We start from the raw sequence: 42,583 nt of genomic DNA, 5'->3' as shown, positions 1-42,583 counted from the left end.
GCTCTTAGGAAAAGATTCTTTGAAACATTACAGAAAAATAATATTTCAGATACCAGGGCTGTCATCCGATGCGAATTTAGAGATCAAATTTTGGACTCGTTCATCCTTGATCCAAATTGCAGCTTCCAAAAAATATTCCCTAAAAACCGGATTCGTAGAATTGGCAAGATCCAAAACGTTGGGCATGGCTCGGTCGTCTCGAAATACTTGAACACATCTGAAAGCCGATTGTCTTGTTTCGAAATCCGGATCAGTCAAAGCAGAAATCACGGAATACACGAATCTCTTCTCTTTCTTTTTTTCAGCCAATTCTAGGGATCTTCTCTTTAGTTCCGTACTTTTGGTATTTCTAAAGGAAAACTCCAGATCACTCACCCAGTTTGGTGCGATAGAATCTAAATCTTCCAATTCCGAAAAGAGATTCAGGACAGACAGAGCGCTTTCTTCTTCAAAATCTGCTCCTTTCAATAATTTCGAAACTTCCGGCAGAAGATCTAAGCGCGATTTAGATTTGATTTGGGAGATAGCTTTCGCCTGCTTTCTTCCTCCAGAAAGAACCTCTTCCTTGAAAGCGTCCTTGATTTCTTCAGATGCAAGATTAGAGAGAGAGATTCCGATCCAAAAAAGAAAGACCGGCGTTTTCAGTTTTCTCAGAAAAAGCCCTCTTTTTTGACGGATTCCTCAAGGGCGGCACTTGCGGCACGTTTGTTATCGTATGCCTCAGTATTTGTAGGATCCAAATCGATGCAGTTCTGAAAAGATCTTACTGCTTTTTTGTATTCGCCATTTTTATAATATGCTACGCCTAGGTAATTATAGGCAGATGCCGCCGTTTTAGGCTTCACTTCGGATCGCACAATCGCCGTTAGTTCATCGATCGCTTTTTCACGGTCCAGAACGGAATTCGAATCCAAAAGAATTTTTGCCAAAACAAGTCTGCCTTCGTAGTCCTCGGGATCCATGTGCGCTGAACGATATGCTTCATCTTTCGCACGATTTTTTAGATCGGGGTCTTTGGAGCGGTTGTAGAGGAGCGCCAACTTTTTATGAGCTTGCTTGATTTCCGCTTGGTTCCTGGATTGATTCAATACCTGTAACAAGACTTTCTCCGCATTGGAAGAATCATTCATTCCCATGTAGCTTTCCGCAAGTTTGAGTGCTACTTTATAGTGGTCTTCTTTTTGCTTTAAAATCGTAGAATATTCTTCGATCGCTTCCCTAAAAAAGCGATTCTCTAGATAATAGTCTCCCAGTGCTTCCTTTGATTTTAGATCCGTAGGATCCAAATACGAAGCTTTTCTAAAATTCTCGATCGCCTGGGTTCCGTTCCCGCTATGTTTATAAACAAGACCTAAATTATAATATGCTTTAGCATTCTTGGGATTGATATCTAAAACTCGATTCAGAGCAGTAACCGCTTCTCCGTATCTTTCCATTTGGTCCAATACCACTCCGAGATTCAAGAGCGCGGTTTCGGTGAAACTGTCCCCGGGAGTAGAAGAAACAATCCTTCTATAAGTTTCTTCCGCAGCCAAAAGATCTCCGCGATTATAATAAGTCTCAGCCAACTGGAATAAAGTATCTATATCATTCGGATTGTATTTTAAACTTTTTTGTAATGCATCTATGGATTGTTCACCGAGATTCATTTTTTCGAAAGAATCGGCGATTGCTCTGAACAACTCCGGATCTGTTGCTCCGGCTTGTTTCGCCATTTCGAGGTATTTAACCGACTCTTCGTTCTTACCATTCTTTTTCAGAACTACTGCAAGATTATACAGAAACTTAGCGTCATTCGGAGAGATAGTTGCGGCTTCTCTAAAATAGTGTTCCGCTTCTACATAGTTCCCGCGATTGTATGCGATATTTCCTAAATAAGAATTGGATAATGCCGCGAGCTTACCGCCTTTTGACTTGAGAGTGACCTGCTTGAATTGCTCTTCGGCTTGCGGGATCTCGCCTTTTTTATAATAACTTAATGCGAGGTTGTAGATCAACTGAGGATCGTCCGGCGAAGAGGCCAATCCTTCTTTATAAGCTTCGATAGCCGCATCCGGGTCATTGATCTCGTTGAATAGATTTCCTGCAAGCAAAGCCACTCTTGGATCATCCGGGGCGATTTCCTTTGCCTTTAAAGCTGTCGCTCTGGCATCGGTAAACTGACCGCTATGCTTGTATGCCAAAGTCAAATTGTAGTATGCATGAACATTTTTTGGATCGTATAGGATCGCTTTTTGAAATCTTTCGATCGCCTGAGGATACCTTCCCGCTTCGTCATGAATCACGCCTAATATAGTCAAGGCGGCAGACTTTTCCGAATCGGTAGAAACTCCGTTCAAAAACTCGGTACAATAATCGAAAGCTTCTCTCGTGAATCTTTCTCGATACAAATTGATACATTTACTGAGCGCCGGATTAGAGGTACCTTCTGGGAGATAAGGCCTTTCTAAAAGCTTGTTCACATCTCCTTTCGGAGTCAGTAGCTCTTTGTTTCCCGGAAATCCATCCGTGAATTGAGTGTTTTCCTTTTTGAAAAAAGTGAACCAAACCGCAAACAAAATCGCGAGCACGACCAAAAGGCCCATCGTTGCCCAAAAGAAAGCGAGTTTATTATAATTTCTTTTAGGACGAAAATCTCCAGGCTCTTCCCCATAGTAATAGGTAGGCTGGGGCTGCTCTTCTTCCGTTTCTAGGAAGATCCGGTTTTTTCGGATCGGGTTATCCATGTCTTCTAAGTTTCGTACTGCAGAACCGAATTCAAAACCCCATTGATGAAAGGTACGGAATTTTCACTTTCAAACTCTTTCGTCAATTCAACAGCTTCGTCAATCGTGACCGAAGGAGGAATTTCCTTAGAGTTTAATATCCCAAAAATGGACATTCTCAATATACACTTGTTAACGGGTGATATACGGTTAAAGTCCCAGTTCCTCGAGTACTTCTTAATTAAAGTATCGATGCTATCTCGATTTTTCACAACACCATTTACGATAGAAACGGCAAAATCCCTTTCCTGGGTTTCGATTTTTTTATCATACCAGGGAAACTTTAGTACTTCAGAAATTGCAGGCTTGGCCATCTCCAACTGGTAGAGAGCCATCAAAGCGATCTCGCGGGACTTCCTTCGGGAAGAGGACATTGATTTTAGAGAAGTGCCAGTAGATTGACCATTTCCACAGCAGTAAGTGCGGCTTCATGGCCTTTATTTCCTGATTTGGTTCCTGCGCGTTCGATCGCTTGTTCGATCGTATCAGTAGTCAGCACGCCGAAGACCACGGGAATAGAATTTTGTACACCGACCGAGCCGATCTTTGCAGCCTCACCAGCCACATAGTCAAAATGAGCAGTGGCTCCACGAATGACCGCTCCGAGACAAATGATCGCATCATATTTTTTGGAAGCGGCTGCTTTAGAAACAACAAGAGGTAATTCGTATGCACCCGGAACTTTGACCACTGTGATATCTTTGTCGTCTACTCCTACCATTTGGAGCCCTTCTAAGGCGCCTTTGAGAAGACTATCCGTAATAAATTCATTGAATCTGGTAACGATGACACAATGTTTCTGTCCCGTTCCGACTAATTTGGCTTTGAGTTCCTTGGGCATGTTTTCCTAGTTGATTCTATTCACGAAAAAACATACGTTACCGTCTGTGGCAACCGGAAAAGAGGCCCATCCATCTAATTTCTTCATGAAACATATTTCCAGCTTTCTTTCTCTAACCTTATTAGCACTACTACCTGCTTGCGCTTCGATTCGCTCTTTATGGAAACCCAAGGAAGATTTTATTAAAAAACTAGAACTGCCTGATTGGGTCCTCGAGTCTTCTATCAAGCTTCGAGTATTTAACGATTCCTTTAATTCGGTAAACCCGGAAGATGCCCTCCCCGAAGATGATATCGCATACTATGTAAATGGTGCCCGAAAGATTTTAGCAGCTGCTCCTGCGGCAATGAAGGATATCTTCAAAATGGCCGGTTGCCTGGACGGGACCGAGCTCGTAACGATCCGAGGAAACAAGATCACTGAAAACCAAGAAGATATTTGGTATGGAATCTGTAAGAGCGGCAATCCGGATACGATCGTTTTCAAAGTACACGATATGGGAAACGATACTCTCTATAGATTGTACGAAAATGAACTAGTACCTGAATGGGAAGAAGCGAGAAAAGTTTCCAGTACCAATCCGGAAAAAGCAATGAGACTGGCTAATAAGTTGATCGAACATGAACCGGCTCATCCCGGGGCGAGGAGAATGCTCGGAAGCCTTTACTTAAAGGCCGGATATTGTCCGGGAGCTGTTCGAAATTATAGAATCTATTTAAGGATTATTCCCCGTACGCCGGAAAAAGAAAAGATCGATCAACTATTGAAGGAACAGTGCAAAGACAATTTAATCCCGAAAAAGAAAGAGACAAAAGAATACTCCGAGGATGTTCCCCCTGGAATCTAAACTCGTCGGTCTCAGTCTTTCACTCTGAGCACAAGAGTGATTTTTCCGTCGGGCTTTTCTACCACTTCGAATCCCTCTTCTTTTAAAGTTTTCTTGATTCGGTAGAATCCTAAATTCACTACTTTCGGAAGTTTCTTCTTTGGAGCCAAAGGAAATCGATCTGGTTGTGCATCCATCCCTATAAGTTTCGGAATATGACAACTCGGTCTTGACCTTGACAAAGTGAAATCGTTCTTAGATATAGAATTAACTTCGATTTCTGATTCGCTTCCCAGACCGAGGCAATCGAATAGATACAAAACTTTACTCTCTGGACCATCAACACGATATGCGGCGTTTTCTTCCTTTCGCCTTCTTTATTTCACTTTTGGGGTTAGGCAGCATTCCATTTTTATTTCCAGAATGGTTCGAATCTCCCGCCGTCTCTTGGATACTTTCCAAATTCTCTTTTGTGGCGTTTTTGGGAATCTTGTTAGTAGCTGCCTTCTTTTTGGCAAGAATTGCGATCCGGACGCGAAAAGCGATCGGCTCTCAGAACGCAGCCATTGAAGTTCATTTACGAAAAGTGTTAGACGAGCTTGTCCAAGATTCCCAAGCATTGAAGGAGTTCCTACTGATCGACTTGCCCCAGGTAGAAGAAAGGCTCCGGAATTCCAAACAGTCATTAGCCAAAGAGACATTTTCGGCCTTTTACGCCAATTGGACTAAAATTAGAATCGAAGGAGAGACAGCTTTTCAAAATTTAGAACACCTGCCTCTAGAACCGGATATATTAGACAAATCTAATTCAGACCAACAAAAAATTTCGGAATATAAAGATCTTCTAAACAGACACACAAAAGCAAAATCCATTTTGGAAAGAGTAAGATCCGATCTTTCACTGCTCAAAGAACGGCTTTCGGAGAAAGGATGTTGAAAGCATCTCTATTTAACAAACGATTCCTGCTCTTAAGGGTATTTCTGGTACTCAGTACGCTTGGTTGCAGTTCTCAACATAACTCAAACGATGAAGTTCCTCTTTTGCTAGCTTCTGAAAGCACTGAGTCTTCTTTAGTGGTCGGACAACTTTCCGCAAAAAACTCGACTGCGATTCTAAAGACTAGATGGAAGTTTAGAGTTTCCGGAATCCTTTTACACCACACTAGAGGATTGTCTTTGGAAGAATATATGCACCAGGCTTCTTCCGGGGGCTGGATGGTTCACTATGCTGTAGACAAGGACGGCAAAGTGTACGCAGTGGAAGATCCAGGCGGAACTGAATTGAAGGCCGCACCAATCCTGGATCCTTATATGCTCCATATTGTTTGGGAAGGGAATAAGGAAGAAATACTAAAAAGACCAGTACAACGAAAATCCTTAGTCCAACTCGTTGGAAATCTCTCGAACCAATTCAAAATTCCATTCACAAATTATGATATTGCATCCAAAGCTGGAATTTTTACACACACTCAGGCCAAGAAGAAATACGGTAGATTTGTGGATACTTCCGACTGCGGAATGGAGAACGTGCTCAAGGCAATCCTAGAAGATCTATCCGGAAAATATTATCCGGAACTAGAATGGAAAAATCGATTCGGACCGGATTGGGTTTTGCGAAAAGAACGTCCTTTCTCAGGACCAAAGGGAGAGGAAATTGAGCCAACATATGACCGCGGAAGAGGTACGACCAAAACTTCTAAGATAGACTTGGAATCTATCGAGAAAACTCCGGACGGCGTGCAACCGGAAGACAGAAGGCTTAAGTATAATTACAGGGGAGTAATTAGCGCAGATTGCATCGTCTTACATTTTACCGCGATCCCAGATTATTTTCACACCATGAAAGTATTAGAAAAACGGAATCTTTCTGCGACATTCCTCGCAGACAAAGACGGCAAAGTATACCAACTACTAGACCATCCTCTACATATGGCAGCAGCTGCGACCGGAACCAATCGCAATTGTTTTCAAGTTGAGATCGTAGGAAAGGACACCGAAATGTTACTTTCCAACCAAAAGCAAGCAGAAGGTGTCGCAAAGTTAGTCAAGGAGCTCTCTCTTAAATACGAAATCCCCTTGAATAACCAGAAAATCGAATCTCTGAATGGAATCTACTCCCATACTCAGGCAAAAAAGAAATGGGGAGGATCCATCTTTTTGGACGGGAAGGATTTCGATCCAGGCGAACCTTATATGAAGAAAATCATAGAGCTTGTAAGCGGAACCTTTTACGAAGAGCAAGACTGGTATGATAGATTGGGTCCGGATTGGATCTTACTATTCTCCGAGTTTCAACCGTAGACACACACGCAAAGAATCAAAGGCACTTACTGAAGGTTTTGCGAACCTTGACAAAAATGATTAGCGAAATTATTTGCTCAATCAGTTTTGCCACTAACTACTTTTCACAGAATAATCGTTGTTAAGCGAACAAAAAAGCTCAGAACTTTTAGCGATCTATAAAAAATTTCTTGAGAAATATCTTTCCGGCCTTTGTCTTATTAAATTACAATACACTCTTTAATTGGAAAAAAATATGAAGCGAATTTTAGTCCTCTCCTTATTCACTTGCATCCTTTGCTCATGCTCTCCACATGGTTCTTCGACCGACTTTGCGTTGCTCATCCCATTTCTGAACTCTTCGAACCAGAACCCTCGGACGTATCGATATCTATTCGTGACTGGTAGCCATAATGGCAATTTCGGTGGACCAAGTGGCGCCGATAATTTTTGCAATTCTCAGATTCCTCCGGAACTAAGCGGCACTTCTAATTATAAGGCTGCCCTGGTAGATCAGACAAACCGGGGTGCGGCCTTAGATGCTATCGGAAACGGACTAGGCAGATTCAACTGGGTTTTCGGATCTTCCGTTGAATACAGACGTGCCGACGGAGTGAAGGTGTTTACTACGAATTCCAGCGGGATCTATGATTTCTTAGCCAAGCCACTGAATGCTCCTTTTTCTACAATATACAAAGCAATCTGGACCTCTCTCTCTACAGATTGGAGTACAGCCAATGGACTTCACTGTAATAGTTGGGGGAGTGCCAGCAACGGATTGAATGCGGAATTAGGCGATGCGACCGCTACGAATGTTAGTGCCATCCATGCTGGTGGAGGCACTTGCGATCAGACTACTAATTTTGGCGGAGTACCGATCGGATTACTTTGCGTGGAACAATAACCCAAAGGGAAAGAGGTTCGATTGATCAAATCGTCTTAAGATGATTTGGAACCTTTTTTCTTAGGACTCCTCAGTTCTCTCGGAGTTTTTCCCGTAATTTTTCTAAATGCATCGTTAAACGAAGACTTAGAATTAAAACCCACGAAATAACAAACCGAGAGAATATCCTGATCCGGATTTTCGGAAAGCAGAGAAACCGCCTCTTCTATCCTAAACTTATTGATATAACTATAAAATCCGATCTTTAAATGTTCGTTCAAAAACTCTGTCAACTGGTAAGGCTTGATCTGTAATTCCTTAGAGAGAGATTGCAGTGTCAATTCCGCTTCTCGATACAGCCTCTTCTCCCTCATTAACTCCTGAATTCTTAGTTCCAGCAAATTCAGATCCACACCTACCAAGAGAGATCTTTCGTATTTCTTTTTTCGTACCTCTCTAGTGAGTGGGCCGAAAAAATCATGATAGCGAGCAGGAGCCAAGAAAAGCATCACGACAATTAAAGAAACAAGCAATGCGCCAATGATAAATAGCTGCTCCGAATTTCCCAGAAAGCCTCCCACTAAAGAAAGCATCGCAATCATTGTGATCGAAGCGAGAATAAAGATAAAGCGAACCTGCCTGCTGACCTCCTGAACTGAGGAAACCGCACCCAACATTCTGTACCTAGCGATAAAATAGCCAGTGGTCGCAATGGTAGCTATTACAAAGGACACCCCTAAAAAATGCCTCCAACGAACCTCTCGGAAATCTCGAAGGTCGGCAATGATCGAATGGATCGGCCTAACAAAAAAGATTAATTCCATCAGGAAGAAAATCATAGGTAACATAAAATGAAGCCGAAGATCCCAGCCCATGGGTTGATTCGGATACAATAGTGCATGGGTATAAATCAGTGTAAGAGGTCCTACCATAGAAAAGGAAGTAAGTAGTAGGAAAATCGAATGTGGGTAAACCTGATCAATTTTAAGAATCACATTCGCGACAGAAAATAGAATAATCCCTAGAGACAAAAACAATAGCGCGGTAAGGTAATTTTCGCGGGTTCTTTGTTCCGGAACTACCTTTTGTATGGCGATCAAGAAAGAAAGAGCACTGCCGAAATATACGACCGGAACTGTATATTCTGTCCCAAGCATGGAACAGAGATAGAAAGATCGCGGGTTATGTCAAGAGAATTGGATTTCTAACAATCGTTAGAAGACAAATCAATCTGCTGAAATTTGCTAGTTTTTTGGTCCGAATCACGCGATCCGGTCGTTCGAATTATGGTCCCCGGTCGATCCTTTTTTGAATACCGGTTATTCTATCTCCGCTTTAGTCCTCACAAGGACTTTCGTAATTAGTGGAGAAAGAGCCCATGCTAAGAAGAATGATTCTGAAAAATCGACCTCTCTACCATGTACTTCTGGTTTTACTCGCCGGAACAATTGGTGGATGTCCTCTGGGAATTTTTACCGGATTCCCAAATCAAGAAGAAGTTTGTAATTTCGACCCAAACAGGGAATCGCTAAGATCCGCATCTGCAGCAAATTTTCCTGAACCGAAAATCGATTCAATCAGTGTAAACGGAACACTGGTATGGCAAGCAGTCACACCACCGGGAACAACACCCCTACCTACTCCTACGCTCAGTCCTGGACAAATCGTAACTTTGACCGGATCAGGATTGGGGAACGGACCTGATATCGATTACACAAAAATCATGATTGGGAATACGAGAATCCTCGAAACCAATCTAAGAATGTTTGTCCAAAAATTGGATGCAACGAAACAGGTAAACTTCGAAGAGCCTGAAACGCATTCTACTTGGGACAGTTATATCATCCTTTGGAACGACGGTGAAGTTAGATTCAAAGTTCCAGAGCACGTGAGCAGCGGTCCGATCACTCTGCAAGTGCAGAAAAGAATCGGATACAACCAATCACTCCTAAGACCAGGTGCACCTCATAATGTGATCGATGCTCAGACAAAAAGAATCCAGAACAAAGATTTCGCACATAAATGCGATGTCGTATCTTTGTTAAGCGAAGCAAAAGGAACAAATCCGATTGATGTAAATATCAATAACTCAGGATTTGCTCAGCTATTAGCACTCGGCGAAAAAATCTATTGGTCGTACGATTTCAATATCGGGATCGCTCACAATATCCGGAATTTAGACTGGAAGAAAATTTTCGCTTATCAAACCAATGACCCTATCACTGGAGCCGTGGCAGATCCTGCAGTACTCTTCGGAGGATACAGAACGAATAGTGGTGAAGTTCCTGCTGCAGCAATCGACAACGTTTACTTCGATCCATATCCACAACCGACACCGATTCCAGGCCAAGCCGGATCGGATCCTTTGACCAAAGGATGGACCAAAAATACCGGATGGGCCGGATACAGATACGCAGAGGCTAGCAATCCTTACACTGGAAAAGGAGAATGGTCCGGATTTAACTGCGCGTCTTGTCACGGATACAGAATTACCTACGAATCATCACCTGGGGTAAACACTACTAGAGTCATTCCAGGCTTGCCGAATCCGAAATGGTCCATGAAATGGGCCCTCCTCGGAAATTTCACCGGAGTAAAGGCGAACGAGAAAGGACCAAAAATAGATCCAACTTCCCAAGACGTAGACAAGACAAATCTCATCTACGTAATGCCTGAAGGAGCTGGAGAGCACGCGATCGTTCGAGTTTCCGGAGACGGTGCAGAAACATCAAATGACTACCAGTTCTCACCGATCGCGATTCCGAACGTAACCAACTACATGGGAATTAGACGCTCCCTTTCTCATACAGAATCTTATGTTGGTTTCGAAGGATCTTACATTCACTCTGAAGAACCGGATGGAGCCACTGGATCCATGAAGGCACGAGAGCTGCAAGCTTTGACCGCCTACATGACCAAACTCGATAAGTTCGACAATCATTTGCGCCATACTGGAATGTATCGCTGGCTTAAAAACAACGGAAAGCTAATCACCCAAGCAGGATCAAATCCGGGAGAAGGTGGTTTTGTACAAGCAGGTTGGCAAGCTTATCCTGGAGTCGTCGCAGCTGTGAACCGCGGAAAGGCTACTTTCAATCGGGATTGCGGCTCTTGCCACAACGACAAAGTTGGAATGAACTCGAACGAAAGAATGTTCCGATTAAACGAAGTCGGCCGTTTCTTCAACCCTACAATCTACCAAAGAGCACAACAGGCAATCAGAGCTACGTTCTTGCGCGATTTGTATTGGGTGCAGCACCGCGGATTGTTAAGCGACGGACACGTAAGAAATTTGGAAGATTTAGTGAACCCGGATCGTTGTACCGAAGGATCCACTTTGTATAACAACTATTATACGCTCCACGCTCCAGTGATCCCTGCATTAGGCAGCCCTGATCATCCTGAGCCTTTCCCTCCGCATAACAGGAAGGGAGACGTATTCCGCGCTTACAGAGCTCCAAATACTGAAGATGGTATCAAGAAAAACAGATTCATCGAACGTCACAAGTACTTCGTAACTGTTCCTTGGGATCCGGACTGGTACTATTGGGACTACCAAAAAATGAGAAGAGAGTACGGACCTGATGAATTAGGAACGCACGACCCGATTGGAATGCCTGCTGCACCACACCCATGGTGTACTCAAAGCACAGCTGAGATCGGAGATCTTGTAGAGTATCTGCTGACTCTTTAAAGGAACAGTATGACCCGGTCTTAAAATTCAGACATACCAAAGGCCGGGTTACAAATAAGAAGCCGATCCTACTTCTTTTACAGAATCGATCGGAACAGCATGAGTTTACCCATCTCTTTCAATTCTCTGCATAAGCCCCAGTCTCCGAAAGGAGACCGGGATCTTTTTTTAAGAATTTACTCTAGCATGCTCCTAAGCATCCAAGCAGTCTTTTCATGAATCTCTAGTCTTTGGGTAAGTAAGTCCAAGGTCACTTCGTCGGCTCCAGATTCTGCCGCAGGCAAAATATTTCGCGCAGTTCGTATCACGGCTTCGTGGCCGTCCACTAGGTTCTGGATCATCTCTTCTGCTTTCGGAACTCCATCTTCCTCTTTTAAAGAAGTGAGAGAAGAGAAGGCCTTATAACTTCCAGGCGCGGGATATCCCAGAGAACGAATTCTTTCCGCGATGAGATCCAGAGCATTCCACAACTCAGTGTACTGAGTCATGAACATCAAATGTAGAGTGTTGAACAATGGACCGGTCACGTTCCAATGGTAGTTGTGAGTTTTCAAATATAGGAAAGTTGTGTCCGCGAGTAATTTCCTAAGTCCTTCGTTGATTTTGTCGCGATCCTTTTCCGGAATTCCAATATTCGGTTTCATACGGTCCTCCTATTTGCACCAATCTAATATATTTAGAATTAATATACTATTAGAATAATTCTAAATATATTTACTTTGCCTAAAAAAATTTAGGGACCATTCTTTCGATTTGCAAGGAATTTCCTGACAAACATGCAGGAAATTCTAGAACCTTTCCGCAGAGAATTTTTTTCTAATACCAGTTGAACGGAATCCTGCCTGTCATTGTTGCCTCGGCCTTACCACATATATTTCTGATTTTGGATTCGATACGATTCTATATCACGCATTGCATCGGAATTGGGACATTACGTTTCACAGCGTCGCGAATAACAGCAATGAGGCTATTTACTTTTATATCCAACGATATTCTTTTGAAACGAGCTTTTCATTATAAATTTTGAATACTACTGGACCAGGGCATATCATTTTTTTTCCTGGAAGCTCATGCTCGCGAACTCTTCACTGCTATTCCGTTTGAATTTAGTTGTTCTACTTTCCTACAACTCTATTCAGTGCGTTCCGTTTCAATGCAATTCTATGGATGCATCCTGCTCCGCCTCAAATCTTTTGCTAACTCTTCAACCTCCTGGCAACCTAGGCAACAAACAGTGGGACAAATTGTTCGGAGTATCTGGAGGTATTACCGCGGCAGTGGGGATCAAGGCAGACCTATCCGGAAATACATACACGACCGGTTTTACGAATGGTAATCTAGATGGAATTACACTTTCAGGGTCACAGGACTTATTAATCACCAAATATGACAGCATCGGCAACAAAGTGTGGACTCGATTACTCGGAGCTTCAGGCGTTCAAACTTCTCCGAACTCAATTACCCAAGACAGCCAAGGAAATCTTTACTCTGCTGGATCGGTAACCGGCAATCTAGACGGACAAACTCTAACAGGAAACCAAGATCTGTTCGTGACAAAGTATGACACTTCTGGAAACAAGCAATGGACTCGGTTACTAGGATACGCAGGCAGTATAACTGTTTCCTACGGGATTACTTCGGATTCTATGGGAAACATATACGCGACAGGATCGACTAACGGAGATATAGACGGACAGATTCATACCGGAGCGCTTGATCTTTTCTTAATAAAGTATGATAACTTAGGAAATAGAAAGTGGACTCGATTGCTGGGTGTCGCGGGAGCCAATACGACTGTCGCAGCAGCGGCCACAGATACACAGGGAAATATTTATGTTACTGGACTTACTACAGGAAATTTGGATGGTCAAACACTGAAGGGATCATCTGATTTATTTGTAGTAAAGTACGATAGCTCGGGCGTCAAACAATGGACTCGATTGTTAGGAGCAGGAACAGCTAGCGGTCGCGGAATCGCTTCGGATCCATCCGGGTTCGTCTATGTTTCTGGTAATACCTCAACTTCTGTGGATGGAGAAACTGTTACTGGATACCAAGACTTGGTAATCGTAAAATACGATTCACTGGGCAACAAACACTGGACCAGATTACTTGGAGCAGTAAGCACTAATACTTACACACTCGGACTCTGTTCAGACCCTTTCGGTTATCTCTATGCCACCGGGTACACAGACGGAAAATTGGGAGGAGAATCACTTACAGGTTCCACTGACCTATTTGTAACGAAATACAACGGGTCCGGAGATAGACAATGGGTACGGCTTCTCGGAGCCGCCGGGAGCACAGCAAATTCATATGGGATTACTTCCGATAATCTCGGAAATATTTTTATTTCTGGTTTCACTACCGGCAACTTAGACGGTCTTTCTCTTGTGGGAACACAGGATGGATTTATTGTGAAATACCAGTAAATCGTTAGACTGATTTATGCAACTTGCGAAACCAAAAACCAAGGAAAGCTGCGCCTAACACTAGGATCGGAGAGATCCATGCGGTGAGCACATAAGAGACGCCCGCTTCAGCTAAAATAGCAGGGCCAGCGAAAGGATCCGTTACCTCAAGCAATAACGAATAGGAATAAGCTCCAGCAATTGGTAGGATTAGTAGAAGACTCCAAGGTTTGTACCGAGCTCCAAAGAAAGCAAGCGCAGACATTGCGAGTGCCCAAAGCCAAACTTCGCTGAAAGCGGGTTCTTTATCCATTACCTCTGCGCTGAGAGAGAAAGGAATCCAGAGGAAAAGAAAAACGATTTCTCTCATTTGATTCAAAAACCAATCCTATTGATCCTGCAGTTTTATACCTCAAAAAAACTGCTTCATTCCTTTGGAGCCTAAGAGGAATGGATATGCTTTACGTAATGAGGAAGCAAATAGTCTAAAGCAAGAATTGAGGTTCCACTTGCTAGCTCGCACTTTTCCTAGTTCCATCCTTCGCAAAATGCGGATCACTTATTCTATCGTACTCTGTCTGCTGCTCTTTTCTTGTAGAGTTCCGGACTCATTGGTTTCGGTCCATGGAGAATTTACAGACCTTTCTGGTCGCAAAATCCAAATACCGGCCGGTCAGATTCAACCGAATGCTGACTTTCCTACTATCACTCTCTCTATTCCGGTTTCCGAAGAATGGAAATCACTCCTACAAAGTGGAGCACCGCTTTCTATTTATTCAGGAAAAATTAGCGGAAGGGCAGCATTTTATTTGGATGGGAACTTAATCGGAAAAGTGGGAGAAGAATTCAAATCGGGACACGCCCGTTTTTTCCTATCTAGTTTACCTAGTTTCAAATCAGACCAGATTCCCCAGAATTTCCGGATAGAACTTTCCAAATCCGAAGACTTCCCTTTGGAGATCAAAGGCCCCATATATGTGGGAAAATCGGACGATCTATATCGCTGGCACTTTACAGAACAATTTATCGATGTAAGCCTCTGCTCTCTATTCTTATTAATCGCTTTTTGTTATATATTCCTCTACGTAAGGAGGCCGGTCCACCGACATAATTTACTCTTTGGACTTTTCATGCTATTTGCAGCAGTATATTGGTTCATGCGAATGGATCTGAGAGAAAGTATCTTCGGAGGGGAAGTAATCCTCAGGCTCAAGATTGAATACGCTACACTTTTTCTTACTGCACCTTTATTAACTCTTTCTTTAGAAAACTTGTATTCGGTTCGAACTCATATCGCTGGAAAAATACAACTTGCGATTTGTTCCTTCTTGGCAATTGGAGCAGTCCTGCTTGAACCGAAATGGATGTTTCTTGCCTTAACTATTTGGGAAGCTCTCGCAGTACCTGCCATACTATATACAATCTATTTGAATATTAAAGCAATGCTCGAAAAGGAAAAGACCGCTTTCCTGATTGGGCCGGCAGTCCTTGTTTTGATTGCATTCTGTTTTTATGATATTCTGAACGACTTTTTCCACCAACCTCAAGAGCAGATCAGTAAATTCGCATTCCTATTCTTTGCTATTTCACTTTCGTTGGCTTTCTTGGAGCACACCACCAGTCTGGAAAAGAACATCGAAAATCTTTTGCATTTCACGCAAAGCGTTTCGGGAACGAGCTACAGTATAGATCGCCATATCGAAGTAGGCAAGTTCGCTTGTTATATGATTCACGATCTAAAAAATGATCTATCTACAATCGGTTATTTGTGTGAAGCGTTGAATCCGAACGATTCAAAAAAGAATGCATGGATCTCCGAGACGATTCTAGAGCAAGTGCATTCGCTCAGGAACAAGACCACAGATATTTTAGATTTTGTGAATGGAACCTACTCTATCAAAAAAAAGGAAGTTCCTATTTTAGATTTCCTAATTAAAATTAGAGAGTCATTACTTCCAGCAGTACAGAAAGCAGGACATGCTTTCACGATCGATTGTCCTTACGAAAATGAAACCGTAGTCATAGACGAAACCTCTCTGGAAAGAGCCTTAAAAAACCTAATCTACAATTCATTGTCTGCAATGGAAAAGGGTGGAACCGTCCAACTTAGCTTTCGAAAAGAGAAAGACGCTCTGGTTTTTGTGGTAAGCGATAATGGTCCCGGATTTCCCGCAGATTGGCAGGATGTGAATCTGAGACAGGGCATTGAAGGTCATGGTCTTGGTTTACGAATCACCAAAAGTATTGTAGAGGGTCACCAAGGTAAATTGGAATGCTCCTCTAGTCAAGGAGGAGGAACTCGTTTCGAGATAACGATTCCAGCTTAAGCGACAAATGAAACAACGATCTCAATTTCGAAACGACGAAAAATCTGAATCAAAGCGTAAACTCACAAATCCAAATTTCTTAAAGGATCTCTTAAATTCAATGGGTTCGATTGGTAAATTCACCGAGGTTTTTTTGATAGCAAAATCATTAATTTCTCCGAACCACAACCTGCGTAAAACCATGGGTTTTGCCTGTTGGTTCACCTGTTGCCCTTCCGTATTTAAGAGAATAGATTCTTCCCAATGACTCTGAAAACTATCCCCAACACAAAAGACCTTAGAGGTGCACCTCTCACTGGAGCAAATTCGAAATCGATCGATCACTACGAAACAGCTATTTGTCAATTAAATTGTTATATTGGCGATCCGGTCGGGACCACAAATCAGGCGTTAGTCGAAAGCCCCGAGTTCGCCATGGGTTATGTATTAAAAGCTTATCTGTTATTGAGCGGTATGGAGCGAAGTGCGATACCTGCAGCAACCGAGTGCGCCTCTGCATTAGGAAATTTGCATTTGAATGAAAGAGAACAAATGCATTCCGCCGTTGTCACTAGTCTACTTGGGGGCGCGTTCCGTCACGCCACCGAACTTTTGGAAGATATCTTGATCAGAGATCCGCATGATATCTTGGCCTTGCAAATCTCTCATTTACTTGATTTTTATCGCGGAGATAGCCGAAGCCTGAGAGATAGAATTGCAAGGGTATTACCGGAATGGCGAGCAGATATGCCCGGCTATCATGCCTTGCTTGGAATGTACGCTTTCGGTCTGGAGGAGAACGGTGATTACGGAAGAGCGGAAGCCGTAGGTCGGGAAGCTGTTGGATTAGAAGCCCGCGATGGTTGGGCACATCACGCAGTCGCACATGTGATGGAAATGCAAGGACGCTACGAGGATGGCGCAATCTGGCTTACAAGCGGACAATCTAAATGGGCACCTGAATCTTTCTTTGCAGTACACAACTGGTGGCACCTCGCTCTCTTTTTATTGGAATCGGAAAAGACCGAAAGTGTCCTGGAATTGTATGACGGTCCGATTCGAGGTGGTCAGTCGAATATGGTTCTCGATATGGTAGATGCTTCTGCGATGTTGTGGAGATTGCACTGTAGAGGAATCGATGTCGGCGATAGATGGCAAGCGATCGCAGACCAATGGCAACCGCTGATCGAAGATAGATTCTATTCGTTTAACGACGCGCATGCAATGATGGCATTGTTAGGAGCAGGTCGCAAAACCGAAGCGAATCAATTGCTTTCTACCATGTTCATTACCGCGAATGAGCAAACTGATAATGGAATCATGACTCGAGAAGTGAGCATACCGCTCAGCCAAGGATTCCTGGCTTTTCAAGAGGGCAAATATCAGATCGCACTAGAATTTCTAAGACCTGTTCGCAATATCGCGCATCGCTTCGGAGGCAGTCATGCTCAGCGAGATCTAATCGATCTAACAATGCTTGCGGCAGCCTCACTTGGAGGAAAGCAAAGCCAATTGAGAGCTCTCGCGAACGAAAGATTAATGCTAAAGCCGCGGAGCCCGCTTGCTAAACGATATCGAGAATCGGCAAACTAGCTACAAGTTAGATTCAACGGAAGATGCAGAAATGCGACTCGCTACAATCGATATTTGTCTGCGATGCGGACCAAATCCGCGAGGCTTTCTGCATCTAACTTTTCTTTGATATTCTGACGATGGAAGTCTACGGTTCTAAGAGCGATATTGAGTTGTTCAGCGATTTCCTTATGCTTGAAGCCGTTCGCCAACATCCTAAGCACTTCAATCTCTCGGTCCGTTAACAATTCTTTCGGGGACAATATTTGACCCTGACGAATCACAGATGATTGAATGACGGGAGACAAAACCGTGCTTCCCTGCATTATATTTTTCAAAAGTACTGCGATGGTTTCTACGGTGTCTTCCTTTGAAAAAAACCCTTTCGCATGATTTTCCAAAGCAAGCTCCACATAAGCTTTGTCTTTGTGATGACTAAACATAACGACTCTTTGAGTCGGAAATTGCGAAAGGACTTCCTTCAGGATAGATATTCCGTCCGTACGAGGTAAATCGATATCAAGCAAGATGATATCGTATTCGTTTCCGGCTTTTAGCTTTTGAAGCAAGTCCATGCCGGAATCAGCTTCTGCACTTACTTCGATGCCAGTCCCTTCTAACGCAATTCTTAAGCCCAATCGAAGAGCCGGATGGTCATCGACTAGCATGATTCTAATCATGAAATTATCCTTCGCTACACCTTAGCCAGGAAAATCCTACTTACTGTTTGTTAAACTCGCGAATCGCGGAAAAGACTTCGTCCAATTCGTTTTCTTGCATATACGGAAATAATGGAAAATTCAAGACAGACGAACAAATCAAAGCGGTCCGATGATCTTTGCCAAATTTTCCTTTTATATAAGCTTTTGCCCCAGGCTGATCGCTCATCGCGCCTGGATAAATATTTCCGAATCCTATGCCTTTTGATTTGAGCAAGTCTTGGATCTTTGTGCGTACTGCCGGATCAAAGAGAGTGACATTGCAATATCCGTTTTCCTCGTAATCCTTAGGAGGGTGTATTACATTTACCTTAAGTTCAGGCAGAACCTTGTAATATTTTTCCACTGCTTTTCTTCTGGACCCGATTCTTGCATCGAGGTGAGGAAGATTGATGTTTAAGAATGCGGCCTGCAGAGTATCCATTCTAGAATTCCAGCCTACATCGCCGTGACCGTAATGCGAAGTGCGGCCATGGTTACCGAGCATTCTTACCTTTCCGGCTAATTCTTCATCATTTGTAAATACAGCGCCACCATCGCCCGCAGCGCCTAAAACTTTTGCAGGATAAAAAGAAGTTGTACTGATCAATGCATCTTGGTAGATCGGCTTGCCTTTGTATTTAACACCGAAGCACTGAGCTCCATCCTCTAACAGAGGAACTCCTTTAGATTTACATAATGCGCGGAATTCATCTAGCCTCGCGCTCCCCCATCCGTATAGATGGACGATAATTGCGGCCTTTGGCTTCGTCTGTTCCAAAGCTTTTTTAAACGCTTCGAAGTCCATCTGCAAGTCGTCCGGATTGGTATCGACCGTAATCGGGTCCGCTCCCACATTCACGACAGATTCGAATGTCGCCCAGAACGTAGAATCCGGAAGAAGAACAGAATCCCCCTTTCCCACTCCTAAAGCACGCAGCGCGAGTTGAAGTGCATCCGTTCCGTTAGCGCAGGCGATTGTATATTTAGTTCCGGTTTTTTCAGATAGCGCCTTTTCCAAGTTTGCTACCTCTTCTCCGCCGATAAAAGACGCATTCCTGCTTAGAGTCCTTACCTTTTCTTCCCAAGCCTCCAATAGCCCAGGTTCGAATCTCTTGATATCAATAAATGGTACGCCCATGAGTGCTCCTAAGAACAATTTTCGAAAGGAGATCTAAAAAGCAATTCTTTTGGGCAGGAATTCCTTCAAGGGAATCCTCATAGAAATGACTCCAGAGAATTCCGTATAGCGAAGCGTTTAAAGTTCTACTTTCTTTTTTTGCTCTTTTTAGAAGCTGCTTTTTTCTTAGGGCTGATTTTGGTTCCGGGCTTAATCTTTGAACCCTTTCTGGCCAGAAGTCCCGACTCCTTCAATGTTGAACTCGCAATCTGTCTTTCTCTCATTGAATCTTCGGGCTTCTTGAGAGTCGGAATTTTAGAATTTGAAGGCTTTAAGTACAGTTGAATATCCTTGGGATCAAAGAGTAAATTCACAACTTCTGCGAAATTCGAAACTGGAAAAAACTGCATTCCCTTTTTCACATAATCCGGAATTTCTGATAAGTGAAGTTGGTTATCTTTTGGCAAAATTATTTTATGAACTCCAGCCCGCTTTGCTGCTACGATCTTCTCTCGAATTCCGCCGATTGCCAACACTTCTCCGGTCAAAGTAATCTCACCTGTCATACCGAATCCAAGTTTGATTCTCTTTCCCCACGCTAACGAAAGTATCGCGGTCGCCATCGTAATCCCGGCACTTGGACCATCTTTGGGAGTGGCTCCATCCGGAACGTGTAGGTGAATCGTCTTGTCGTTAAAGAGCTCTTCGGAACCTAAGAAATTCTTAATATAGCTCAGTGCAATATTCGAAGATTCCTCCATCGACTTTCCGATCATGCCAGTGAGTACAATTCCACCTTTTCCTTTAATGAACACTGCCTCTACTAAAAGGGTCGCACCACCAACCGAAGTCCACGCCAATCCAAGGGCTGTACCGGGAACTGTCGGTTTTGTCATACGATCGTCGATGTATTTGGGAACTCCAAGATATTTTTCGATTTCTTCGGCCTTTATAGCAGGAGCTACTTTTTCGCCCTGCACGATTTTCATCGCAATCTTTCTCGCGAGTCTGTCGGTCTGTTTTTCCAGACCTCGCACTCCTGATTCTCTAGAGTATCCGTCTATCAGCGTAATGATCGCCTTTCGATCCATTTGCAGACCGAACTTGTCCACTCCGTTTTTTTCCAGGATCTTCTTCCAAAGGTGCTTCGCAAAAATTTGCACTTTCTCATCTGTGATATAACCGGATAAGTTTATGACTTCCATTCTATCCAAAAGAATGCGGCTAATGCTGTCTAACGTATTGGCGGTTGCGATAAAAAACACCGAAGACAGATCGAAAGGAAGATCCAGGTAATGGTCTCGAAAATTCTTGTTTTGCTCTGGATCAAGTACTTCTAATAGAGCTGCTGCAGGATCTCCTTGCACACCAACTCCTAATTTATCGATCTCGTCCAACAAGACTACAGAATCCTTCTCCTTTGTAATTCGAAGCGCAGTGATGATTTTTCCCGGCATGGAACCGATGTATGTCCGTCTATGCCCTTTGATTTCCGCTTCGTCTCTCATACCGCCGACGGAGAATCGGAAAAATTTTCTTCCAAGAGCCTCGGCAATGGACTTAGCAATCGAAGTTTTACCAACTCCAGGAGGTCCTACAAATAGTAGAATAGATCCCTTCTCCTCGGGCTTTAATTTTTTTACCGCAAGATATTCCAGGATCCGCTCCTTGACGTCATCAAGTTTGTAATGATCTCTGTCTAGAACCTTGCGAGCCTTGTCCAAATCGATCTCGCGAGTAACCGCGGCTTCCCAAGGTAAAGATTCCAGAATGTCCAAGTAGTTTCTGACTACATTGTAATCCGCAGTATTCGGATCAGTGTACATGAATTTATCCAATTCACGCTCGACCTCTTCTATCACTTCCGGATCCGCGGGAATGGATTTAAGTCTTTCTAAAAACTTTTCGTATTTCTTTTCGTACTTATCTTCTTTCACCCCGAGCTCGGTTTGAATTGCTTTTAGCTGTTCTCTTAAAAAGAACTGCCTTTGTTGTTTGTCGATTTTCTCCTGAATTTGTTCCTGGATTTCGCGCTGAAGACTAACTAGTTCGATTTCTTTCCTTAAGAAGAGTAAAACTTTTTCAATTCTATCTTTCAGATTGATAGATTCGATTACAGACTGGTAATCTTCCTTTTCTAGATTAAGGATACTGCAAACGAAATCCGCCATTTTTCCGGGTTCGTTTACGTTCAGCATCGTGAGCTTCATCTCTTCAGTAAAAAGTGGATTGTTTTGAGCGAGCTCTCGAGTCATGACTAGCAACGTCCTCATCATTGCCTTTACCGTGTTCTTAGGAGCTCCTGCATCTTCTTCGGGATAAGTTACTTTAGCGATTAATAATGGATCGACTGAGGAGAAGGACTCTACTTTGAATCTGCGAACTGTATTGATTAGTAAGTTGACCGCGTCGTCTGGCAAATTGACTTTTCTTAATATTTTTGCCACTACACCGAACTGATAGACATTTTCTTCAGTGTTCTTTTCGTGCTCTTCGTCCTTTAACAATACGAGCCCGATAAACGAATTCCCTTTTAGTGATTCTTCTACTGCACGGGCAAACTTTCCTCCAGGAACGATTAAAGGTGTGATGATTCCGGGAAATACGGGCCGCGATTTAATCGGAATTACGAATAGTTCGGGAGGTAAAATCGTATCTAAAGGTACAATTTTTCCCTCTAGTTCGTTCAAATCGTCTATCGGTTCCAAATTTTCTCCTTCTTCCTACATTATGAAGATTTGACTCTCGGGATATGCCCAGGATCTTAAGTTCGTTGCAATTCTCAAATACAATCTTGGTGTCTAAGTACTTACTATGAAAGCGATTCAATTTCGGAAATTCGGCGGTCCGGATCACCTGGAGCTGGTTGAAATGCCTGATCCGATTCCGGGGGAAGGGGAATATCTGATCAAGATTAAAGCCGCAGGCGTAAATCCCGTAGATTGGAAAATAAGAGAGGGTGGCCTTCAATCTAGAATGCACAATCAATTACCGATCATCCCAGGTTGGGAATTTTCCGGAACAATCACAAATAGAGGGTTTTCCGCCAAACGATTCCAAGTCGGAGAAGATGTATTTTCCTATTGTAGAAGACCCTGGATTGAAAAAGGCGCGTATGCGGAAATGATTTCCGTACCAGAATCTTATCTCTGTCCGAAACCAAAATCCATCACTCACGAGGAAGCCGCGACAGTTCCCTTAGCTGGGCTGACTGCTTACCAATGTCTATTCCAAGCTACTGTTTGCAAAAAAGGTGATACAGTTCTAATTCTGGGTGCTAGCGGAGGAGTAGGCTCTATGGCCACACAACTTGCCGTGAATGCAGGTGCGCACGTGATCGCCGTTTCTAGCGCAAGAAACCAGGAATATCTGAAAAATTTAGGAGCAATGGAATGGATCGACTACAATGCGGGTTCGATACGGAAAGCGCTTCTTGAAAGAAAGCCGGAAGGTGTGGATATCGTTTTGGATTTTGTAGGAGGAGAAACCTTTACCGAATCGCTAGGTTGCATTCGACCTGGAGGATCTATCGTTTCAATTTTGGTGAACACTCCTGCGACAAATCTAAACCTGCAGTCTGCGTACATTTTTGTGGAACCTAATGTAAAACAACTTTCGGAACTAGCTCAGTTAATCGACGAGGGGAAATTAAAAGTTCATGTCTCCGAAGTATTTTCGTTAAGCGAGGCAGCCAAGGCGCATGAAAAGATTTCTAGATTGCATACACGTGGTAAAATTGTTTTAAAAGTAAGTTAATCTACCCTCTCGAAAACTAAGCAGAAGAGACTAAGTGCAAACTAGAACAAGTTCTAAGAAGAATTAGAGAGCTCGGAGCGTAGTTTAAATGCTCCTTTACTGGAATGAAGGAGGAACACTCGCACCTTCTTGTAAAAATTCGAATCAACTTCTACGTGTAACATTTGTTCTAATATAATGTCCCTTCTCTAAGAACCGATTGACTTTATTCAAGTCGATACTTAGAATCGAAGCGAATCCTATGCGAAAGAAGAATCACTCTCATTCTCTAAGAGGATGTAAGTTGAAAATACCACAATCATAGGAAGTCGGATCCAATGAATTACAAAAGCATTATACTCGGAACTCTGGTGTTGAGCGTCCTTTCCTTCACGAATTGTAAGACTGAAAAAAAGGACGATGACAAGTTGCTACTTCTGGCGGCAGTATTATATTCTCCTTATGAAAAAATCGTTCCCACACCCGGAACAATCACCATTCCGAATACGGGTGGTGCTTATACCGGTCGATCCTTTACTCCGACTTGCTCAGGAGCGCCTGGAAATACCGACTTTTATTTCTTTCGCAAAAAGGTAGCGGACAATAATAAGAAGATTTTGATCAACTTCATGGGTGGAGGAGCTTGCTGGTCAAAGTACAATTGCTTTGGAGAGAATACGACTACCTATTTTAATATGCTGAATCAGCTTCCGGATATTTTCGTGAATATTGCATTCAAAGGGATTATGAATTCCGCTGCTCCTCGGAATCCGTTTCTAGCATATGATGTGATCTTTATCCCCTATTGCACGGGAGACCTGCATATAGGATCGGCAGACGCAGTCTATAATGATCCAACCAATGGAAATTCTCCTACTACAATCAAGCACAGAGGACACGAAAACGTACTCTCTGTCTTGAAATACATCCAGGATAACTATACTGGTCTGACGGATGTGTTTGTCACAGGCCAGAGCGCCGGAGGATACGGAGCTATATTAAATTATCCTCATGTTCGAGAAACAGTACACGGAATTAATGCAAGCGTAAAAGTGAATATGCTCTCAGATGCTTCGCAAGGAGTAGTGCAGACTATTTTTTATTCGAACGTGGTGAAAAATCTCTGGGGTGCGGATCAAAACCTTCCTACCTGGGTGACCAATATCACATCCGGCTACTTGACCGGTACACCTAGCCTGGTGGATTTTTTTGATAAAGTAGCGAGATTTTACACTGCTGATCAATTTGCGCAGTACACAAGTTTGTACGACGGAAACCAAAGATTCTTTATGAACGTAATGAATATAATTGATGGTTTGCCAGCTTACACAGATGCTGCGACAACTGATCCGTACGACTCAAGTAAAACCTACTCGACTTTGTTTGGAGATAGCGACGCGAGTTCGGTTGCGGATGGTTCTCCTACAATTCCGACCTTTGGACAAAACTGCTTTTGGCCAAAACAAATGTTATCCGACTTGGCTACTATCTCAGGCGGTGGAGCGATTATAGATTCGAACTACAAGATCTACATTGCTCCGGGAGATGTGCATACGATCACCACAAACGACGATATGTACAGTTTATCCACCGGAGGAGTCGATTTTACGACCTGGTTGGCGAATCATAGAGACGGAAACCATTTGGCTGCAGCTCCGGATTACGAAACTTGCACAAAACATGGTCATCTTTTCTCATCCAAAGATTGCTCTGCTTCCAATTTCAATAAAAGCGTCATCAATAATGCACTAGGGCATGCCACTTCTGATCAGGCTTATGCAGCATCGCTTAAAGACATGACTCAAGCCTGCCCCGACGGAAGTATGCAACCTCCGAACTAAATCGATCAGCCCGCCAAATCCTGGTTTATCGATAGGAATCCAAAGCCTCCTCAAAAGGGAGGCTTTGTTTTTTAGGCGAATCTCTGCACGAGCCAATATGCAAAATATTGCATACAGGACAGCACAGAATGAGTTGAAGACTTTCTTAAATATTTTTGAATACGCTATATATGGTTGAAAGTGCAGACGGAAAGTTCGATGTCAAAAATCAGCTGGGCTTTAATATTCATAGGACAGCAATTCTATTCCGAAGGGAACTACTGAGAGCACTTCAGGAATACGACATGACTCCGGAACAGTGGCAGGCTCTAGCGACTCTCTGGAAAATGGGGGGAGTCACTCAACAAGAGATCATCTCGGTAACTTTGCAGGACGCTCCGACTGCGTCTAGAATGATCCAAAGGATGGAGAAAAACGGACTCGTAAAAAAAACCAGAAGCCACGAAGACAACAGGGCGACGATCATTCTTCTCACTAGCAAAGGGAAAAAACTGGAATCAATATTGCCTAGATTATTGAGGGAACATTTTGCTCCCATTCTGGGAAAGTTAGGGAAAGAAAAAACCGACCAGCTCTTGAAATTATTGGCAGAACTCAGAGATGCCTTTGGTGATCCAGTGTAGCCCGGAATTAAAATTCCGGGACGCGGCCAGGCGGGCCCCCGCCCTGACTTTGGGAGGGGAGGTGGGCCAGTGGGACCCCGGTGCGGGCTATACCAGAAAATGCCCATTCTGTCAAGCTGAAACTTCTCGCCTAATCCTGTAGGAGCTCCTACAAAGCCCCCTGCTTTAGAAAATTACAAATTCGTACTATTCTAATTTTATAATTTTATTAAGAAAAATATTCCTCTTTAGGAGCTTCTTTTTCGAAAGGGAGATGCATTTTTTGGAGGATCCTGTCGTACAAGGAATAATTTTCTGAATCATAGCACACAAATATAATATGCTCGATCGATTTTACTGGAAACTGAGTGACAGCCCGAATCGCAATTAGAGCCGCCTGATCTTTCGGATATCCGTACACTCCGGTGCTGATATTCGGAAACGCTATCGATTCCTGTGAAAGATCTTCCCCGATTTTCATACAATTTTCGTAGCACGATTTAAGATACTCTTGCTCTCCGGCATCTCCTCCGGACCAAATGGGCCCGACTGTATGAATTACGAAATTTGACGGAAGCCTGCCCGCCTTTGTATATACAGCCTGACCTGTAGGAAGTCCTTCCGGATAGCGCTCTGCTCGGATATTTCTGCACTCGTCTAAAATACTTAGTCCGCCGGCTCTATGAATTGCACCGTCGACCCCTCCTCCCCCAAGCAAGGAAGAATTAGCCGCGTTCACAATGACTCCGACTTTCAGCGTAGTAATATCCGTATGCAACAAATAGATCATATGCTCTTTTGATTCAACCGCCAACGCCTAATTAGACTAAGCCGGTTTCAGTACAGGATACTAATATTCTAGAAAAGGAAATGCAATTTATTTAAATAGATAAAAGCAGTAAGTCCATAGTTTTTGTAAAAACTTTCCGAATATCATCGCGAGCATCTTCATTTGGCAAAACCCGATGGTTCCAAATCTTTAGGCCGAAACGGATAAAGAAATTATCCAGAAATTCGGTTTCCACGTGAGTTTTCATAATCGTTTTACTCGAATCTCTGTCCCATCTTAATACTACAACAGTTCCCTTACCGTCGTTTGCATTCACTACTGTTTCAGTAAATTCATGGATAATGGATTCAAGATTTCCCGGTATGAATAGGTTGATCGCCCAGCTAGGCGCCAAATACGCGAAAGCTCCGCTTACGTCGAACTTATCGATCTTTGCAACTTTCAGATTCAAAACACCGGAATTGCTTGTATTAGAAAATTTACCTTGGAGTTGGATAAACTCGTTGTCCAAGACCAATCCGTAAACGTTTGCTTCCAGAGATACATTTACTGCGAATGGGTACTCGGATAGACCGTTCAGATGAAAAGATTCACCCGGATAAAAATTTCCTTTTAGATCGAATGGGATGATTTTGCCGTCTTTTGTGAAGAATCGAAACTTGATTTCCGATTTCTTGGTTTCGATGTAGAACTCGGAAACGATTCTGCCTTGGGAATTCATGATTCTAGCTTTAACCCAGCCCAAGTATTTGATATCATCCAAATAATCTCCGAGCTCGGGATAGTCCACCATCAGAGTCTGCTCTACATTCCCGTCAAAAACGAATTCAGTGATTCCTTCCCCTTTGCCTTCCGCTTTGACTTTGACAAGTGAATCTAATCCAAAATAGTAATTTAGATATTTTGCAAGCGCTGGAAATGAATGTGCGAAATCGTTGAGCACTTTTCTTGATTCGGCGTCCTTGACCTTTTTAAAGATGCTTGTATTGGGGGCAGAAATGTTCTTCACGTTTTCTGCATTCAAAAATCTTAATCCTGAATCCATTACATTCAAACCGTGCTTATGTGTGAAAGGACCCATATGAGTCAGTAGATCCAAATTTCCAGAATAGGAATTTCCTCCGAATTTTGGATTCGCATTGTGCTTTAAGGCAAACTCAGCGGAAAAATCTCCGAATTGAGGGATTGGAACATCGTGAAAGCGTACATTTTCGAGACTCACCTTGTATCCTTCGCTCGAATACCTTCCCCTATAAGTGACAAAATGGGAACTTCCTTCCCGGTGCATATATTCCGAATTATATAAGTTTTTTAGTTCAAATCTTTCTAATGAACGATCCAAATACTTATGGAACTGAATCGCTTTTCCATCATATTGATTTTTCATCGCAACGATCTTTAGAAATTGTAAAAACTGCCTGGATATATTGCGTCCATCCGGGCCAATAGAATCAGGTATTTCCTTTAACGAATAAGCCGCAGAGGCTGCGCTTGCAAATACCAGCAGCACCGCGATGATTGCTTGAAATTTCTTGGTTTTAAAAAGAGAGCCCTTTCTCAAATTCATTCCCATTCCCAACGCTCTCCCCAATTTTATACCGAACGGCTGTTATCTTAAACCGTTCCCTTTGCTATACGCTAAAAAGCAGAGAAAAAATGTCAATCGTATAGCAATCGCTACAGTCCTTGCGAACTGTCTTAGACTACGGAATTCCGGCTTGGCAAATTATCCTAGTAGATACATACACCGCTGCTTTTTTACGCAAGGCAGTATTTCCCCAATAGGAAATTTTGGAATCTGATTCGATCAAAATTTTTTCCTACAAGTATAGTCGCTCCCTGTCCTGGGAACTAATCAGCCTTCTTACCGCGAAGGGACAAGCCTGATCATAAAAAGAAGAATTGTTTTGATTTAAGAAAATGAAAATTTTCATCTCAGATTCATTTTACTCCGAGCATTCAATTTATTACTTTAGATCCAGATTCTAATTACAAAACGGAATCCTGCACGATGTAGATAATTTCATTCCTTCAAATCGATACGACTTACTTCGAATCGCAGGGATCTCTTCCAGAATTTTCTTTTCGTACCATAAACCGACGTCTAACTCGCTTGACTTTTCTAATTTAGCAAAGAAGATTCATGCCGCTAGATCATTGAAGCCCGCCTAAACCTTCATATTAAGGAAACAACAATGAGTACTCTCCTTGGCGCTTTAGATCGATTAGGGATTCGAACAAAACTTACATTGCTGTTTGGATCAGTAATTCTTCCCATTGGATTATTAGTCTTTCTTGCATTAGCAAGTAATAAAGCACGAATTACTGATATTTCTACGATTCATCACGACCGATTGGTCCCTCTGAAGTTGTTAAAGGAAATCTCGGACAACTATGCCATTTTTATCGTGGACTGCGTGCATAAAACCAGAAGCGGAGAATTCACATTTGAGGAAGGACTTGCAAGCTTGGACAAAGCGGACAAACAGATTCGGAAATCCTGGACGAGCTATAAAGCTACACATCTAGTCCAAGAAGAATTAGATATTATTAAAGAAATTGAACCTCTCTACCAAGGCGCAGACCAAGTAATCGTCGAGGCGAAAGAGATCATGCTCGTGAAGGACCAAGCCAAGATCTCAGAATTCGCAGAAAAGTTATTATACCCGAGAATTGATCCGGTAACGGAAAAAATAGAAAAGCTGATTCAACTGCAACTGAAACTTACCGAAGAGATCTCCGAAAAAGCAGAAGCACAATACAAAGCAAGTTTTGTAGGGTTTGTAGTTTTGTCCTCTCTGTCGATCGGTTATATTCTCGTGATCGCTGTCGTATTTTCCATTCGGTTGATCAAAGGTTTGAAACTGGTGACTAATTCGATTCGCAATGCAGATTTTACTCATCCGATTCAGATTCAAGAAGACGCGCGGAAAAAGGATGAACTTTATCTGTTGCAACTTGCGTTTCGTGACTTTCAGATAAAGGTCCGAGAAATGCTTTCTACAATTTTGACATTCTCCGAAAATTTATTGGAATCCTCCGAACAACTTTCTAAGTCGAGTGATCACCTTTCTTCGAATGCACAATCAGAGTCGGCTTCTGTTGAACAAATATCAGCTTCTGTTGAGGAGATCAGCTCCGGCATGGAGCAAGTCACCCGCAACGCAGAGTCTCAATACCAACTCATTGCATCTTTTACTGGAGAAATGCGAGAATTAGACACCTTGATTAACAATGTAGGAGGTGCACTCAGGGTATCTCTAGAACGAATCGCGGAAATGTACTCTAAGGTTGAAGCTGGCAGAAAAACGATGGGCAACCTCTCGGATAGCATGGGCAAGATAGAGTCTAGCTCTGTAGAGATGAAATCAATCACTGCAATTATTAAAGAAATTTCGGAAAAGGTAAACTTGCTTGCTCTGAACGCCGCAATAGAAGCCGCGAGAGCAGGAGAGCACGGGCGAGGCTTCGCAGTAGTAGCGAGCGAAATTACGAGACTCGCGGAACAGACTGACCAAAGCACGAAAACGATCGAAGATTTAATCAAAACTAGTAATACTGAAATTCAATCCGGCAAAGGATTCGTAGACAATTCCGTAAAAGTGTACGCTGGAATTTTGGAAGGATTGCAGATTGTTAGAGACTCTAGCGACAATATCGCCGGGATCATGAAACACCAGCAAGAAAAGAAAGATAAGATCCGAGGAGCGGTGGATCAGGTTGATGCAAAATCCGAAGAAATTCGAGTCTCGGTCCGAGAGCAAAAAGTGGCAATCGCGGAGACTGCAAACGCTGTTTCTAACATTTCGGTCACGGTTCAGAATAGCGCCGCTAACTCTGAAGAAATTGCGAGCAGCGCTACTGGACTATTGAATATCGCAAAGCATCTTAGGGAAACGATGACTTTCCTGAAAACCTAATATCGAATATTAAGCCAAAGGCTTACTCGGATTTCTGCGAAATAGATAGAATACCGGATAGTGCAGAAAAACATCACCGATGATTAGGAAAAGCAATGTAAAGAAAGAAAGAATCTTTCCGATCGCTGAGTTTGCAAGCTCGGGAAAAACGGAAAGTATATAGATTGCAAATCCTGGGAGGAAGGAAATCAGATAGGTTCCCCAGGTAACCGTTAAATAGTCTACACTGGTACTCGTTTGAAAAAAGGATTTCCAGTCCGGCAAAAAAGTCAATCTGTGTATGAATACCGGAAGAAAAGTAAAGAACAAGAGCCCGGTTCCGAAATTGATTAGAAAATAGATCGTCTCTAAATTGGCTGGAAGCGGCTTCTTTAAATCTACTTTTGCAGCTTGAACGACGGGAGAAAGAAACAGAAAGAGAATCACATAGAAGATTAATATTATAACTAAAAGCCAAAAGAAAAAGAGAGCGTATGATTTAAAGGTAACAGGCTTTTCCGTATCCATCTTGGAACGCATTGTAAAACCGTTCGCTAAGTAACTCCCCAGCAACCCGAGGGACAAAAGCACCAGAATGAAAATAGGTGTCGCACCTCCTCCAGTTTGCAATGTCAACTGCAGAAAGTAAAGGCTAAGTAGTAAAAGAAGAGTTCTGGTGGTTATGATTAGGCCGACTCTTCTTTGAGCCGCAAGATATTGTACGTATTCTTTGAACATTCTATTCGAGTCCCTTTTTTCTAGTTTTTAGGGACTGACCATCGCTGCAAGCATTCTACTGTTTTAGGGAGATATGATAAATCTGATCGGATTTCCTTTTCTATCTTCCAAGTCTTTTAGGCTTTCATTGATTCTGTCCAAGGGCCGAATATCTGAAATCGATTTAGTAAGATTCAGCTTGCCTTGAACACATAAATCCACAAGCTCTGGGATTGCACGTCGATCTGATCCATAGGATCCGATAATCGAAATTTGTTTTTCTATGATGGAAAACGGAATGGCAAACTTCAACGGATCCCTTCCAATTCCTACCATCACCATTCTTCCTCCACGATTCATCGCACGAAGTGATTCTTCTATGTTCGACATTCTCCCGGAAAAATCCACAAGCAAGTCGACTCCTTGTACAGATTCTTTGAGAGCCTTACCTGGATTTTTGACTTCTCTTAGATTGATTACTTCGTCTGCTCCATAGGCCAAAGCATTCTCTAATGCTCCTCTATCCACATCCAAGGCAATCACCTTGCCTTTCGTAAGCGCTCTTGCGATTCCGACTCCGTGAATTCCAAGACCTCCGCAACCGAAAATTGCAACCGTATCTTCTTCTTGAATTGCTCCCCGAAATTTGACTGCGTTGTAAGGCGTAGAAACTGCGTCTGCAAGAATTGCACCCTGTTCAAAAGGGATAGAGTCCGGAAGTCCGTACAAATATCTTTCTTCCATCACATTAAATTCCGCAAAACTTCCAGGGCGATCGAATCCAAATACGCCAATTTCTTTGCAAAGATTTTCTCTTCCGCTCAGGCAGTGGACGCATTTCCCACAACTGGTTCCTGCGCCGATGACTACTCTGTCTCCTTTCTTGAACTTAGTCACATTTTCTCCGACCTCGTCCACGATTCCGGATGCCTCGTGTCCTGGAATCTGGGGATAGTGAGTACACTTGAGAGTTCCATGCAAAACCAGATGTACATCTGATCCGCAGATTCCGCATGCTTTCACTTTTATCCGCACTTGACCTGCGGTCAATTTCGGAATTGGGACTTCCTTCAAATCGAGACTTCTTTTTCCGGATTCTAAGACTGCAGCTTTCATGCGATGAATTTCTCCCAAGTCCTTCGAAGTTATGGGCGGAGATGGACCGGTCAAACTTGTTTTTGAGCTACTTACCACATTCTAAGCGACTAAATTTCCATTTCTGACTAAGGCCCCCTGAACTGTGTTCAGAGAGATTTTGGTTTTCTTTATTGTATGAGAATCGGTGCACTTTTCTGTGGATAACAGTCGTCCTATTTTTTAGGGGACCGGAGCAACAAACCATGATCGAAGAAAAGCTCTATCAAAAGATAAAAGCAAGTTATACGGGACAAGATTGGCACCATACGAATTGTTTTGGCTGCGGACCGGACAATCCAAAAGGCCTACACGCATCCTTTCCATTTCACGAAGAAAGCGGAGAAGTTAGATTCTCCTTCCTCATCGAAAAAAGCTTTGAAGGAGCTCCTGGCTTCGCGCACGGCGGCGCTCTAGCGGCATTGTTAGACGAAGCCCAAGGAGTTTTGTGTTTTCATCTCGGACATTTTGTAATGACAGACCAACTCTACATGAGATATATCAAGGCTTGTCCGTTAAACGAAAAGATTGTAATTCGATGCTGGGTAACTATGGTGCGCAGACGCAGACTATACACAAAGGCAACAATCCATTTGGAAAAGACCGGCGAGCTTTTGGTAAGTTCCAAAGCAAGATGGTACGATATGCCGGAAAGAATTTTCGCTCGAATGTTTCAAAGTACAAATTTTCCCGTAGAGACAATTTCAAAAATCTTAGAAGAAAATAAAAAGAGAGGAAAAGAAATACGCAAGAGATTAAAACTGTCTGCAAAAGCCTAATCTATCTTTAGGCAAAGCTTTGGGGGACCTATGTCGAAAAAAACAACGCATTCCGTCTCAACTAAAGAAATCGTATTCGAAACGGTTAATATTAGCAAAACCTATGATTTAGGAGAAGTCCAGGTGCAAGCCCTTCAAGGCATTAACCTGAAACTCGGATCCGGAGAATTTGTGGTCCTGCTTGGACCAAGCGGAAGCGGCAAATCCACTCTTTTGAATATATTAGGCGGGCTTGATACTCCGAGCACCGGTTCCGTAAGATTCAAAAATCAAGACTTGTATGGCGCCGACGAAGAAGTTCTCACTCTTTACCGAAGAAACCATGTTGGATTTGTATTTCAATTTTATAATCTAATTCCCAGCCTAACTGCAGAAGAAAACATTTCACTTGTAACAGAGATTAGTAGCAAGCCAATGTTGCCAAGTAAGGCATTAGAGCTTGTAGGATTGAAAGAAAGATTGGACCATTTTCCTGCCCAGCTCTCCGGAGGAGAACAGCAGAGGGTCGCAATCGCAAGGGCAATTGCGAAGAGTCCTGAAGTACTACTTTGTGACGAGCCGACCGGAGCTCTAGATTTTAAGACAGGCAGAGTAGTCTTGGAAGCAATTTACAGAGTCAACCGAGAGTTAGGAACTACCACGGTTGTCATAACTCATAACGCCGCAATTGCTCAGATGGCGGACAGAGTTGTCCAAATGCAAGACGGGCAAATCACTTCAGATAAACGTAATACTTCAAAAAGATCAACTTCGGATATCAGTTGGTGAAAACTTTAGATAGGAAAGTAATCCGAGAGTTACTCTCCTTAAAAGCTCAAGCGATAACCATCGGGTTAGTCGTGGCCTCGGGTGTGGCGGTATTTATCGCCTCGCAAGGAGCTTACGACTCTTTATGGGTCGCGAGAGAAAGATTTTATACCAAACAAGCTTTTTCCCAAGGATTCGCCTCTTTCAAAAGCGCTCCTGCATCAATCTATTCCCAAATTTCTGAGATCTCAGGAATCGGTACTGTAAAGGTTCGAATCGTTAAAGAGGCAGTGTTGGATTTCCCAGAAGAGACTCTACCTAGTGCCGGAAGATTCGTTTCAATCAGCGAAGGTCTCAATCGAATCTCTCTTCGCTCCGGACGTTTGCCCAAAGGAGATCATGAGGTTTTGATTTCCGAAGCATTTGCCGACGCAAATCAGCTTTCTGCAGGAAAACAGCTCACAGCGATTCTAAACGGGCAGAGAAAAATTTTGACCATAACTGGTACAGCACTCTCTCCGGAGTTTGTGTATGTATTCAGGGCAACCAATCCTTTGCCCGACGATAAGCATTACGGCATCTTTTGGATGGATCATTCAGGCATGGAATCTTCCTTTAACATGGAAGGTGCTGTGAACGATCTGATTTTTACGTTCGCCCCAGGTGCCAATACTTCTTCTATTCTTCACAAAATCGACAGTTTGTTAGAACCTTATGGAGGATTAGGTGCATATGATAGAGACAAACTTCCATCTCACTCCTTTTTGCGGGATGAATTTAAGCAATTAAGGATCACGGCATATTCTATTCCTTTAATATTCCTCGGAGTAGCTGCTTTTCTTTTGCATATCGTTTCCACGAGAATCATTTCGAAAGAAAGGGAACAAATCGCCACTCTAAAGGCATTAGGATACGGAAAGGCGGAAATAGCCTTACATTACATTAAAATAATATCGGTAATTAGCACATTCGGATCGGTACTTGGCGTTGCCATTGGCCTCTATTTAGGAGAAGCGATGACCAATCTTTACGGCATGTATTATAAATTTCCGGACTTAAAATTCGAATATAATCTATTTGTTTGGCTGCAGGGAATTTTAATCGGTTTATTCGCTGGAGGAATGGGCGCAACCTATTCCATGTTAAAAGTATTGCGCTTGAATCCGGCTCAAGCGATGCGCCCTCCGATGCCGGAAACATTTTCCAAGAACTGGATGGAGCGCTACGCAAGGTCCTTGCCGACAATTGCAAAAATAATTCTGAGAAATCTAACTCGCAGGCCCTTGAGAACAGCTTTAGCAATTTCAGGGATATCCACATCAGTCATGATTATGGTATTGGGAATGTTCAGCCAGGACGCAGTGGATACGATGTTAGACCTCCAGTTCGGTCTTATGCAGAGAGACTCTGTAACCGTTTCCTTCCTGACTCCAGTTTCGTACGAAGCCGTGAGAGAACTCACTGAAGAAAAGGGAGTTCTGTTAGCGGAAGGTTACAGAATGATACCGATACGAATTCGAGTCGGGAACCACTCCAAAGAGTTGGGATTGCAAGGAATTCCGGAAGATGCAAAATTGAGAAGGTTGATAGGTCTGGACAGGCAAGTAATGAATCCGCCTTCTACAGGGATTTTTCTAAATTCAACCGTGGCGGAAAAATTAAAAATTCTTAAAGGAGATTCCGTTCGACTGGAAGTTCTGGAAGGAAGCCGAAAGCAACTAAGCATAAAAATCGAAGGAATAGTCGATGAGATACTCGGACAGGGTGCCTACATGGAAAGGAGCGCCCTCAATTCATTGATGGGAGAAGTCGACTCGGTCAATTTAGTAGCACTTCGAACGGATAGACAAGAAGAATCGAACCTTCTCAATCGATTGAAAGATTTTCCCAAGGTCTCGGGAGTTTCCACAAGAACTGGAACGCTGAAAGTTTTTTACGAAACAATGTCCCGGAGCGTTCTGGCCACTGCACTCATTTTGTTAGGATTTGCCTCTGTCATTTCTGTGGGGGTAGTTTACAATTCCGCGATGATTGCACTTTCTGAGAGGAGCTTCGAGCTGGGGAGTCTTAGAATTTTAGGTTTCAGAAAGGAAGAAGTTTTTACAATTCTTGCCGGAGAATTGTTAATCGAAATAATTGCTTCGATTCCGCTAGGATGCTTTTTAGGATACGGCTTCGCTTATATTATGATGGAAACCGCACAGACCGAAGGTTTCAAAGTTCCATTAATGATCTCGTCAAAGACTTACGCTATCGCTGTGCTTTCTTCCCTAGGAACAGCCCTGGTGAGCTTTGCAATTTTATATCTAAAAATTCAAAAGATGGATTTGATATCCGTGTTAAAAATCAGAGAATAGAATATGAAAATTAACGAAAAGATTATTCAACTTTTGAGAATACGTTCCGTTCAAATCGGCCTTGGAGTTTTCATCCTTGTTTTGTTTCTGTGGTTTATTTTTCGCTCGAACCCGGTCACCTCCGAAACAGGGAAGGTTCGGATCGGAACCTACGAACAAATCGTAGAAGAAGAAGGCTACACTCAAGTAAAAGATAAATTCACACTCTACTCTCCGGTAAACGGAGTGATGAAAAGAATCACAAAACATCCTGGAGAAACAGTATCGAAAGGAGAGACGGTTGTCATTTTGGAGTGGGATTATGAAAGACCGATCAAGTCTCCCATCCAAGGAACTATATTAAAAATATTGCGAATAAGCGAAGGCCCCGTAACGATGGGGACTCCGTTGTTGGAAATAGGAGATACTTCTAAACTAGAGATCGTCTCCGAAATTTTGACCCAAGAAGCAGTCCATATTCATTCTGGAGATTTGGTGCAAATCGACGGATGGGGAGGTGGAAACCTGGAAGGCAAGATTCGTCTAGTAGAACCTTCGGCTTTTACAAAGGTTTCTGCACTAGGTGTCGAAGAGCAACGAGTCAGAGTGCTCATTGATTTTGCGCCTCCTCATGAGATGGGAGAAGGTTTCCAAGTTAGATGCAAAATCGTAGCATCGAAAAAACCGAATAGCATTATCGTTCCGACTGCAGCACTTTTTAGAGATGGCCAGGATTGGGCGGCTTTCAAGGTTACAAAAGGCAAGGCCTATAAAACGAAAGTATCGATAGATTCTAGAAGTGGAGCAGATGCACTGGTTGCGGAAGGTTTAAAAGAGGGAGACGAAGTGATACTTTACCCTAGTGAAAGCATTCGAGATGGAGTTAAAATTAAGAAATAGAAACTTTCCTTTGCTTACGTTTTTTTCCTAAAAAAAACCATTTTCATTCCCCTTTTGAGATGGTTTATGTCTAAACTATCAAAAAAGGAGGATCAGGTTGATCCATTTATATACGGCTGCTACTCCAAACGGACGCAAAGTTTCTATCATGCTAGAGGAGCTCGGGATTCCTTATACGGTTCATCCTATTCGCTTGGATAAACTGGAACAAAAGGAAGAATCTTTTCTCAAGATAAATCCAAACGGAAGAATTCCCGCAATCGTAGACTCTGACAACGGAGACTTTCCGGTATTCGAGTCCGGTGCAATTTTACTCTATCTTGCAGAAAAGACAGGCAAGTTCCTTCCGAAAGATCCAAAGGAACGTTCTATCGTAATGCAATGGCTGATGTTTCAAATGTCAGGAGTCGGTCCGATGCAAGGCCAAGCCGGAGTCTTTCTAAAATATGCTCCTGAAAAAATTCCTTATGCGATCGAAAGATACCAAAAGGAAACAAGACGACTCTATAGCGTACTCGAAAGACGCTTAGGTGAATCGGAATATATCGGTGGAAACGAATTAAGTATTGCTGATATAGCTACTTGGCCTTGGGTTTCGCATCACAAATGGATAGAAGTCTCTTTAGAAGATTTTCCGAAATTGCAAGCATGGGTGGACAAGCTCGCCCAAAGACCAGGATTCGTTCGCGGCAACGCAGTTCCTGCAAAGGTAGATTATGCAGCCAATGAAACAGAAATCAGAAAGCGTGCTCAAGCTACATTAATCGTGTGACTGCGGTCGCAAGACAGACCATACCGATCAACAGTGCCATTTGTATGTAGCCGATTCTTGCGAATGATATTGCGAGACTCATGTCCAGCCCTTTCCCTTTGGCCTTCATGAGTCTCCAATGCACAAGAGTTCCCATCGGCCAGAGTTCCAAAATAAGTATCGCGCCAAGCAATAACATCTTTCCGAGGAAGTACGGGTTGCTCAGATAAAAATCCGTACCTTTTTCGAATCCTAAAAATGCCCTTGGGATACCAGTTCCAATCCAAAGAATCGCGGACAGACCCCAGAGATTATCTGCCAACAAGGCCGAATCCAAAATCTTTTCGCCTTCTATGGGCGCCCTAGAAAGAATTCTGGAGCGCGCCCAAAGAGAGGAAAAACCCAATGCTAAAGCAAAAGTATGGATCGTTGAAAGCAAATAACCGATTAACATAATTTCATCCGAACTCCGAAGATTATTTAGCCTAAAGAGACACCTGTAATCATTCAATTTCCAAATTACTAATATTAGAACAGAGTTCTCTGTTCTTTTGCAAGCAAATGAGGAACCCCATTAATGCTTACCGGTAAATATTCTCCTCGTATCCAGCGAAATATGGACAAAGAAGTATTCCATATCCATGGCATCCAGGTGAACTGACTAGAGTTTTGTCCCAATATTTTATGCAGTAGTAAGGAGATTGGAGTTCCGGAAGTAAAGATAAAATTGCGCTCAGTAACAGAAGGAGAAAACCACTCCACGCGCGCATTCATCACTCTATCTTGAAATTCTACAAAAGACTCGACTCCGGAAGGAACTTCTTTCCCCTCTTTCCAGAAACTAAGTATCTCTTCGGTGAGCTTAAAGAACAGAGCCGCAGATCGGATTCCGCCGGCTTCCCTAACTCTTTGAAACTGTGACAACGTTTTAGAAAAAGAATGACTGCGAGAAGATATTAGTTTTGCGTACGAGCTCCAAAGTTCAGGTGAGAATTCATTGAGTCTAGAATCTTGGACAATGAAAGAACTTTTGGCAAATTTCTCCTGCTCGCCTAATACGGATTTAACGCCTTCCATAAAGAACTGGCCTGTCTCTATATGTCTGCGCATCGTTCCAGTGATGATTCTATCAGGCACCTCGTTGTTACGAGCACTATAGCTTCCTAGTTGAAAGGATTGTTCTTTTCCTAAAGGGGAAAGCAGATCGTATACTTCTCCTCTTGAGTTCGCCTGACCGTGGCGGACTAAATATAATACCGACATGAAGTATTATGCTTCCGTTGTAAATCGAGGGTTAGTGACCTCGATTTTCTCCTTCACGGATTCTTTCACGTGCTCCCAGAGAGCTCGATCATTGACAGTAGATTTCTCGCGTTGAATCTTACTGGTTAACTCCGCATTCCAAGATTCGGCGAGCTTTTTCTTTTCTTCCAAAGTGCCGACTCCTTTCAGCTCCTTTTGGAGGATTTTGGACAACCGAGATAATTCACGATCGAGCAACTCTTCACCGTTTCTGATTTCCCGAGAAACAACGCCTAACATATTCCAGCTGACAAGAGTTTTGTACGATAATAAATCATTTTCTCGAAAAGAGGGCAATACTTCTTTCATTAAGAAATCTTGAATTGCTTCTAGTAATTCAGTCGAAGTAGGTTTGTCTTGCATCTTTATTTTCCGCTACTTTAAGGATTCTTCAATCAGTCTCATGGCTTCGTATTCCATCTCGCAGGCTCTCCGGCCGATTGCAGCCAGTTCAATTCCTTTATCTTTTCCTGATAGATGCCGTTCGGCTTGTCCGATACAACCCATGGCCCAACGCAGATTGCCCATAACTTCCCAATAAAGCACTTTTTTCGGATCAACCTTGACGTTGGAATACTTTTCGTACATCTCATAGAATTCTGAGCGGTCTGCAAATCCGCCCGCTTCCTTATTCAATTTTCCGAATCTCCACTCCCGCATGCAAAGCCAGGTTAGATCTTCGTGTCTATCCCCCCAGTGCGCAAATTCCCAGTCTACAATTCCTTGTAACCCCTCAGGGGTAACCATGAAATTTCCGGTTCTAAAATCTCCATGTATAAGAACGATAGCATCGCTCTTAGGAGGGTTTTGTTCCAGCCAATTCAGAATCATTTCCATTGCTGGATGGGGTTCGGACATTCCATCCAATTGGTTCCTTAAAGATTGTACGGAACCTTTTGCGACCACAGGATCATTCAAATCGTGACCTAAGGACAAAGTCTTTTTCAGTTCATCATCCTTACATTTCCCAGGAGTTACAGAATGCAATTTCGCTAAATTCTCTGCGAGCTCCGATGCAAACTTACTTCGGATCTTGTTCAGGCTTGCGTCTTTTACAATAAATCTTCCCTGCGCTTTTCCTTGAATCCTTCGCATAAAATAAAAAGGATTTCCAGTTACAGAGAGATTGGTTTCTAACCAAAACGGCTCCGGTGTCTTTACTCCGGCTTCGAAGGCCATTTTGCAGACTTTAAACTCATCGATCCGAGAAAGAGAAGCCAAGAGTGACGCTCCCTTGTCCGTCCGATAAACCGTTTCGTACTTTCCTTTGTTCGGTCCGCCGTTCACCAAAATATCTGCAGAAAAATTTTCTTGGCAGGCCCCACCCGATAGCGAAACCATATTAGAAATTTCTACTGCACCTTCTAATCGGCCTCCCAAATAGGACTCTAGTCTTTCTTTTAATTCGGAGTCTTTCATATTTTTTTAATCTAGAATCCTTCCTTTCCTGACATCAGATTTCTACCGATCACCATCTTATGGGTTTCAGTCGGTCCATCCGCGATTCTCGCAGCTCTTGCGTCTCTATAGAATAGCTCGAGCTTCAGATAACGACTATATCCGTGCGAGCCACAGATCTGAATTGCACGATCTACACATTTGTTCAATGTTTCGCTCACTTGCCACTTGGCCAGGGAAATCGCTTGCCTAGCATCTCCACCTTTTCTCAGAATATCTGCGGCTTTTAACGTAAGTAAAAAACCTGATTCTATTTCGAGAGCCGACTCCGCAAACATCCACTGTATGCCTTGCTGCTCCGACAATTTTCCGCCGAACAATTCCCTTTTCAATGCGTAGTCTCTTGCGATTTCCATGCATCTTCGTGACAATCCGATCCACCGCATACAATGTGTTAAGCGAGCAGGTCCTAATCTTTCCTGAGAGAGCCTGAATCCTTCCGCTACCCTTCCTAGAATCTGAGATTCATGGACTCTTACGTTTTCAAACTTCAATTCGCAATGTCCGCCGGGACCATGAGAACCCAGGACTCCGATTTCCTGAACCATCGTGTAACCGGGAGCGTCCGTAGGAACTAGAAACATTGTGGTCTTTCGAAAACTACCGTTGACCTTTGCCATAACAATCAAAAAGGCAGCGCCGTTAGCGCCTGTGCAGTACCACTTCTGTCCGTTGATCACATAATGATCTCCGTCTTTCTCCGCATTTGTAGTTAACGTAGCAGGATCCGAACCTGCACCTGGTGGAGGCTCGGTCATCGCAAAAGCAGAACGAATCTTTCCTTGTACTAAAGGGTGATAGTACTTTTTCTTTTGCTCCTCGTTTGCAGCCAAATGCAATAAATGCATATTTCCCTCGTCAGGAGCATCACAATTACATAAATGAGGCGCGATCGGAGATCTTCCGAGCTCGCTAAAAACCAAGGCAGTCCCAACCAAATCCAAACCTAAGCCGCCTTCCGATTTGGGAAGGTGTGCTGTCCACAATCCACGCTTTCTGGCTTCTTCCCTCAGTTTTTCTACGATGGCTTCGGGCATTCTTCCGTGATCATAATCGTAATGATCCTCCGCCGGAATTGCTACCTCCTCAACAAAGCTTCTAGCTTTTTCGCGAACTAACTCCACTTCTTTCGGAATTGTTAAATCCATCCTATTAATACTTTCCTTATATTCATTTTTCTCGAAACGATTCAGGAAGTAAGAACTTTCCGATTCGATCGTTATGCAAACTTCCCAAGTAAATAAAATTCCCGTTTCGTTTAACAGACGTTATTTCTTTCAAATGTTCCCCCGTGGGCTCTTGAAAGCTAACCAAGCAATGACCTTCCTCGTCAAAAAGCGCTGCGAATCCGTAAGGTTCCGGTTTTGGCCAAAGAAACTTAGGTAATTTGGCGATTAACAATTTCGCCCAAGGTCTCGGATGAAGAAACTTGTCTAAGAAGGAATCTCGCACGGTAAATAAGGCCAAATAAAAATGCCCTTTTCGATCCGAAGAAATATTATCCGGAAAACCCGGAAGGTTTTCTACCCAGACCTCGCTAGTGCCGGCCTTCGGTCCCTTTAGCCAATATCTATGAATTCTATACTTGTAAGTTTCATTCACAAGTAGGAAATCCTCGTTTGCAGAAAGCGCAACCCCGTTCGCAAAGAACAAGTCCTTCACTAAAACAGTACTTCGCTTTTCTCTCGGATCGTACTTCATCAATCTTCCGTGAGGAACTCCTTCCATCAAATCGTAGAGATATTCTTCAGAGCGAAACTTACTACTCGCATCCGAAAAATAAACCGTTCCATCAGAGGATACGTCCAGATCGTTTACAAATAAAAAAGGCTCTCCACCTTCTGGAGCAGTAGATAGTATTTCTACCCCACCTTTTCTCGAAACCTTCAAAAGTCCTTTGATGCCATCGGCCACGAACAGTGTTCCGTCAGGCTGGTATTTTAAACCAAGCGGTCTTCCTCCGGTCAAAGCATGAGCGATCATTTCTCCATCTTGGGAAATCTTATAAATTTTTCCGTCGGAGCTCGCAGAGTATAGATTACCGTGCTCATCAATTTCTATATCTTCCGGTCCGTGAATTTTACCTAGAGCGATCAGCTCCGCAGAGTTTAGACTAGAGTTCTTCAGATAAGGGCCGATTAATTCCGGAGCTTCGGGAGGGAAGTATGCAACTGGATCGATAGAAACTGGTCGGAT

At 43.0% G+C, this 42,583-nt stretch carries 38 protein-coding genes and 1 pseudogene (1 of these 39 running past the window's edge); 18 read left to right on the top strand and 21 right to left on the bottom strand.

Annotated elements, in window-relative coordinates; all coding sequences use genetic code 11:
- Nucleotides 1–45: 45 nt before the first annotated feature.
- The 4 genes from CH373_RS15815 to ribH form a co-directional block, all read right to left on the bottom strand.
- Nucleotides 46–468, bottom strand: a complete 423-nt coding sequence (locus CH373_RS15815; RefSeq protein ID WP_243393441.1) for a HEAT repeat domain-containing protein — start codon at nt 466–468, stop codon at nt 46–48.
- Nucleotides 469–650: 182 nt separating this feature from the next.
- Nucleotides 651–2,726, bottom strand: a complete 2,076-nt coding sequence (locus tag CH373_RS15810; RefSeq protein WP_100714731.1) for a tetratricopeptide repeat protein — start codon at nt 2,724–2,726, stop codon at nt 651–653.
- A 5-nt stretch (nt 2,727–2,731) separates the two neighbouring features.
- Nucleotides 2,732–3,100: a transcription antitermination factor NusB gene (nusB, locus tag CH373_RS15805; RefSeq protein WP_243393443.1), complete on the bottom strand. Its 369-nt coding sequence runs from the start codon at nt 3,098–3,100 to the stop codon at nt 2,732–2,734.
- A 44-nt stretch (nt 3,101–3,144) separates the two neighbouring features.
- Nucleotides 3,145–3,606, bottom strand: a complete 462-nt coding sequence (ribH, locus tag CH373_RS15800) for a 6,7-dimethyl-8-ribityllumazine synthase (protein ID WP_100714729.1) — start codon at nt 3,604–3,606, stop codon at nt 3,145–3,147.
- Between the two features lie 85 nt (nt 3,607–3,691).
- On the opposite strand from ribH, the gene CH373_RS15795 reads away from it, so the two are divergent.
- Nucleotides 3,692–4,453, top strand: a complete 762-nt coding sequence (locus CH373_RS15795; RefSeq protein WP_243393442.1) for a tetratricopeptide repeat protein — start codon at nt 3,692–3,694, stop codon at nt 4,451–4,453.
- 11 nt (nt 4,454–4,464) lie between these two features.
- Here the strand turns inward: CH373_RS15795 and CH373_RS18680 are convergent, their stop codons facing one another.
- Nucleotides 4,465–4,629, bottom strand: a complete 165-nt coding sequence (locus tag CH373_RS18680) for a hypothetical protein (RefSeq protein ID WP_165778855.1) — start codon at nt 4,627–4,629, stop codon at nt 4,465–4,467.
- 152 nt (nt 4,630–4,781) lie between these two features.
- On the opposite strand from CH373_RS18680, the gene CH373_RS15790 reads away from it, so the two are divergent.
- From CH373_RS15790 to CH373_RS15780, 3 genes are all read left to right on the top strand, one after another.
- Nucleotides 4,782–5,369 carry a hypothetical protein gene (locus tag CH373_RS15790; protein ID WP_100714727.1) on the top strand — a complete coding sequence of 196 codons (588 nt, stop codon included), beginning with the start codon at nt 4,782–4,784 and terminating at the stop codon, nt 5,367–5,369.
- Nucleotides 5,363–6,733: a peptidoglycan recognition protein family protein gene (locus CH373_RS15785; RefSeq protein WP_100714726.1), complete on the top strand. Its 1,371-nt coding sequence runs from the start codon at nt 5,363–5,365 to the stop codon at nt 6,731–6,733. The genes CH373_RS15790 and CH373_RS15785 overlap by 7 nt, the downstream gene beginning before the upstream one ends.
- A 235-nt stretch (nt 6,734–6,968) precedes the next feature.
- Nucleotides 6,969–7,616, top strand: coding sequence for a DUF1554 domain-containing protein (locus CH373_RS15780; protein WP_100714725.1), 648 nt, complete (start codon nt 6,969–6,971; stop codon nt 7,614–7,616).
- Between the two features lie 35 nt (nt 7,617–7,651).
- On the opposite strand, the gene CH373_RS15775 is transcribed toward CH373_RS15780, so the two are convergent.
- Nucleotides 7,652–8,752, bottom strand: coding sequence for a helix-turn-helix domain-containing protein (locus CH373_RS15775; RefSeq protein WP_100714724.1), 1,101 nt, complete (start codon nt 8,750–8,752; stop codon nt 7,652–7,654).
- 233 nt (nt 8,753–8,985) lie between these two features.
- Between CH373_RS15775 and CH373_RS15770 the strand changes: the two genes are divergently transcribed.
- Nucleotides 8,986–11,289 (top strand): hypothetical protein, encoded by a 2,304-nt coding sequence (locus CH373_RS15770; protein ID WP_423789795.1) that lies wholly within the window; start codon nt 8,986–8,988, stop codon nt 11,287–11,289.
- 176 nt (nt 11,290–11,465) lie between these two features.
- On the opposite strand, the gene CH373_RS15765 is transcribed toward CH373_RS15770, so the two are convergent.
- Nucleotides 11,466–11,933, bottom strand: coding sequence for a Dps family protein (locus CH373_RS15765; protein WP_100714723.1), 468 nt, complete (start codon nt 11,931–11,933; stop codon nt 11,466–11,468).
- Between the two features lie 672 nt (nt 11,934–12,605).
- On the opposite strand from CH373_RS15765, the pseudogene CH373_RS18990 reads away from it, so the two are divergent.
- Together CH373_RS18990 and CH373_RS18985 are read left to right on the top strand one after the other, a co-directional pair.
- Nucleotides 12,606–13,298 (top strand): annotated as a pseudogene (locus CH373_RS18990) (SBBP repeat-containing protein); the annotation flags it as partial.
- An 18-nt stretch (nt 13,299–13,316) separates the two neighbouring features.
- Complete coding sequence (locus CH373_RS18985; protein WP_476737883.1) at nt 13,317–13,721, top strand: SBBP repeat-containing protein; 405 nt, start codon at nt 13,317–13,319, stop codon at nt 13,719–13,721.
- Nucleotides 13,722–13,725: 4 nt separating this feature from the next.
- Here the strand turns inward: CH373_RS18985 and CH373_RS15755 are convergent, their stop codons facing one another.
- Nucleotides 13,726–14,079, bottom strand: coding sequence for a hypothetical protein (locus CH373_RS15755; protein WP_207763707.1), 354 nt, complete (start codon nt 14,077–14,079; stop codon nt 13,726–13,728).
- Nucleotides 14,080–14,248: 169 nt separating this feature from the next.
- Between CH373_RS15755 and CH373_RS15750 the strand changes: the two genes are divergently transcribed.
- Together CH373_RS15750 and CH373_RS15740 are read left to right on the top strand one after the other, a co-directional pair.
- On the top strand, nt 14,249–16,027 hold the full coding sequence (locus CH373_RS15750; RefSeq protein WP_125170028.1) for a sensor histidine kinase: 1,779 nt from the start codon (nt 14,249–14,251) through the stop codon (nt 16,025–16,027).
- A gap of 243 nt (nt 16,028–16,270) precedes the next feature.
- Nucleotides 16,271–17,599 (top strand): tetratricopeptide repeat protein, encoded by a 1,329-nt coding sequence (locus tag CH373_RS15740; RefSeq protein ID WP_100714719.1) that lies wholly within the window; start codon nt 16,271–16,273, stop codon nt 17,597–17,599.
- Nucleotides 17,600–17,640: 41 nt separating this feature from the next.
- On the opposite strand, the gene CH373_RS15735 is transcribed toward CH373_RS15740, so the two are convergent.
- The 3 genes from CH373_RS15735 to lon form a co-directional block, all read right to left on the bottom strand.
- Nucleotides 17,641–18,258 (bottom strand): response regulator transcription factor, encoded by a 618-nt coding sequence (locus CH373_RS15735; RefSeq protein ID WP_100714718.1) that lies wholly within the window; start codon nt 18,256–18,258, stop codon nt 17,641–17,643.
- 40 nt (nt 18,259–18,298) lie between these two features.
- Nucleotides 18,299–19,417 carry a DegT/DnrJ/EryC1/StrS family aminotransferase gene (locus tag CH373_RS15730; protein WP_100714717.1) on the bottom strand — a complete coding sequence of 373 codons (1,119 nt, stop codon included), beginning with the start codon at nt 19,415–19,417 and terminating at the stop codon, nt 18,299–18,301.
- Between the two features lie 125 nt (nt 19,418–19,542).
- Nucleotides 19,543–22,104 carry an endopeptidase La gene (gene lon, locus CH373_RS15725; RefSeq protein WP_100714716.1) on the bottom strand — a complete coding sequence of 854 codons (2,562 nt, stop codon included), beginning with the start codon at nt 22,102–22,104 and terminating at the stop codon, nt 19,543–19,545.
- A gap of 106 nt (nt 22,105–22,210) precedes the next feature.
- On the opposite strand from lon, the gene CH373_RS15720 reads away from it, so the two are divergent.
- From CH373_RS15720 to CH373_RS15710, 3 genes are all read left to right on the top strand, one after another.
- The gene (locus CH373_RS15720) at nt 22,211–23,152 is read left to right on the top strand and encodes an NADP-dependent oxidoreductase (protein ID WP_100714715.1); all 942 of its coding nucleotides are present in this window, start codon (nt 22,211–22,213) and stop codon (nt 23,150–23,152) included.
- Nucleotides 23,153–23,469: 317 nt separating this feature from the next.
- A complete protein-coding gene (locus CH373_RS15715) occupies nt 23,470–24,972 on the top strand; it encodes a pectin acetylesterase-family hydrolase (RefSeq protein WP_100714714.1) in 1,503 nt (500 codons plus the stop codon).
- A 170-nt stretch (nt 24,973–25,142) separates the two neighbouring features.
- Complete coding sequence (locus CH373_RS15710; RefSeq protein WP_100714713.1) at nt 25,143–25,595, top strand: MarR family winged helix-turn-helix transcriptional regulator; 453 nt, start codon at nt 25,143–25,145, stop codon at nt 25,593–25,595.
- Nucleotides 25,596–25,803: 208 nt separating this feature from the next.
- Here CH373_RS15710 and CH373_RS15705 read toward each other — a convergent pair whose 3' ends face one another.
- Nucleotides 25,804–26,364, bottom strand: coding sequence for an O-acetyl-ADP-ribose deacetylase (locus CH373_RS15705; RefSeq protein ID WP_100714712.1), 561 nt, complete (start codon nt 26,362–26,364; stop codon nt 25,804–25,806).
- Between the two features lie 91 nt (nt 26,365–26,455).
- Nucleotides 26,456–27,931: a hypothetical protein gene (locus CH373_RS15700; RefSeq protein ID WP_243393438.1), complete on the bottom strand. Its 1,476-nt coding sequence runs from the start codon at nt 27,929–27,931 to the stop codon at nt 26,456–26,458.
- 628 nt (nt 27,932–28,559) lie between these two features.
- Between CH373_RS15700 and CH373_RS15695 the strand changes: the two genes are divergently transcribed.
- Nucleotides 28,560–30,284, top strand: coding sequence for a methyl-accepting chemotaxis protein (locus CH373_RS15695; RefSeq protein WP_100714710.1), 1,725 nt, complete (start codon nt 28,560–28,562; stop codon nt 30,282–30,284).
- A 9-nt stretch (nt 30,285–30,293) separates the two neighbouring features.
- On the opposite strand, the gene CH373_RS15690 is transcribed toward CH373_RS15695, so the two are convergent.
- The gene (locus CH373_RS15690) at nt 30,294–31,001 is read right to left on the bottom strand and encodes a hypothetical protein (protein WP_100714709.1); all 708 of its coding nucleotides are present in this window, start codon (nt 30,999–31,001) and stop codon (nt 30,294–30,296) included.
- Nucleotides 31,002–31,064: 63 nt separating this feature from the next.
- Nucleotides 31,065–32,096: a zinc-binding dehydrogenase gene (locus tag CH373_RS15685; RefSeq protein ID WP_100714708.1), complete on the bottom strand. Its 1,032-nt coding sequence runs from the start codon at nt 32,094–32,096 to the stop codon at nt 31,065–31,067.
- A 224-nt stretch (nt 32,097–32,320) separates the two neighbouring features.
- On the opposite strand from CH373_RS15685, the gene CH373_RS15680 reads away from it, so the two are divergent.
- The 5 genes from CH373_RS15680 (at nt 32,321) to CH373_RS15660 (ending at nt 37,648) form a co-directional block, all read left to right on the top strand.
- A complete protein-coding gene (locus CH373_RS15680; RefSeq protein ID WP_100714707.1) occupies nt 32,321–32,893 on the top strand; it encodes a PaaI family thioesterase in 573 nt (190 codons plus the stop codon).
- 30 nt (nt 32,894–32,923) lie between these two features.
- Nucleotides 32,924–33,661, top strand: coding sequence for an ABC transporter ATP-binding protein (locus tag CH373_RS15675; protein ID WP_100714706.1), 738 nt, complete (start codon nt 32,924–32,926; stop codon nt 33,659–33,661).
- The gene (locus CH373_RS15670; protein ID WP_341476351.1) at nt 33,658–35,997 is read left to right on the top strand and encodes an ABC transporter permease; all 2,340 of its coding nucleotides are present in this window, start codon (nt 33,658–33,660) and stop codon (nt 35,995–35,997) included. Before CH373_RS15675 ends, CH373_RS15670 begins: the two co-directional genes overlap by 4 nt.
- Nucleotides 35,998–36,000: 3 nt before the next feature.
- On the top strand, nt 36,001–36,876 hold the full coding sequence (locus CH373_RS15665; protein ID WP_100714704.1) for an efflux RND transporter periplasmic adaptor subunit: 876 nt from the start codon (nt 36,001–36,003) through the stop codon (nt 36,874–36,876).
- Nucleotides 36,877–36,973: 97 nt separating this feature from the next.
- Nucleotides 36,974–37,648: a glutathione S-transferase family protein gene (locus CH373_RS15660; RefSeq protein WP_100714703.1), complete on the top strand. Its 675-nt coding sequence runs from the start codon at nt 36,974–36,976 to the stop codon at nt 37,646–37,648.
- Here the strand turns inward: CH373_RS15660 and CH373_RS15655 are convergent.
- From CH373_RS15655 to CH373_RS15630, 6 genes are all read right to left on the bottom strand, one after another.
- Nucleotides 37,632–38,081, bottom strand: coding sequence for a DUF2214 family protein (locus tag CH373_RS15655; protein WP_100714702.1), 450 nt, complete (start codon nt 38,079–38,081; stop codon nt 37,632–37,634). The two genes, CH373_RS15660 and CH373_RS15655, sit on opposite strands and share 17 nt — an antisense overlap.
- A 74-nt stretch (nt 38,082–38,155) precedes the next feature.
- Nucleotides 38,156–38,890: a histidine phosphatase family protein gene (locus tag CH373_RS15650; RefSeq protein ID WP_100714701.1), complete on the bottom strand. Its 735-nt coding sequence runs from the start codon at nt 38,888–38,890 to the stop codon at nt 38,156–38,158.
- A gap of 6 nt (nt 38,891–38,896) precedes the next feature.
- Nucleotides 38,897–39,292, bottom strand: coding sequence for a DUF6285 domain-containing protein (locus tag CH373_RS15645; RefSeq protein ID WP_100714700.1), 396 nt, complete (start codon nt 39,290–39,292; stop codon nt 38,897–38,899).
- Between the two features lie 12 nt (nt 39,293–39,304).
- Nucleotides 39,305–40,348, bottom strand: a complete 1,044-nt coding sequence (locus tag CH373_RS15640; RefSeq protein WP_100714699.1) for a phosphotransferase family protein — start codon at nt 40,346–40,348, stop codon at nt 39,305–39,307.
- A gap of 11 nt (nt 40,349–40,359) precedes the next feature.
- Complete coding sequence (locus tag CH373_RS15635; protein ID WP_100714698.1) at nt 40,360–41,535, bottom strand: acyl-CoA dehydrogenase family protein; 1,176 nt, start codon at nt 41,533–41,535, stop codon at nt 40,360–40,362.
- A 22-nt stretch (nt 41,536–41,557) separates the two neighbouring features.
- Nucleotides 41,558–42,583, bottom strand: partial view of an SMP-30/gluconolactonase/LRE family protein gene (locus tag CH373_RS15630; RefSeq protein WP_165778854.1) — the 3' portion only. It continues 66 nt past the right edge of the window; only the last 1,026 of its 1,092 coding nucleotides appear in the window; the start codon falls outside the window, past its right edge; it ends in the stop codon at nt 41,558–41,560.

Source organism: Leptospira perolatii (assembly GCF_002811875.1).
Taxonomy (GTDB): domain Bacteria; phylum Spirochaetota; class Leptospiria; order Leptospirales; family Leptospiraceae; genus Leptospira_B; species Leptospira_B perolatii.
Note: the sequence above shows the minus strand (reverse complement) of the source record. Positions and strands in the feature narration are given on the sequence as shown.

Bases quoted from the DNA above. Each gene is read 5' to 3' on its own strand.
- CH373_RS15765 (WP_100714723.1), bottom strand. From the start codon at position 11,933: ATGAAACCGAATATTGGAATTCCGGAAAAGGATCGCGACAAAATCAAC.
- CH373_RS15685 (WP_100714708.1), bottom strand. From the start codon at position 32,096: ATGAAAGCTGCAGTCTTAGAATCCGGAAAAAGAAGTCTCGATTTGAAG.
- nusB (WP_243393443.1), bottom strand. From the start codon at position 3,100: ATGGCTCTCTACCAGTTGGAGATGGCCAAGCCTGCAATTTCTGAAGTA.
- CH373_RS15680 (WP_100714707.1), top strand. From the start codon at position 32,321: ATGATCGAAGAAAAGCTCTATCAAAAGATAAAAGCAAGTTATACGGGA.
- CH373_RS15640 (WP_100714699.1), bottom strand. From the start codon at position 40,348: ATGAAAGACTCCGAATTAAAAGAAAGACTAGAGTCCTATTTGGGAGGC.
- CH373_RS15690 (WP_100714709.1), bottom strand. From the start codon at position 31,001: ATGTTCAAAGAATACGTACAATATCTTGCGGCTCAAAGAAGAGTCGGC.
- CH373_RS15740 (WP_100714719.1), top strand. From the start codon at position 16,271: ATGACTCTGAAAACTATCCCCAACACAAAAGACCTTAGAGGTGCACCT.
- CH373_RS15650 (WP_100714701.1), bottom strand. From the start codon at position 38,890: ATGTCGGTATTATATTTAGTCCGCCACGGTCAGGCGAACTCAAGAGGA.
- ribH (WP_100714729.1), bottom strand. From the start codon at position 3,606: ATGCCCAAGGAACTCAAAGCCAAATTAGTCGGAACGGGACAGAAACAT.
- CH373_RS15770 (WP_423789795.1), top strand. From the start codon at position 8,986: ATGATTCTGAAAAATCGACCTCTCTACCATGTACTTCTGGTTTTACTC.
- CH373_RS15645 (WP_100714700.1), bottom strand. From the start codon at position 39,292: ATGCAAGACAAACCTACTTCGACTGAATTACTAGAAGCAATTCAAGAT.
- CH373_RS15655 (WP_100714702.1), bottom strand. From the start codon at position 38,081: ATGTTAATCGGTTATTTGCTTTCAACGATCCATACTTTTGCTTTAGCA.
- CH373_RS15665 (WP_100714704.1), top strand. From the start codon at position 36,001: ATGAAAATTAACGAAAAGATTATTCAACTTTTGAGAATACGTTCCGTT.
- CH373_RS15735 (WP_100714718.1), bottom strand. From the start codon at position 18,258: ATGATTAGAATCATGCTAGTCGATGACCATCCGGCTCTTCGATTGGGC.
- CH373_RS15775 (WP_100714724.1), bottom strand. From the start codon at position 8,752: ATGCTTGGGACAGAATATACAGTTCCGGTCGTATATTTCGGCAGTGCT.
- CH373_RS15795 (WP_243393442.1), top strand. From the start codon at position 3,692: ATGAAACATATTTCCAGCTTTCTTTCTCTAACCTTATTAGCACTACTA.
- CH373_RS15695 (WP_100714710.1), top strand. From the start codon at position 28,560: ATGAGTACTCTCCTTGGCGCTTTAGATCGATTAGGGATTCGAACAAAA.
- CH373_RS15700 (WP_243393438.1), bottom strand. From the start codon at position 27,931: ATGAATTTGAGAAAGGGCTCTCTTTTTAAAACCAAGAAATTTCAAGCA.
- CH373_RS15810 (WP_100714731.1), bottom strand. From the start codon at position 2,726: ATGGATAACCCGATCCGAAAAAACCGGATCTTCCTAGAAACGGAAGAA.
- CH373_RS15720 (WP_100714715.1), top strand. From the start codon at position 22,211: ATGAAAGCGATTCAATTTCGGAAATTCGGCGGTCCGGATCACCTGGAG.
- CH373_RS15730 (WP_100714717.1), bottom strand. From the start codon at position 19,417: ATGGGCGTACCATTTATTGATATCAAGAGATTCGAACCTGGGCTATTG.
- CH373_RS15750 (WP_125170028.1), top strand. From the start codon at position 14,249: ATGCGGATCACTTATTCTATCGTACTCTGTCTGCTGCTCTTTTCTTGT.
- CH373_RS15675 (WP_100714706.1), top strand. From the start codon at position 32,924: ATGTCGAAAAAAACAACGCATTCCGTCTCAACTAAAGAAATCGTATTC.
- CH373_RS15705 (WP_100714712.1), bottom strand. From the start codon at position 26,364: ATGATCTATTTGTTGCATACGGATATTACTACGCTGAAAGTCGGAGTC.
- CH373_RS15635 (WP_100714698.1), bottom strand. From the start codon at position 41,535: ATGGATTTAACAATTCCGAAAGAAGTGGAGTTAGTTCGCGAAAAAGCT.
- CH373_RS15710 (WP_100714713.1), top strand. From the start codon at position 25,143: ATGGTTGAAAGTGCAGACGGAAAGTTCGATGTCAAAAATCAGCTGGGC.
- CH373_RS18680 (WP_165778855.1), bottom strand. From the start codon at position 4,629: ATGGATGCACAACCAGATCGATTTCCTTTGGCTCCAAAGAAGAAACTT.
- CH373_RS15715 (WP_100714714.1), top strand. From the start codon at position 23,470: ATGAATTACAAAAGCATTATACTCGGAACTCTGGTGTTGAGCGTCCTT.
- CH373_RS15790 (WP_100714727.1), top strand. From the start codon at position 4,782: ATGCGGCGTTTTCTTCCTTTCGCCTTCTTTATTTCACTTTTGGGGTTA.
- CH373_RS15785 (WP_100714726.1), top strand. From the start codon at position 5,363: ATGTTGAAAGCATCTCTATTTAACAAACGATTCCTGCTCTTAAGGGTA.
- CH373_RS15780 (WP_100714725.1), top strand. From the start codon at position 6,969: ATGAAGCGAATTTTAGTCCTCTCCTTATTCACTTGCATCCTTTGCTCA.